Genomic DNA, 57,671 nt, shown 5'->3' with positions numbered 1-57,671 from the left:
CCACCTTCGAGGGCAGCGGGAAAATTGAACATATTCCCGATTCCCGGAAGGTGCCAGATGGGGGTTCCTGGATTTGCATCGGTTCTATCGGTAAACAGTGATCCGTCATATGTTTCTCCGCCCGGCCCCAGCCAGTGATGATCGCCATTGGAGGTGCCGTAAGCCAGGCCGCCCCACTGAATACCAAGCTGTCGGGCAGTATCACTGGTTGTTTCAACGATATGGGCTTCTAAAAGAATTTGCGCGGTGGGTCGGTCCAGCTTTTCCACTACGGACAGTATCCTGCTTAGATCGTTTTCGATGGCCTGGATAATAAGAGAATTGGTGTGTTCATCCACCAAAACCGATCCAAGGGGCTTTCCGTCTTTAGTGAGTGTGAGAAATTTTTCCAGGTTTTGCCTGAGCTTTGCCGCTTCCGAATAATTAATATGGACGATTCGGGTAATAAAAGGCTCAATAATCTTCAAATCTCTTTTCTGGGACTCTCTTTTCAACTCGTTTTCCATATCTTCGTTGGTCATGATACGGATAATATCCCCTTCCCAGGCATAAGCCAGTCCGTGTGTTCGTAGAATGCTTTTAAACACCTGATCCCAGGGCGCTTTGGTTATATTAATATTAATCTTACCCTTTATCTTTTCACTGAGCATGATATTCTGGTTGGCAACTCGGGAAAGCGCACGAAGAAGAACACTTACCTCGATATCGTTCATTTTCATGGTAATCTTTTTTTTGGGAAGAGGCTTTTGATATCCGGCCAATAAGCCGGTGGCGAAAGCTGATCTGGTCCTTTTGGGGGCGACAACTTTATCAAATTTTCTGGCGGAAGGAGAAAAACCTTTTGATTCCTGTGCTTTTACTTTCCAGTCGTCAAAGAAAAGATTCGATTTTTCCTTCTTTTGAGTCGCACAACCGGTGACAAGTGCAGTAAAAAAGATAGAAAAAACAAACCAGCCGGTCATTGTTTTAAAACGATTTATTTTTTTCATAAGATTTGCTCACTGCTTGAATGATTCAATTTTCACCAAAAATAGTCTAATTGACAATAGTTCAGCCACAAAGTCCCGAGAACTTGAATGGCTCACCTGCAAAGAACTTAAATTCTAAACCGCAGCACCCATTGAACGAAGCACCCCTCAAGCAAAACGCCTGGTCACTGGGAATCAAATTTCTTCCAGGGGAATCGTAATTTCTTCTTGTTTCCCTTTTGTTATTATGATGACCCGTTCCGGATAAATTTTATGCACAATAAATCCGCCTTTTTTCAGTTCCTCCCCTTCTTCATATTCCAACCCGTTTAGAATAGCGAAATTTTTGGCGCCCATACTTAAAAAGCCTGTATATTTGATATTCACCCTCAAAGCCGATACATCGGCTTCGGTGTTTTCCGCTTTGAATTGAAATTCCGAATCAGAACTCAGCAAAGGATCCTTGGCCCATTGTTGGGGTGCTTTTTCAATAATATAGGAATCTATTTCCGAAAGGCTCTCTTTGGTAAGTTCGGCAACATGGGTAATAAACTTGTTTAAAGATTCCAGCTTGCTGTTTTGACCCACCGCTCCTTTTTTGCCGGGAGCCTCAATAAAAAAAACATAAAAGCCATATACAATGGATAAGGCCATTAAACAGAGAATTATTTTTTCTCGCTTAGACATTCTTATTCCTGAGCCATCCAGACTTTGAGCCTGAATTCTTTTGTTTTTCGGATAGAAGTAATTTTTATCTGTTCAATAAATTCAACAAAGGGCAATTCGCATAACTGGAATAAAAATTGGTGCAAATTAATAAACTCCCCTTGGGCGACGATTTTTATCAGCAGGTGTCCCGACCCTCCGATTAATGTGTCTACATCCGGGGTAACGTCTACCAGTGCAATATTGCTGTCTTTGGCAATATTGTTTAACCGCTGTACGATTCTCCGCGTATCACCCTGTGCCAACTTTTTTTTCTTGGCAGCTGCAATGCCTTTTGTTTTCTTAAACTTGGTCTTTTTTAAAAGGTTGTTATAAACCGGAGTGAGGATCTTTTGTTCATCCATGGATCCTTTTATTTTTTTAATTTCCATGTCCAACCCGCTCGACCTTTGCATGGCAGGAAGAATGGTAAGAACAATGAATACCAGGATTCCTCCCCCCAATACCAAAAAATAAGCCAGACTTTTCGTGGGGAAATTAGCTAGTTTTATTTTTGCCATTTGTCTTAGGAATTAATTTTAAATGGGTTGTAAACTGCAATACTTCATTGTTATTAAACATACCCAGCGTTTTTTCGCTGATGACCGGTTGATCAAATATGGGCGAACCTTTAAGTGCAATCAGATACCTGGCCAGGATGGATTCCAACGCCATTTTGTCCCCCAATACAATCCCCCCAATGACAATCGACTTTTCCACATTTTCTTCCTTGGCGCCGGGGGGTGTTTCCAGTTGAGCGGAAATATTTAACAGACGAATATTGGTGGGGGTTAATTCGGCAATTTCACTCAATGCCGCAATAGCCAGATATTTTCGTCCATATTCCTTAAATGCCTCATTATTACTTTTTGCCTCTTCAACCAGCTTAAGTATTGACACCTGATCCACCTGGGAAACAAAGCCGGACATCTCCAGTTTCATCATTGCCAGTTGATCTTTTTTCTCTTGTATTATTTGTCCCTGATAAAAATAAAATCCGACACACAGGATCATTACCAATGCAAACACAGCATACAATATTTTATTGATAAACTTAATGTCGGCAACTTTCTTTTTATCCTTATAAGTAAACAAAAAATTGGGTGTAATAGAATTGTCGGAAACAGCTATTCCTGCTGCAGGTGCAAATGCTTCCTTTTCAAGTGCTGTTTCGGGGCCCGATACTCCGCGGGAAAAATCTGAATCAGCAGAAAAAGGGTTAAAGTTTTCTTTGGGAATACCAAGCTCATTTCCTATATAATCAACAATCAATTGGTGAGGGCTCGCACCACTTGATATATAGATTCTTTCCACACTTTCATTTTCAAAATTTGCCGAGAAATGCTCAAATGTAAGCTCCACCTGTCTGACCAGGCGCTTTAGGGCAGGCAGTATCATTTTGAAAATGGCTTTCTCTTCAGCTTTAAGCTCGGGCGGACGGAAATCCGAAGGAAAAGAATCCTGGGTAAAACCAAAAAATATTTCCTGAGCTCTGTCAGCATCTATTTCTGTCCTTTGGGCCTCATCAACATCGACAGGTTTTAAAGATAAATCCGTCCGGTTTTCATCATTTTCCCCGGTTATGGTGGCTTTCATTGTTTTTATACCGGCTTTGATACCGCGTGACAAAACAAGATATCCGTTTGAAAAGATGTCAATGCGCGACCAGTCTCTCCCGATATAAAGACTCGATACGGTCTTGGCGTCGGTTCTCACACAATTGTTCAACAGTAAATTCTGCAAAGCAAAAGGAACAATTGATATCCCCGTTAAAGGGAAGCCGCTTTTGGCAAAAATATCTTTGAGTTTCTTGATTTCATGAGTGGGGACGCTATAGGCCATCACCTCTATCTTCTGAGCACTGCCTTCCTGAATATCGCCCAAAATCTCGAAATCAAAGGTGGTATCTTTTTCATTAAAGCTTGTTATTTTCTTAAATGACCAGTATACAGCGTTGGCAATCTGCTTTTGAGGCACTTTGGGTATTTTAAGATAACGCATTTCCACCCGGGCTGAAGAGATGTTGGCCCAGATTTCAGCACTTTTGGCCGATCCGCAAAAACGAGTAAGAACCGATTTTAAATAAGGGCTGAATTCAGCATGACCCACCGAAACGTTCGGTAAATAAGGGACCTTCACATAATCAAGGAGCTGTTGTTGCTGAGAGGAAGAACGTCTGGTTTTCACCAGTTTCAGTTCATTATAACCGATGTCAACGCCGACTGTGATTGACTTTTTGAAAGAAAACAAATTATTGAAATATGAGCTTAGACGTTGCGAAAATGAACGCGATGGCTTATTAGGGGGAAATTCATTGCCTGTTTTGGTGCTGCTTCTAATCAGGTCAAGCAATCTTTCAGTCGAAGATATTTCATCTCTTGCCAAGGCTGTTCTCCATTTTATGCTAGCATGGGAAAATAAGGCTTTTCACTGGGAATCATCAGGCAGTTTCAATATGCTCAATTTCGTATTCTGCGCTTATCTATACGAGATCAAGGAAAACGACCCACCGGAGGCGTTTTAACCATATGAATTTAATCATTATTTTGAGATATAAAATTTTAGTCTGATGCAACTATCGACCAAAAGGGGGCATTTTGAAATTGGTTCATCAAAATTAACCCAGATGATTTTCAATCCGGTGTCCAGTAAATACATTAATTAACACATAATTAATACAATTTGTCAACAACTATAACTCATAACCCACGACATTTTCAAAAACCGAGAGAAACCGGTCAAGAAAATTCCGTTACATCTCTCTTTGTTGGAAGCGCCGTCAGGGAGTACTCTCAGGGCTTTTAAATTTCTGATTTCTAATTTCAACGTCTGGTAAACGTCAACAAAGTAACCTATGAACTATTTACCCATTATCCGGAATCAAAAAGCGGATACCGGTCATCCGGTCCCCGAAATTCTTGCCCCTGCAGGAAGCAAAGCCTCTTTTCTGGCCGCGCTGGCGGCAGGGGCTGATTCTGTTTATTGTGGAATGAAACAGTTTTCAGCCCGAATGGAGGCTAAAAATTTTGGCCTTGAGGAACTTGACCGTCTTACTAAACTGGCCCATGTCAGAAGAGTTAAGGTGTATATTGCTTTCAACTCCCTGTTAAAGACTGTTGATTTGAACAGGGCTGCGGATTTTTTGAATGTTCTCAGCCAGTGGATTAAACCTGACGGCCTGATCATTCAGGACCTCTCACTGGTGTCCTTGGCAAGACAGGCCGGTTTTACCGGTGAGATTCACCTGTCCACGCTGGCCCATGTGAGCTTTCCGACCGCCTTAAATCTTGTACGAAAAAAATTCGGAATCGACAGGGTGGTCGTCCCCAGAGAGCTTAATATTGATGAAATTAAAGCTCTTGCCAAGGCTTGCCCGGATGGCCTTGGGCTTGAAGTATTCGTCCATGGAGCACTTTGTTACGGCGTTTCAGGAAGGTGCTATTGGAGCAGTTTTTTGGGAGGGAAGAGCGGTCTCAGGGGCAGATGTGTCCAGCCCTGCAGGAGGATCTATACCCAGAGGGGCCAAAAACAAAGATCTTTTTCCTGTCAGGATCTTTCTCTTGATGTTCTATCCAAGGTTCTTTTATCAATTCCCCAAGTGCGGGCATGGAAAATTGAAGGCCGGAAAAAAGGCCCCCATTATGTTTATCACACAGCTAGGGCATACAGAATTATGAGAGATTTCGGCAGCAATCCTGAAAAAAAGAAATTTGCCTTAGGTCTTCTTCAGCTTTCACTGGGAAGAACAGGCACCCATTATAATTTTTTGCCTCAAAGACCCCAAAATCCGGTTAAGGTGGGAGAACAGACCGGATCTGGGCTTCTGTTAGGCAAACTTCAGGGGGGCGACAAGAGGCCTTATCTTATTCCAAAAGTGGAACTTTTTCAGGGAGATACCCTGCGTTTGGGTTATGAAGATGAGCCCTGGCACGCCGTCCAGACCGTAAGTAAATATGTCCCCACCAGGGGACGGCTTTATCTGAAATTTAATAGGAAAAAAAGGCCGGCCAAAGCCACCCCGGTTTTTCTTACAGACAGGAAAGAGAACCCACTCAAAGAGCTATTGGCCGGACTTGAAAAAAAACTCGCTGATATACCGGCATCTCAGGTAAATCTCAGCGAAACAAAAGCCGGACTCCCCCGTAAATCGTTTAAAAAAACACCCTTATGTGAAATAAACATATACAGAGTACCTGTAAAGCATAGGCCCAAAGGCCAGGAAACGGGTTGCTGGATTTCTGATCAGTCCCATAGGGGGATGTCTGTCCGTCTTTATCCAAAAACCTGGTGGTTCCTTCCGCCGACAGTCTGGCCGGAAGGAGAAAATGACTTAAAATCTCTGGTTACCCTTGCTCTTAAAAGGGGAGGGCGGAACTTTATACTAAACGCCCCTTGGCAGAAGGCCTTTTTTAGCGGAATGGCTAAAAACAGCAAATCAGGCAACCGTCTTAGCCTGTGGGCCGGCCCCTTTTGCAACCTGACCAACCCCCTGTCCATAGGTGCTCTGATATCTCTCGGGTTTTCAGGAGCCATTGTCAGTCCTGAGCTGAGTGGTAAGGACTACTTAACGCTGCCCCAACAAAGCCCACTTCCTTTAGGTATCGTTTTGTCAGGCCACTGGCCCCTCTGTATTTCAAGGATCATGTCAAAGAATATAAGGGAAAAGGAACTTTTTACCAGCCCCAGAGGAGAGCAGGCCTGGGGCAGAAGCTATGGCCCCGATTTCTGGGTCTATCCCAACTGGAAACTCGATATCAGCAAAAAAAAGGATGCACTTAAAAAAGCAGGATATCGTCTTTTTGTGCACCTGCATGAACCCCTGCCTAAAGGGATCAAATTAAAAGAAAGACCGGGGATGTGGAACTGGGATTTGGGACTTCGGTAAATCCAAAGAAAGGAAGAAAGCGTTTTTTCTTTATCGCTTTTGCCTCAGCCGCTCCATCGCAAGGCGCAGGCTGGTTTGCATCAGCTTGATTGCCTGTGCCAGCAAGCCGATTTCGTCCTTAGACGAAATGTTGATCTTCATATTCAGATCTCCCAAGCTCATGCGCTCAGCCACCTCGGTTAATTTTTTGATGGGTGTGGCAACGGCTCTGGCTGAGATCCATGCAATTAACAACACGATCACCACAGTGGTGAACAGTAAAATAAGGGCAAACCTCTGCATTCGCCTTAAATCGGCAAAAACTTCCTGTTCTTCCTGCTGAATTGCAATTGCCCAGCCATAATTAATTCCCCTGATGTGCCCGACATACTCCTTTTTATTTTCATCTTTAAATCCGAATGTTTTGGTTGTCCAGCCTTCTTCTCGAAAAGCTGCCACCAAGGGATGGGAGCTTATTTTTTTTAATTTTGAAGCATACTGCTTAATCTGGTGAGCCACCACTTTGTCCTTATTATCCACTAAAAAGGCAAAACCGGTCTTCCCCTTTTTCCACCTCGCGATATACTTCGATATTTCGTCAACGGTCATTGCGGCGGCCATCACACCGACCAGTTTATCTTGGGACATAATGGGAACTGCCAGGACCAGAGCCGGCTTTTGGGAGGTTTTACCGATTAAGGTCTGCCAGCTAAGTTTTTTCCCGTCAATGATTTCCTGGTAATACTGCCTGTCCCCATAATACTTCAAGGGTCCGTCATCACCTCTGGCCACATTGCTTCCATCCGGACCCACAGTGAAGGCCAAATATATATATGGGTATTTTTTTTGGATTTGTTGTAAAACAGGTTCCTGTTTTTGACGATCCATGGAAATAACGGATGGGAGCTTTGCTGCAGATTTAAGCACCCATATATTATTATCAATCCAACTATTTACTTGGTTTTCCAGGACCTGCGTGGTCAGGGACATGAGAAGCTGCGTGTCATTTTTTATTCTAACGCTGGTTTCTTTAAAGGTGACTCCCCAGAAAACTGCCATGGGGATCAGGCTGACCAGCAGCATTACAATAATGATTTTTGCAAAAAAACTAAAATAAATTTTTTTCTTAGCAGAAGTCGGTGATCTTTCTTCTTCCCGGGATGGTTCAGCAAAACTTTGGTAAGATTCCACATAGGCTTCAGGCTTTGATTTGGATACCGTTAGTATATTTTCGCATGCATTACATTTTAATCGGACCGTCTCCTCTTTGATTTTATTTTCATTTATTCTATATGTTTTCCCGCACTGATCACAGGTCACTTCTATCATATTTCGATCCCTCTGCCCTACAATCGATTTTTTCTCATTATCTCGATCATGGTTTTTTTAAACTCGATTTGCTCATTTTCTTCCGGGACCTCACGTGCTATATTGCTAACCAGCTCTGCAGCCTGGTGCCCGGGTATTTCAGACATTTTTAATTCCATTTCATTAACTGTATCCTCAATTAAAATCTGGGCCATGGGCCCAATTGCCTTCGACAGATTTAATCGTAAATCCTCAAGAAATTTTTTGCTGAGAAATCGATTCTTTTTATCAACCGGTTCAATAAGTTTTAGCTTAAGCAGTTTTGACAGTATCTGGTTCAACATGGCGATATCCATGCCAACCTCTCTGGATATTTGAAGAAGGTCCTTGTTTTCATCAATGACCATAAGCAGACGAATCATATCTGCATTAATCCGAATTTCATTGCTATTTGCCGGAGTAACTTTTCTAAAAAACATCTTTGCCAGGTCGGTAGAAGCGATATCCATTGAACACCTGTATGGTTAAAATACTTAAAATTATTACTAAATAGTGTCTTCTATATTAGCGGTAAAAGTGCTTCTGTGTCAAGAAAAAATAATGAGCCCCATCGCAACGCCTCATCGGTAATTCTTCAGTCTTGGCTTTGAATAAAATGAAGCTGATTAAAATAATTCTCATAAATTTTCATATCTGACTGGGCACAACGAAGCATGGAACATAAGGTTCGACCGGGGAATCGCCTATGGGCCTGTTGCAATACTTAATAAATAAGATCAATGTCTTACACGCCCCCTATCTTCTCAGTTTAACCGATACAGGCAGAGACGATCAACGCCGCCGTGGGATTCAGTCCCCTGGGGCTGGCTCAAAACCAATTGAAGCGAGATAGCTGCCGTACGTTTATTTCCAGACAGGATTGATAAGTATGGTGACAGGCCCATAGGCGATTCCCCGGTCGAACCGAGCTAAATAAAATGGAAAAACGTATGTTTGTTTCAGCATGCGCCTGGTTCAAGTTACATCACCTGATATATCATTCAACACCAATATGTTCGACATGATCGAACTCTATTTTTTGTTTTTTATTCGATACCGGCAAATGTATAATAAAAAGTGTACCTGAGGTAATTTTTCCTTCTTTGTTTATTTCAGACGAAGGCGGACTCTCGACCTCTATCTTTCCGTTGTGCTCTTGAACGATACCGAAAGTAACCGCCAGACCGAGACCGGTCCCCTTTCCTACAGGCTTGGTGGTATAAAAAGGATCAAATATTTTGTCAATTTCTTCAGGCTGAATGCCTTCTCCTGTATCGAGAACGCTTATAATTATCTCATCAAGCTGAACATTATAGTGTGTTGAGATGGTGATCATACCATCACCACGAATGGCATCAAACGCATTATTTACCAGGTTGATAATTGCCTGTTTAATCTTTTCCTTATCTCCTATCATAGTCGGCAAATCAGGATCCAGCCGTCGGACAAGGGAAACCCGGTCAAGACTGAACGTGTGTTCCACCACAGAAAGGACGTCTTCTATGGTATCGTTTATATTTATTGGACTCATGGTGCTTTTGGTGCGACGGGAAAATCTTAACAGGTCTGATACAATCTTTTTGCAAATCCTGGTTTGTTTTTCGACTATCTTTAGATCATTATAAGCCTGACTGTTAGAATCTCCTTCCTCGAGCAAAAGCTGCACATATCCTAAAATGATACCCATCGGGGTATTGATCTCATGCGCGATACCGGCGATGAGTTGGCCGATGGATTCCATTTTTTGGGCATGGGAAAGCTGTTCCTGAATCCGTTTGAATTCTGTAATATCACGACCGCTGCATAAAAGTCCCCCAATTTTCCCGTCAGCCTCATAAACTGGAATTTTAACCATGTGAAGCCATCTGCTGCCCTTGGGGCCGGTAATACTGTTTTCTTTAACCATTGGTTTGCCCGATTTCAGAATCCTGCGGTCTTCCTTCAAGTATTTTTCCGCCTGTTCTTTAGGAAAGAGATCGTAATCGGTTCTGCCGATAATTTCTTGCTCCCCTCTACTGACCAGATCACAAAAAGACTTGTTTGCCGCCAGGTAAATCGAATTGATGTCCTGCAATGAAACGAAGTCGGGTGTGGCATCCAGTACAGTCTTGAGAAGCTGGCGCTGTTCTTTCAATATTTTTTCAGAATTTTGCAGTTCGGACAGATGCGTTTTTAAAGACAGGGCCATGGTATCGAAACTTTCTGCCAGGCTCTGGATTTCATCACCGGCGCACTCATGGTAAACTTGACAGTTTTTACAGCTTTCTATTTTTTGGGCATAATCACCCCCTATGCAGTCAGGGCATAAAGTCCCTGCCAGGTACCAGCAGCGATTATAAACTTCTCCGTATGCCGGACATTCTTTTTTATTGCACTTCATAATCTCCCAGCAATTTTTTTTGAGTAACGGAGCGGTCTGAATATCAAGGTTTCCCATAAGGGCCTGTTCCGAAGATTTATGAAGGATTTTGACGCGGCGGGTGACAGAGACAGCCACAGCTGTGCCTACGAAAATAGCAATAATAATGACGATTCCTGTTGACAGGAAGGTACTCCACCACAGGCGATAGATCGCTTCCTGGATTTTGGTCCTAAGTAAACCGATCCGAACAGTTCCAAAACGATCTTCGTCAATGATAATGGGAAAGGCGTAGTCGTAAATAAGCTGTTTGCCTGTATCCAGCAGGCGGGCACTGTATTTCTGAGTGTTGGAAACCGTATTTGCTTCTCTCAGTTCAACAGGAAAACCTCCCTTAAAAGTATGCACAAGGGGTTTGTCCATGTCATTCAGAACGAAGGTATAGAAGATATCATCACTCAACTGGACGGTTTCATCCACCAGCGTTTTCATGCGCAAAAAGTCCACCGCCAACACAGGTTCTGCCATACGGGCTGCCAGAATACTCCCGATGGAAATTCCACGATTTCGATTTTCCTCCAGCAGCGCTTCTTTCATAATCATGCTGACGACAAACAGGATGACCATTCCAAGAAGCAAAAGCAGGGAAAAAAGACCTAAATAAATTTTGCTCTGAAAACCGAGTTTCATAACATATTACTCGAATATGAATTTTTCTGCCGCCAGCAAAGGCTATTCCAGTTCTTTAACCGTTCAGGAATCGCAATGACTTATTTTTCCACCAATAAACACTAAAATAAGTCTTATAAGCTGCTAAAAGCCCATACCCAAGTTGGCTGCCAATTTTCTAACCGGATTAAAATCCTGGTCCACGGAAGATATGACCCCCATGATTTTGGCTGTCTGCAGTATTTTTCGGTGTTCTTTGGCGTTATAATTGAGTTTCAACAGGGCCCGTTTGATCTTTTTCACTATTTCAGGCGACAGATCTTTTCGCGCTGCATAGACCCAGCCGGGATACCATCGAGAGTTGGCCACCACTCTTATTTCGTTGATGTCAATTTTGTCCGAAACCACGTTCAAGGTTCCTTCCCGTATGGTACCGATATCGTATTTCCCGGCATAAACGGCCAGAACCACCTTTTCCTGCTTGCCACCCGGACCGGGAGAAAAGGCAATTTCACTGAAATCCGCTTTCGTTAAGCCATGTTCAAAAAAATGTCCCAGGGCATAGAGATAACCGCCTGCAGAAGTTCGATCAACAGCAATCCATCGTTTTCCCCGGCAATCGGCAATGCTTTTAATGCTCCTGTTATCAGCGCGACAAATAATCTGCCCGCGAAAGTTTTTCCTGTTATTCATTTCAACCACACGGGAAAAGGCATGGGCACCGTATGTATTTGCTATTTTTATATAGATAAACGGGTTTGAGTAGGAAATGTCAATTCTTCCCTGCCCCACCATTTTGACATGCTCGTTAAACGTATCGGGAAATATCTGCTTTATGATCAGTCCTGTTTCTTTTCTCAGGTACTCAACCAATAAATGATGCCGGTGATAAGAGACAGTGTGTGAATATTGGGGGAGATACGCATAGGTGATGATATTTTCATCTTCCCTTAAAATAACCTTCTCTCTTTTGCTCAGGTCTATCCTTTGGGCAGGTTGCTCCTGACCGCATCCTGCCAGCAATAAAATCAAGATTAATATCGGGCTGAACAATCTTTTCTTCATCGATTACATGTCCCAAAACCGCAGATTATCCTTGGATACCGGATTAATATCATTGCATTAATAAAGCAATTTGGCAAGGTTATTTTGAGATTGGCAGGGTGGGTCCTTTTGGGCAAATCATACCAAAAGGCAGGTCTATGGATGACCTTTTGTTAGCTGAAAATGGGTTGGGTTGGTCTGAAGGTTGCTTCAGGTGTTTGATTTACAGTTTGCGGGGGTTATCTATCCGAGCATTATGAAAAATCGCATCCTTGATCGTGACCCTTAAACCGAGTCTTTTCACTTGAAAACCGGTTTTTCGCTTTTTAATACCTTTTCCACTTTTTTCTCCAACTCTTCCTTATCCAACGGCTTAACACAGTATTCGGTTGCTCCCAGCTTCAGGGATTCCAGCGCCGTCTCTACGGTGGGGTAACCGGTAAGCATAATGGCACGTATTGAAGGAGTTATTTTTATTAGTTCATTCAACACCTCAATACCGCTCATCTTTTTTAATTTGATATCCAGAATGGCCAGGTCTATCTCATTGGATCTGGTAAAATCCAGCGCATCTTCCTCTTCTGTAAAGGTAAATACTTCGTGGCCTTTTTTTTGCAAAATCCTTTTTACCAGATTACCTGCATCCAATACATCATCTAATACCAATATTTTGGCCATCTATTAACTCCTCATTTATTTCTCTATCTTTCGATAAAACATGCGTATCATAAAAACCGCGTGTTTGCTATCCTCATCCTCAATATCCTACTGTTTTTGATGTTTCGTCTCATTTTGATCCTGATGATGCCGTTATGATAATTGTTTATAGGTAAAGCTGGCTTCAGAGAGGAAAAAATCAGGTAATTTAAGATGAACCCGCTTACAGGTTCGTCCGTTTTGTTTTGTCAGCAGATAGCCTTTTCTTTTTTTAACTCAACGGCCGGGGCAAAGTTGTCCCGGCCGTTTAAGCAAACTGAATTTTTCAAGTTATATCTTTTCTACCCTGGTTTTTATATACTTGAGCAACGGCGTGCCGCCCACCTTTTCGGTGTAATTGGGTTTCATAATCCCAGGCGTATTTACCCCGCCGAACTGGGGAAATTTAGGATCGCCTTCCAGACCGCGAATGTGTCCGAAACCACCGCCCGAAGCAACGACACCCTGCATAATTCCCCATGTAGGCTTGGCTTTTATTTCCACCTCTCCCCATGGCGATTTTACTCTAACTTTGTCACCCTCTTCTATTCCCAGTTCCTGGGCATCCAGCGTGTTGATCCACAAAGGATTGCTGCTATTTATCTTCATAAGCTGAATGTTGTTGAAAGTAGATGAGTGTTCATGCTCGAAAAACCTAAAATTTCCAAAGATAAAAGGATACTCATCATCCGGTGCCAGCTCTGGATCAGGCTCTTTATAGTCGGGAAGCGGGTCTATGCCTTTTTCCTCAGCCACGGTATTTAAAAAATTGTACTTCCCCGTAGAAGTCTTACCTGAAGACCCATAGCCATCCGGTGTATTAAAGGAACCCCACTTCTTATACTTATAGTACTCAGATTCGTCGGTGATGATAAATCCTTTGTCCTTGAGCTCGTCGTAAGACCAGGGAGTCCCGGCAAGTTGATTGCGCTCTGCTTCTTCAATGTCGTCCCATGGGAAGTGTTTGCCAAGACCAAGCCTGTTGGCCAGTTCCTTTGTTATCAGCCACATGGGTTTTGAATCATACATAGGCTTTACCACCTCGGCATAATAGGCGATGAAGGCCTCATAGAGCCAGTCAGCCTTTACCTGGCTCTGCTCCAACCAGGATGTGTCGGGCAGTATCACATCACAAAGCAGCGCTGTGTTGCACATAAATGCCTCAATCGAAGCCTTGAAATCCATCATTTCAATGGCCTTGGTTATGGCCTCCTGGTTCCCCCATGAAAGCACCGGATCACCGAAATAATTGATCATACCTTTAAGCTTTCCGGCCTCAACATCCTCTAGAAGATACGCCGGCGCCCAACCGGTCCAGATGCCGAACTTATTTAGTTTGGGAGCATCTGTGGCGGCAGGTTTTTTCTGCCCATTTCCCCAGACCGGTTTCAGCTTGCGCTTGAAAGGCAGAGCCGGCCCACCGGGTGCATCAAAAGTGCCACAAAGACCGTTGAGTGCCTGGATAGCCGCAGTACCATACATTCCATTCGGGACCTGTGCCAGGCCGGTCCAGGAGATACACCCCTTATTCTTGGCCATGGCGAATTCCCTGGCAATACGTTCAATAGTTTCAGGCGGCACCCCGCTTATCTTACCTGCCCACTCCGGATTGCGGGCAATACCATCCTCATCACCCATTACCCTTTTCTTAAACTCCTCAAAACCGTGAGTCCAGCTTTCAACGAATTCCTTGTCATAAATTTCTTCTTTAATGATCACATAGGCCATACCCAAAGCAACGGCAGCATCTGTGGCCGATTTAATCGGAATCCATTCGGTAGCCGCCTTCGCGGTATCAGAGCGGCGTGGGTCAAAGACCACTAATTTGGCACCCCGTTTTAGGGCTGCACGAAGTTGCGCCGTCTTGCGTTGACTGTAGGAGCTAGCCAGCTCATTCATTCCGAAATGAAGAATATAATCAGACTCCTGATAGTTAATCCAGGGTCTCTTGTCATTCAGGTTTTTCTCATTGGCCATGCGGTTGGCATTGTCGCACATGGGTCGGTGGGTGGTCTTGGGGCAACCCAAATGATCAAACAGGGCCTCGTGAATCGAGTTGGCAAAATCATTGCCTCTCATATATCCTAGCTTACCCTGCTCAATACTCTTTATTCCTTCAACCACTCGATCTAAGGCCTCATCCCATGTGGCCTTCCGGAAACGGCCATCCTCTTTAATAAGAGGCGTTTTAAGCCTGTATGCCGAATAGACATGTTTGGCCGCTGCCGCACCTTTGGGGCAAAGCCTGCCGCCCCCCTTCGGATCTCCCTGCAGACCGCCAGTACTCATAAGTATACCGTCCTTAACCTTGGCCGTCATGCCACAGAGTGCCCCACAGGTATAACAGTGAGTGGGGACTTTCTTTTCCGGTTCCGGTTCTATAGCGCCTTCAACCAGGGTAAAATAAGCAGGATCCAGGTTAAGTGATTCACAGGCCGGAACCATTTTTCTGGTAACCTCTTCGCCCCTGGTAAAACCCTCCAGCCTCATACTCTCACACATCATGGCGCCCCGGGTAAAGTGGGCCAGACCCTGATAAAAATCGGTCTTGGTGGATCCGACAAGCTGGTCGCAAAATGAAGAGACCCATTTTGTATACTTGTTTTTAAAAAAATCTCTGTATAGATCTTCATTCCCATTTTCCAGGAGATAACGGAGAAGCTCCATCTGCACGGCAATGTGTTCCTCCAGATCTTTGTAATCAGGATTCTTAGAAACACCTGCTTTATGGAAATATTCTCTCAGCTCAAAAACAGGTTTCTGCATCACCACCGGGTCTCCGGTCACATGACAGGATTCATACGGAAAGACAGGATTGACACCGGCGTTCAGAAAGATATCCGCGTAATCGTAGCTAAGCTCTTTCTGAAGCTTTTCTGCATCATTGTCTTTTAAACACCTGGTTATCACCTCCGCACCATTTATCAAGTCCAGAAACCCGCAACCGGTGACGGACTCGTTGAACCCATCCAGAAACTCATCCTGTTGCATTGCCTTAATGAGCTCCAAAGAGATCTCGTCACGAAAAAGGGTGGAAAGAAACTGGTATCTCTTTGCACGTGAATTCATATACTCTACATCCATAAAATCTCCTCCTTAATAATATTTTTGAAGTTTATTAAAACCAAATAACTCACAACTAGATTGTGCGGTGAAAAGCAGAAAAGTAGTAAAATTGATGAACTCGTAAAAAAACCAAGTGCGCCGATAGTGACATCCCAGGGGGAAGGAAGTCCACTGTGTCTACATGACCGCTGTTAATCGATAAATACTAATAATATCAATTCAATATGAATGTTTCGGCAAAATAACTTCCCTGGGTCTTGCCACGTGTCATGGTGAGAGTAACGAAACAATCTCATTGACTGCATCTATTTTAAATCAAAAGACTGCTTCGCCGCATTACTCCTCGTAATAATGGCCAGAAAAATTTTTTACGAGTTCATCATATAGTCCATCTATTACAAGCAATATTCATACCAGCAGAAAAGTTAAACTTAAATACTTCCAATTCAGCCATGGATGTTAAAAAAATATTTAAATTCAATAAGATGAGTTCATTTCGCGTTATTTTTTGCCGTATCAAATCCGAGCTGAAAATAAATATTGGAAGGAAATCGCAATATAATTCATGCATTGATAAAAAAAAATTGCACCAATATATCATATTCGATTTAAACCTAATTTTAAAAATCATGGGTGGGTGCAAAATTATTTATTCACATTTAAACTTCCTCCAATGGTCAAATATTTTTTTTTGGCCTTAATGTATCAGTATCGATAATTCTGTATCACACTGATTTTAAACTATTAATTCGCTTTATCTATAAAAATTATTAATTTATTGATTGTTTTTAACAGTTAATGGCATACAGCTTGCTTATTTCTCCATAATTTAAAGTGATATGGTTATATCCGGAGCATGATGATTGACCTAAAGGGAAAGGCCCCTTTGCTGGGTAAGTTTGCTTATTGCACACTATCGGGTATATTTGGCACGGCAGTCCTTACAATCTTTTTGGCTGTTTTCCTGGAGCCATACCGTGTGGTGCCGTTTATACCGTGGATAATTGCATTTAATACGGCAATGACCGGATATTCCCTGGTAGATAAAACCAGGGAAGCCATAAAGTATAAACAAATATCCTCCATTGGCGCTGGTTTTTTAAACGTTATCATCACTTATATTATTTTAAGTATCACTTCTTTTTATTTGTTTGACGAAAATCTGTTTACCAAGTCGGATTTTGTTCTTTTTGTGGTAATCGGTATTATTTGCAGTGAACTGGGTGCACTGCTGGCAATAAAATATTTTAAATTAAGCAAATGAATTCATCAGGGTTTAAGTTTTTGGTTAAAGCCCATTGCAGATAAAATTTTATCAATTGGTTAAAACTTAAATCGCTTAAAGTTAATGTTACTTTTTTAGAAATTTTCCAAAGAAAGGGGGGTCGTTTTTACAAATTAGGAGATGATTTTATTAACCTTAAAAGGAGGAACCAATGAAAAAATTTTTACCGTTGTTCAGCGTGTTACTTTTCGCGGCTGCTATTGTCATAGCAATTCCGGGCACCACACTGGCGGGAACGACAATATCTGCTGCTGAATACAAAGCCGGCGACAAAGTGACCATAGAGGGGGCTATCGAACCGGGCAAGGATCTGTATATCGCCATTGCACAATCGAAGATGTTTTCGCCGGCGGATACAAACGGTACCCATGAAGTCAAAAGGCTGAAAAAAGATGGGAAGAAAAAAAAGTTTAACAATGATACAAAAATTCCACCGCTTTATTATATGCTCACTACCAATCCGGACGCCTTTGGTAAAGAGGGCAAAAAGAGATTCGGTGGCCCATCGGTTCTCCTGGGTAAGGGTAGAGGAATTTACTCCACCACCATGTACAAACTGAAAAAGAAGTTTGGCGATGTGGATGCTGAAGCCAAATCCATGTTGGGCCCCATCAATTCAGAAGACCAGTGGAATTTTCTTAAATACGCCAACGAGTCTAATTACGGTATCAACACCATCGTTAAAGAGAGCAGCAAGGTGGGCAAGGTAACGATTTTTTCCCGTACCGTCATCACTGACGAAGGAAGCGGCAAATACTGGGATAAAAACACGTCAATCAAGTTGGATAAAGCCACGGGCAAATTTACCGCTTCATTTAAAACTTTTCGCCATACACCACCGGACACTGCTTTTGACGTTTATGTCAACGGTGAAAAAAGCGGTTCCTATAATGTGGCCAAAAACGGATTCTGGCTGACCAAGGGATTTCGCTATATGAACCCCATCTGGATTATCATCGGGGCGATACTGGTAGGAACATACTTTTCCATGATCGGAGCAGCAGGCGGCATGCTCATGGCAGCATTCCAGATATTGATTGTCCATACCGCCGGTCCGGTGGGCATCAATGCCGCTAACGTGCTGAAACCCTCCAACATGGCTTTAACCCTGTTCTCACCCCTGGGGTCTTTCTATCGATATGCCGTAAAGGAAAGGCGAGTGGCCTGGCCGGTGGGGATCTCCTTTGGGGTCGGCATTTTCATCGGCTCCATCTGGCTGGGAAAATATGTTTCCGCAGTCCTGCCCATGAAAGCGTATAAGGAATGGCTGGCCGTCCTGGTGGTCCTCATGGGTATTCAGACCTTGAGGGAAATGATGCCCAAGGTCATGGAGAAACGAAAAAACATCAAAGCCATGGTTAAGAAGTTCAATGAAGCCGTCGCCAAAGCCAAGGCTGAAGGTACTTCTGTCGAGATGGGCAAGATTGAACCGGTAAAATCAGGCATTACGGATTACCGGTTTAAGTTCTGGGGCGAAGAGTTCAAAATCAATCCCCTGCTTTTTGCCATTTTGGGTCTTGCCATTGGTGTGGTGTCAAGATCTTTCGGAATCGGTGGAGGATTTTTGCTGGTGCCTGCCATGACCACGCTTGGTGCACTCCCCATGTACGTGGCGGTTCCGATTTCACTCATCGGCACCTGTTTTTCCAGTGTCGGCGCATTCATCGGATACCTGATGACCGGTTACTTTCCGGACATGTGGCTGATGATTGCCATTATCATCGGTGGATTTGCCGGCGGGATGCTGGGCAGCCGGGTCCAGAAGTTGTTCAGTGAAAAAACTCTGAAGGTCGTTCTGGCCATTACCCTGTTCTTCCTGTTCTTCAGATTCTTTAAAATTGAAATCTGGATATAAGCGGTAACTGGAACGATAAATAAAAGGGGAGGAAGGGAAAACTTCCTTCCCTTTTTTCATTTTTTGGGGCGTTTAAAATAGAACCCGTGCTTTTGACTGCAGTAAAATTTAAAATAGCGCATAATTGAAAATCTGAACCGCAGAATATATGACCAAGTTATTCTATCAATTTTAGGGTTGTCCGTTAAGGGTTGATCTGTTACAGATAGCAAAGATGTACCTTTCACTTATGATAGTAATGCCGAGCAATGAAACATTCCTGTTATAACGACGGATTACTGACCACAACGAACTGAAAATTGAGCATCTTTCGCTTAATTGGGATCTTACTTAAATGGAACAATTATTAGACAGTCTGTGGTTTAAGATTTTAGATTTAATCGATTTTTTTGAAAGTTTTTTTGATTTTGTTTTCGCTCCGTTAAACTTTTTCGGGCCGGCCTTTGCCATATCAGTCATTGCTCTCCTTACAGTTGTAATAACAAAAATTCTGACCAAACTGATTAAAACCAAACGATACGAAGCACTGACAAAAGAGTTCAAGCACTGGTACAATATTCGCCAAGAGGCCATGAAATGTGAAGATTCAGAAAAGGCCAGACTCCTGGCAAAAAATATTGATCAGGCAAAACTGAACAAGGTTTATTATGATTTCTTTTTTGAAGGATTTATGCTCAGCATTGTGACAAAGTATCTTCCCATTTTAATCTTTGCCGCTTATGTTAATGAAGCGTACAGAACTGAAAATTTGATTAAGGTTTTTGGGCGTGAGTATGTATTCAAATTCGCCGGTTCCGGACCAAATCCTGTTCTGGTGGGAGGTGTCTTCTGGTTTATCGTGTCAATCCTTGTTATTTACCTATGCTGGTTTTTTATTAAAAAAAAGTATCAGAAAGTCATGTTAAAAAGAAACCAGTCGGCTAAAGCCTGAAATTTGACACAGTGCCTCATCAATTTTCATGCAACATTCAGTTAAGCAAAGAAATCTTAATTATGAAAAACAGAGTCTACACCGTTGTTTTTTTTGTTGCCGCTTTTTTGTGGACAATTTTAAGCCCGGACCCGGCTCTATCCACCTGTGATTATGGCCGCCCGGAGGGTGTCCATATCCATCAGCTCGCTCATATCTTTTTTATCATTTCCATGGGAATTCTGATTTACCGGCTGAAGAATAAACAATGCCTCCGGTCACCAGGCTGGAAATTCATCCAGTATTCAGCCTTTTTTTTTATCCTGTGGAGCCTGGATGCATCTGCAGTTCATTTTCTGGATGAACAGCTCAATATTATCCAGATAAAAACAATTGGACTCTGGCAAGTTAAGATCAATGATTATTTTGATAACAATCTTCTAAAATTTTTTTACTATCTTGCCCGAATGGACTATCTGCTTCTGCTGCCCGGGTTTATCTTTTTATATTATGGCTTAATACGCCTTTTAAATGAAAAGCCGCTAAATGATTCAATGCCTGATGGTTTGAAAAAGGAGCAGGCATGATTATTTCTTCGTTACCCATATCGATTGTGGATCTTGCAGGCTCGATCTTAGTGGCCGTCTTATCTCTTTTTTGCCTGAATATTGTCCGCAAACTGATGAATAAACATCCGGGTAAGATCATCTGGGAATACTTTTTCTGGCTTTGCTTCTCCCTCGCCCTTTTTGCAGTTTTTAGATCTGTTGGTCATATTGCAACATATAGCCTTTTACTGTCAGGCAATGAATGGATATCGAATTTGATAATCCCATATACAGGGGCTGTTAATTCATTCATGCTTATAGTTGCAGCGGTGGTTGCCTTTTTTTTTTCACGAGTATGGAAATTTACCCCGAATATGATAACAGAAACAGAGAAAAACAACGCTGATTCAATATTCCCGGTGAATGAAAGTGCGAATAAGGATTCCTCGGATTTTGACAGCGCCATTAATTACCCTGTTGGTGATAAAAAACAAAAAAAGTTAATGGAAAACCAGATGGCCCAGGCCGATAAACTTGCCTCCATCGGACAGCTTTCAGCAGGGGTGGCCCACGAAATGAATAATCCCTTAGGGATTATTCTGGGCTATACTCAACTTCTTTTAAGGGATGAAGACTCTGAAACTGAGCGGTACAAAGATCTTAAAACCATTGAAAAACACGTAAAAAACTGCAAATCCATTGTCGAAGATCTGCTCAGTTTTTCCAGGAGCTCAAACCCGGAATGGGAAGTAATTAACATTCATGAAGCAATAGATGATGTGCTAAATTTTATCGTGCATCATGCAGATCTTGATAAAGTAGCAATTATCAGAGATTATGATATAACTATTCCCCCGATACTCATCAATGAAAGAAAAATAAAACAGGTGTTCATGAACCTTCTCATGAATGCAAAACACGCGGTCGGCAATACCGGAACCATAAAAGTAGCCACCAAGTTGGTTCCAGCGAAAAGCCAGGCCTGTATAAAAGTAATTGATACAGGCTACGGCATTGAAAGAAAGAATTTATCCCGGATTTTCGATCCTTTTTTTACAACCAAACCCACAGGGGAAGGGACCGGCCTGGGCCTGTCGGTGAGTTACGGAATAATAAAAAATCACCACGGTGAAATCCTGGTGGAAAGCAAGCGGGGAAAAGGCTCCACCTTTACCATTTTTCTTCCAGTTAACTTGAGACAAAAGTGAATCTATATATGAAACGATCTATTTTAATAGTTGATGACGAGATGGACATGCTCCAGCTTTTAAAGCGAAGTCTGGAGCCGGATTTAAACTGCACGGTTGAAACAGCGCTATCAGGAGAAGAGGCTCTGCAGTTACTTGAAAGAAAAATGTTTGACCTGGTTTTAGCCGATATAAAAATGCCGGGTATGAACGGTCTGGAACTTCTTGAGTTGATAAAAAGAGAAAATCCTGATCTTACGGTGGTAATGATGACCGGCCACGGCGATATAGAAATGGCTGTCAAGGCCATGAAAAGAAGTGCTTATGATTTTATTACCAAGCCCTTTGATCATGATGCGCTTGTGCTGCGGCTGGAAAAAGCTCTGGAAAGAAGCAGCCTGCTTATGGAAAACATCAGACTCCAGAAAGAATGCCGCGAAGGTGATGTGTTTCAAAATCTGGTAGGTAAGAGTACAAAAATGCAACGGGTGTATGAGACCATTCGGATGGTGGCAAAAACAGATCTGACGGTTCTTATCACCGGTGAATCAGGGACAGGAAAAGACCTTTCCGCCAGAGCCATACACTCATTAAGTAATCGCCGATCAGGACCTTTTATTGCGGTTAATTGCCCAACGGTACCGGAAAACATACTTGAAAGTGAGCTTTTTGGCTATAAAAAGGGAGCGTTCACCCATGCCACCCATAATAAAACAGGTCTTTTCCAGGCGGCCCACAGGGGAACCATATTCCTTGATGAAATTGGGGATATCAGCCCCACCATCCAAACTAAACTGCTTCGGGTCTTGCAGGAAAAAGAGATTAAACCTTTAGGCGATACCAGAACCTTTGAGGTGGATGTGCGCATCATCTCTTCTACCAACCGGAATCTTGAGAAAAAGATAAAAAATACCGAGTTCAGGCAGGATTTTTTTTATAGACTGAATGTACTTCCTTTGGAGTTGCCTCCGCTCAGAAAACATCGAGAGGATATCCCCCTTATCGCCAATCACCTGCTGGAAAAGCACAGCAAAAAAATGGAAAAATCGGTGAATAAAATATCCACGGAACTCATGGAGATTTTTATGCAGCAGACCTGGGAGGGGAATGTCAGAGAAATGGAAAATCTTATTATGCAAGGCATATTATTTTCCAGCACCGACGAAATTACACCCCGTGATGTTGGCTTTACAAAGATTACCAAAAACAACGCTTTCACCGGAAGAACCTTTCAAGATGTCTCATATAAAGATGCAAAAGAACAGGTGTTAAAGCAGTTTAACGCCGATTTTATCGGCAACCTTTTGACAACCAGCAAAGGAAATGTGACACAGGCTGCACGACTTTGCGGACTTGAACGTCAGGCACTTCAACAAATTATGCGTCGTTACGGGATGAAAGCCGAACCTTTCAGGAAATAAACGTTGAAAAAAATAGAATATACACCGATCGGAAGAATACGCACTCCCTTTAAAACACCTGCGGGAACGCCGATCCAGCCGGCCGGGTCTGGCGGGATGAAGGCTGAAGTTGAAGTATTTTCAGAGTATGCTGAAGGTCTTGCAGATCTTGAAGGGTTTTCCCATATCATACTAATTTACCTTTTTCATCTGGCAAAAGAGTATAAGTTAAAAGTAAAGCCCTTTTTAGATAATCAGCTTCACGGCCTGTTTGCCACCAGAGCCCCGGCACGACCCAATCCCATAGGAGTATCGGTTGTACGTCTTGTCAGGATAAACGACGCGGTGCTTCATATAGAAGATATCGATGTGGTGGACCAGACTCCCCTGTTGGATATCAAACCGTATATCCCTGAGTTTGATATAAGAAAAGCGGACCGGATTGGATGGATTGAGAAAAAAGCGAATAAAGTCAAAAATACTCAAGATGACGGCAGGTTTGCCACCTAGGAACTGATTGATGAATTTTGTTGTTTTACTTTTTGTTATTTTCCTCTCTTCCTTTATCCTGACCATGGTGGGTCTGGGAGGAGGGCTGATATTCTCTCCCCTTTTTATATTGCTCGATTTCCCCAAAACCATGGCTGTTTCGGCCTCCCTTTTCTTAAACGGAATTGCCGCAGCTTCGGCCACCTATGTCTACATCCAAAAAAAGATGGTCGATTTTCCGGTTTCCCTTCCTTTGATCATCACCTCGTCTTTGGGCGCACCACTTGGAGCGTTAACCACCCACCACATTAATTTAAGGCTTTTCCTGGGGATAATGGCTATAGTGATTTTTCTCGCTGCATTAAGGATGCTTTTTTCCAAACAGGTGAAAAGCCGTCACCAAGGCGTGAGTCGGCTTAGAAAAATTATTGGTGGAGGCCTCATCGGACTGGTGATCGGTGTTATGGCAGGACTGTTTGGAATTGGCGGCGGCGTATTTATAGTACCCCTCCTTATCTACTTTCTCGGCATTCCTACCAAGAGTGCGGCTGCAACATCTATGTTTATCGTTTGTTTTTCTTCTTTCACCGGGTTTGTCACCCATGTGTCCATAGGAGAAATCGACTGGAAATTTGTTTTACTGGCAGCGCTATTTTCTTTTGCCGGAGGCCAGATCGGCTCACGCATTATGTCGGAAAAACTTAAAGGCAGAACCATTCGCATCATCTTCGGAGTTGTGCTCCTGCTATTTAGCGCAAAGCTTCTTCACCGGGCATTCATGTAACTAGAGCTTATTTAGGTCTTGTTTCTAATTGACACCCGCTAACCCTTGAAATATAAACCTGTATTACTATGTTAACGCGGCGTATATTCTGTATGGAAAACCGCGTGTGGTTACGAATCCATTATAGTAGTTGTGATAAATATGTTTCCGTTGCTAAACCATTTAGAAAGGACTCACCTTTTTGTCAAATCTGACTGAAACAGAAAAAACCTATCGAATACACTGGGCCTGGTTGATTCTGGCCGTCTGTTTTTGCAACCTGTTCATTAATTATTCCATTCGGCTCGGTTATGGAGTGGTCCTGCCGGAGATGATTCGTGATCTCGAATTCAGCCGCACGGCAGGCGGTTCCATTTACAATGCCTATCTTTTTGTGTACCTTGCATTGACGCCTTTCACCGGGTTTCTCACCGACAAGATGGGAGCCCGCCGGGTGATTGCCGTTTGCTCACTGATTCTGGGAACAGGAGTATTACTGATGGGTACCGTCCGCAGCCTGCCTGATGCCTGTATTTTTTACGCTATCGTGGGTCTTGGTGCCACCGGTATGTGGACACCCGTGATTACCGTTGTTCAGCGCTGGTTCAGCCCTAAAAAAAGGGGACTCGCGCTGGGAATCATTTCTACCGGATACGGATTGGGATTCGGAACCATGGGAGCCGCATTCCCCTGGATTGTCCAGCAGTTTAACTGGCGCTTTGCCTGGTATTTTCTCGGAGCAGCCGCCCTGGTGATGTTCCTCTTTAACAGCTTGTTGCTAAGAAGCAACCCCGAGTCCGCCGGCTTTGAACCTTGGGGGCAGACGAAAAGAGTTGATTCAGCAAAAGTCGTGCGAACAGAAAAAGTCTCATTTATAGAAAAGGTATTAAAGCAAAAACCGTTTTGGATGATCGGCTTGTCTTATTTTTGCATCGCTTACAGCCTCTACGGCATTACCACTTTCATGGTGGACTTTGCCAAATATGAAATGGGGTTGCCCCTTTCCAAGGCCAGTTTTCTAGCCACCATTCATGGTGTTTGTCAAATTATAGGAGTATTGACCATTCTGCCTCTTTCGGATTATCTGGGGCGAAAAAAAACCATTCTCATTTCCAATTTTGTCATAACCATTGCATTGACCGGAATTTTGTTTGTCAGTCAATCCTGGATTATTCTGTATATTCTAGTGGGCATTTTAGCGGTTTTCTATGGGGTCACATTTCCCATTTACGGGGCATGTGCCGGTGACTATTTTCCCAGAGACCTCATGGGAACCGTTATCGGTGCCTGGACCCCTTTTTACGGAATGGGTGCAATACTGGCGCACTGGGCATGCGGTATGCTGCGAGATATCACCGGAAGCTACAGCATTGCATTCAGCATCAATGCAGTCATGGCCGCACTCGGATTTTGCTTTTTCTTAATAATAAAAAAAAGTAAAATTGAGAGTGGTTAAACCATGCGCAACGAGTAAGCCTGCGATAAGAAGTAAAAATCATTTCGATTGATAATTTTTAACGTCATTAATCTGAAAGGTTAAAGATTTTAACATCCTGCAACTTTTGAACCGGAAAAGCCTGAAAGCTTCCTATAAACTGGTGATCTAAAAGCTGTGTTGAAAGAATTCCTACCAGCGCCATATTCTCTCGTTCACTTAAAATCTGCCCGTCCTTATCTCGGCATTTCGCTGTTAGGTGTGATACTTTTTTAGGGTCGAAGTAGCCGTTTTTCCTGATGGCGCTTTCACAAAGCAAGTCCTCTACATAATCTACAGGCTGATCCTGAAAAAAGCACTTGCTTATGGGGGCACGATACGGCTGTTTTGGTCTGTCAATTAATTCAGTGGGTATAATCCCGCGAGCTGCCTGTTTTAAAATGAATTTTTCTTTGAGCCCGTTCATTCTGTAAGCTGGCGGCACCCGTGTGGCAAACTCTACCACGCGATGGTCGAGAAACGGATAGCGCCCTTCAACAGAATTTGCCATGGCCATGCGATCTCCCTGGGAAGACAAAAGATAGTTTGAAAGGAAAAGACTGACCTCCGTGTACTGCGCTCTTGATAAAGGATGCCATGACATAAAACCCGAGGGCAACGTTGAAACAAACCGATCAAAAAAACTGTTGAGACTATCTGTTTCCTTTTGTAACTCAGCAGAAAAAAAATTTTTAAGTCTGGAAGTATTTTCCCACCTGAGCAAGTGCGAATAAGCGGGCGAGTCGGTTTCTAAAAGACCCCTTTTGAAGAATCCTTCCAAGAATGCTTTTGCCTTTTCTTTTTGTCGGGCAAAAATATAAGGATAAAGCCTTTCAAGGAGCATTGGCCGCATGACGGAATCAGGATTTCGCGCCCAAAACCTGCGCACCCTGTCTTCTTTAAAGATATTATAACCGGCAAATATTTCATCAGCCCCTTCACCTGTTAGTACTACCTTGAAGTTGTTTTCCCTTACCAGTTTTGAAAGATGATAAAGCGGCGCCGGAGCCGTCCTTAATATCGGGGCTTCCGTATGCCAGATCACCTGAGGGAACACATCTCCGATATCTTTTTCTGAACACCTGATATCCCGGTGTTCGGTTTTGAGAGCTTTAACCGCAGTTTTCTGAAAAGAGGTTTCATCAAAACGGCTGTCCGTAAAGCTTACTGAGAAAGTCCGAAGCAAATTATTGAAATTTTGCTTTACCAGCGCACTGGTATAGGTGCTGTCAAGCCCGCCGCTTAGATAAGCTCCCACAGGAACATCTGCGCGCAGCCTGATACGGGCAGAATCACGAAGCAGATCTTTTAATTCTTCAGTCCATTCTGAAAGGGACCGCTTATCAGGGTTCTCGTCATTTTGACTGTTGAAAGATAATTTCCAATAGCGATGGATGTTGAAACCCTTTTTGCCGAACATGGCATAATGGCCGGGGGGAACCTGTTTAATATCCTCAAAGGGGGTGGAAAAATTCACCGGCGTCCAGCAGGTAAATATATCTGAAAGCGTTTGGGTATCAAGCTTTCGAGGAATCAACGGATCTGCAAACAATGCCTTTATTTCAGAACCGAATACCAGCCGGCCATTTCTTTGATGATAGAAAAGAGGCCGAATGCCCATGCGGTCACGCCCCAGCATCAGGTTTTTCTTTTTTTGGTCCCACAGAGCAAAGGCAAACTGGCCATTCAGATTCTTAATCATTTCCGGGCCCTGTTCTTCGTACAGGTGCACCATGACTTCAGTATCGGTTTGAGTGTAAAACCGATGACCCCGTAAAATTAAACCTTCACGGAGTTCAGGGTAGTTGAATATTTCACCGTTAAACACGATCCACACAGATTGATCTTCATTATAAATCGGCTGAACACCGCCGCTAAGATCTATGATACTCAATCTTGCATGGGCCAACCCGGCGTTACTGTCGACATATATGCCGGAAGCATCCGGACCCCGGTGGTGGAGAAGACCGATCATGCGCCTGAGTAAATCCTGCATGTCTTCTTTAGAGCTAAAATTAATTATTCCCGCTATTCCGCACATAGCAAATAGGTTTGAAAGCTATTTTCCACTTCTATATAGCTGGCTTTTGGTTTAACGTTATGGTTAAAAAGCCTCGATTCTCAATAGAGTCATTTGAATCAATGGTATAATAGAAAAAGTGATATGAATAAAAACCCTTACTATAAATTGATAACAAATCATGTTGTCAAAAGCAATCAGCCCTCCGAAATTACGGAGGGCTAAACCCTTTGATGACAAACTATATATCAAAATAGAGGAAAAACTCGTGGGGATGAGGTCTGAGTTTCACCGGATTGACTTCGTTTTCCGTTTTGTATTCAATCCACATGTCGATAGCATCCTGAGTGAAAACATCCCCTTTTAACAGAAACTGGTGGTCTTCTTTTAATGCATTAAGCGATTCGTCCAGTGAGCCGGGAGCGGATTCGACTTCAGCCAGCTCTTCAGGTGGAAGATCGTATATGTTTTTATCAAGAGGCTCACCGGGATCCATCTTGTTCTGAATACCGTCTATAACAGCCATAAGCATAGCGGAAAATGCCAGGTAGCCATTACAGGAGGGATCCGGCGTTCTGAACTCTATCCGTTTTGCCTTGGGGGACGCTGAATACATGGGAATTCGGATTGCCGCACTTCGATTGCGACTTGAATAGGCCAGATTTACCGGTGCTTCAAAACCGGGAACAAGCCTCTTGTATGAGTTGGTGGTGGGATTTGTAAAGGCACAAAGGGCCTTGCAGTGCTTTAAAATTCCACCAATGGCGTATAAAGCTTCCTGAGATACTCCGGCATATTGATCTCCGGCGAAAAGCGGTTTATCTGAATTCCAAATGCTTATATGTGTATGCATACCTGTTCCGTTGTCTTCAAACAACGGTTTCGGCATGAAAGTAACGGTACGATTGTGACGATGGGCAACGTTTTTCAAAACATATTTGAACCACATCAGCTGATCCGCCATCTGAAGTAACGGCTTAAAGCGCATATCAATTTCCGCCTGGCCGGCGGTAGCAACCTCGTGGTGCTGGCATTCAACATCGATGCCCAGGCTCTCTAAAACCAGCACCATCTCTGTTCTCAGATCCTGAAATTTATCCATGGGAGGAACCGGGAAATAGCCTTCTTTGTGCCTGGGCTTGTAACCCAGGTTGGGATCTTCATCTCTGCCTGTATTCCAGACCCCTTCGATGGAATCAATTTCATAAAAAGAACTGTTGCTTGATGACTCGAACCGGATATTATCAAAGATAAAAAACTCCGCTTCAGGACCAAAATATGCGGTGTCACCAATTCCGGTGCTCTTCAGATAGGTTTCGGCCTTTTGGGTAATGTACCGTGGATCACGAGAGTATGACTCTCTCGTCACCGGATCAACAATATTGCCTATCAGCACGAGAGTCTGCTCTTTGAAAAAAGGATCTATTTGTGCAGTAGAAGCATCAGGAACTACCAGCATATCACTGGCGTGAATCGGCTGCCACCCACGGATACTCGACCCGTCAAAACCGAATCCGTCTTCAAAACTCGCCTCTTCCAGTTCGCTGACAGGAACTGTAAAATGCTGCCATACACCCGGAAAATCCATAAAGCGGATATCAACAACCCTGATATCCTTTTCTTTAACCATGTCTAATACTTGTTTTGCTGTCATAATAATATTTCTCCTTTAATAAATTATTGTAATTGCATAGGCATTTAGGTTGAAGGCTGAAGACTGGTAGAAAAAGCACATTTTAAAGACATGTTTCATGTAAGAATCACATTCTGTTAAAGTACTGCAATCGTGCTTTACTGACCCCTTCAACCTAAACAGCTTCAGACTAACTACGTAAGTAGTAAATCAAATGGCATCTTCCCCTTTTTCTCCGGTCCGCACCCTTATCGCCTGTTCAATTGAAACTACGAAGATCTTTCCATCACCTATTTTGCCGGTGTTGGCCGCATCGCGGATTTTATCTACAATTTCATCTACTCTGTCGGCTTCGACAACGATTTCGATCTTTATCTTGGGAATAAAATCCACCACATACTCTGCACCACGGTATATCTCCTTGTGTCCCTTTTGTCTTCCGTATCCTTTCACTTCAGAAATAGTCATCCCCTGGATGCCTATTTCATTTAAAGCCTCTTTGACATCATCCAGTTTAAATGGTTTGATAACCGCCTCAATTTTTTTCATAATCTGTCCTCCTGCCTTGTAATCGCAATTTTAATCTATCTATATAATGAGCTTTTATACTTCCTGTATTTCAAACCCTCTCTCACCATGTATGGAGCTGTCCAAACCCATTATTTCGCTTTCCTCTTCTACTCTTAAGCCGCTGGTGATTAATTTTGTCACATATATTACAATGATGGTTCCGACAGCTGTGAAAACCGCTGTGGCAACTATGGAAACAAACTGGATCCAAAGCTGTTTCGGGTTCCCATAAATCAGACCCTTTGCTCCTTCGGTTATTGCCGGATTGGCAAAAATTCCGGTTGCAAGAGCACCCCAAATACCACATACGCCGTGAACGCCGAATGCATCTAAAGAATCATCATAACCCATTTTTTGCTTGAGTACCGCAACAGAATAAAAACCAAGAACTCCAGCAACGAGTCCGATAACAATCGATGCGGACAAGTTGACAAACCCTGCTGCAGGTGTGATTGCAACCAGCCCGGCAACCACTCCGGATGCCATTCCAAGTACGGTCGGTTTTTTATTTACCAGCCATTCTGTAAACATCCAGGACAGGGCGGCCATGGAAGCAGAAGTGTTGGTAACCAAGAAAGCGGACCCGGCAACGCCGTCCGCGGCAAGCTGACTGCCAGCATTAAAGCCGAACCATCCAAACCAGAGAAGCGCCGCACCCAAACCGGTGAACACGATACTAGAGGGAAACATTGCTTCTTTACCATATCCGATCCGCTTGCCTACAACTAAGGAAAGAACGAGGCCGGCCACACCGGCATTGATATGCACCACCGTCCCGCCGGCAAAATCAAGCGCGCCCATTTTCCCCATCCAGCCGCCACCCCACACCCAGTGGGCAATGGGGCAATAAATGAAGGTGATCCACAAAACAGTGAAAACAATCCACGAAGAAAATTTCATTCTGTCAACAATAGAACCAAGAACAAGGGCCACAGTAATACAGGCAAACGTCATCTGAAAAAGTAAAAAGACATATGTCGGAATAGAACCGGTAAGGCTGTTCACACCGACTCCGGCTAAAAACAGATTTTCCAGACCACCTATTACCCCTCCTTTATCAGAGCCAAATGCCAGGGTATAGCCCCACATCATCCAGATCACACTCGCGAGACAATAGGCAACAAAAGTCATTGCAATTGTATTGAGAAGGTTTTTGTACCGTGACATTCCGCCATAGAAGAGCGCCAGACCCGCCGGTGTCATCACCATAACCAGAGCTGTGGCCACGATAATCCATGCAGTGTCACCTGAATTTAACATATCAGCCGCAAAGGCTGATGAAAAAGGTGCCAATAAGATATTCACCGTTAAAATAATTTTTTTAAATTTCATGTTAGATATTTCTCCCGTATTTATTGTTAGGTTTAATAGATTTTACCGCTTACATCGTGTCAAAAATAACATTATCCTTCAATCCACCCTCTCCCTACTTTCATGAATGTGCTCCGTAAGCCTTCTGTTATGAAGCTATTGGCGGAAGTCTTTTTTCTATGGCTGCTTTTATTTCATCCACATGGTCAGACGAATCGACCTTCTGACCGTCAAAATCCCTGACATAAAAAACATCTACTACCTGGTCCACCTTGGTGGCTATTTTTGCCACCCAGATATCGAGCTTGCAGCTGAAAAGGGCATCCGTAATAGTGAAAAGGAGTCCGGGAAAGTCATATGCAAACACCTCAACAATGGTAAAAAAGCTGGAACTGTCATTATCAACGACGATTCGATGCGGCCTTATAAATCCCAAGGTTTTCAAAGATTTGTATGCCGCCATTTTTTCGCTAAGGGACTTTGTAAGATCGAGATCTTCTGACAATGCTGATTGAAGATTTTTTCCCACCCGCTTCCAGCGTTCATCTTCAAAAAGCTGCTCCAAAGGTGGTTTGACAGTGAAGATATCCAGTGCAATCCGGTTTCTCCAGGTGAAAATTTGTGCATCAATAATATCGATGCTGTTTAAAGTGAACACACCTGAAATCTTTGAAAAGATTCCTGGCCGGTCTTTGGCGCAAATTTTGACCACCCGTGTGTTTGCATCGGCTGATTTTGTTATGTCCCAGACAAACTCTTTCTCCCCAAGACTTTTATAAAGCCTTATATCTTCCGTGATCTGCCCTGTATCAGCGTACAAAAGATATCTCGGCGAAAAGACGTTAAAGAGTTCTTCCAAATCCTTTTTGCTTTCCGGTAGCGATTCCTCACTGAGAAGCTGAGATTTCTTCATTTCCATGACTTTAACCGCTTTTCGGCTTGCCAACTCTCCTTTTTCAAGGACATTTAACACCTTAAGAAAAAAATCCCTGAGCAAGGTTTGCGTCCAGTCATTCCACGCTTTGGGTCCTGTTGCCATGGAATCGGCAACAGTCAAAAGATATAGCATTTTCAGGCGATCAATCTCCTTTACCGTTGTTGCGCAAAAAATGGATGTCTCCTCGTCGTGGATATCTCTTCTTGTGGCTGTTTTAATTAAAAACAGGTGCCTTTCAATTAAAAAGGATACTGTTTCAATGTCCTTTGATTTAAATCCTTTCTCCGAAAGTATTTTTTTAGCAATTCCAGCTCCGCTTTTGGAATGATCGGCTGTCAGGTCCCCCTTTCCGATATCGTGAAGCAAAGCCGCCCACAGCAAAAGCCTTTTGCTTTTAAGTTCTTTATACAAATCGATACATAAAGGATCTGTGGCATCACCACCGGCGGCAAAATTTTTAACTATCTGCACGGTCCGAAGTAAATGCTTATCCACAGGAAAGAGGTGATACTCATCATACTGGATCCGGTTAACAATCCGATCAAATTCAGGAATAAAGCGGACCAAAAAGCCGGTGCTGAGCATTTCTTTTAGAACATTGAAAGCAGGAGCAGGCGTTAATAAAATACGTTCAAAAATTTTAACATTGAAAACCGAAGTTCTGAAGTCGGTGTCGACAAGATAGCCGAATTCCTTTACCATTCGTTTGGCTTCATGACTCAGAGGGATTTCCAACCGCATACTTTCTTCGAATATGAAAAGCAGTAGATTAGGTGAGCTTAAGATTTTTTCTGAGGAAGTATAGTTCAGCATATCCCTTATAACTTCTATTCCATTTACCTTAGACTCCTTTGCTAGTCGCTTTCTGGTTTTTCTACCGGCCCTATATCCGAGTTCGTAAAGAAACATCAGGTGTTGCTGTTTTATAAAATCCATCATGCGATGAAGCCGGCCCAGAAGTCTTTCAACCGGTTGCTGCCCGTTTGATATTTTATATTTAAGTTTTTCGGCCAGCGAAATCTGATTTTCGAAATGAAGTTGATCGCATTTCCTGCCTGCCAACAAGTGGAGCCGATTTCGCACATTCCAGATAAATGAAAGAGCTTCGGTGAGCTCCTTAAACTCTTCATGGGAGAGTCGGCCATCATACTCAAGATCTCTCGGCTGTTTGAGTTGAAATTCTACCCTGGATAGCCACAGTATGGTATGATAATCTCTCAAGCCTCCTTGTCCTTCCTTCAGGTTGGGCTCGAGGCGATAGGTAGAGTCTCCGAAACGAATATGGCGTTCATTGCTGCTTTCCACCAGCCGGTCAATGATTTTTTGATGATCTTTTTTGATGATTTTTTTCCTCAGCTGCTGCATTAGCTTTGAATATAAAGGAGACATTCCGCAAATAAAACGCGCATCCAATAAAGATGTCAAAACTGCAAAATCATTTCGAGCAAGGGTTAAACACTCCTTTATTGAACGGGTGGCATAACCGACATCCAGACCGATATCCCACAGTGGATAAACGATTTCACGGATAAGACTCTCGGCTTCCACCGGTACACTTTCTTTAAAAAGAAAAAGAAGATCGACATCGGAATAAACACATTGCTCCTGACGGCCATATCCTCCAAGAGCAATGAATGCATACGGATTTTTTGCCAGGTCAATGCTTGGGCCGACCATGCTTGTGGCAAAACCGGTTTGCAAGTATTCGTCCAAAATTTGCGAATGCCCTTTTAGAAAAGAAAGGGTATTTTCTTCCCTAAGATCTGAGATTAACTGCCCGATTTTTTCTTTCAATATGACTGAGGCTTTGTAATGCATTTGCTGTTATGCAATTTTTCCTTTTAAAATATTTTAATGTAGTATCTATCTGCAATGGATATGCCAAAACCGGGAAAAAAAATATTTATTAATTAAAGCAATAGGATATGATAATCATGCAGGTTGGGAATAATGTTGCTGTCTTACATTAATGTAATTTTTTTACCCAATTAATTACATTAATGTAAGATTAAACATGCCTAAAATTCGGAGTGCATTCGTCTTTATAGTAATTCTCAAAAATATGTTCCGTTTTAAATGAGGAAACTGTCTGAGTGTATTAGAAATCGTTAAGAAAGAACTTAAGCGCAATATGGCTAATTGATTGTAGTCGTTGTCATACCGAAATTAATTATAATAAAGATATCTGGTTCTTTCTTTACGATTTCTTATATACGAGTTTTTCATCGTTAAAAACGGAATATATTTTTAGAAACAGTATAAACTACCAATCTTGAGTATCTGTTTTAATTAACCGACCAGAAAGCATTTCATCTTCGGATCCGCTTGGAATAATAATCGTCAGGTCATGTGGGGATGTTTGATGAGGAGTGCAACTAAATATTTCTAGGCTACAGTATTTGATTTTTCGGAGAAGCTTTCTTTTTTACAATGCGCCATGTTTTTGTTCCATCCTGTCCAACCCGAAAGTCCGCTTCATCCATAAGTTCCCGCAGGAAATAGAGTCCCAGGCCACCCTCGGTCTGCTGTTCCATAATATTTTCCAGATTCGGATCGTCAAAATCCAGTGGATCAAAAGGCTCCCCGGATTCATGAATCTGGATCTCGATTGCACCGGGATCCCACTGAAGTACCATTTGGAAGGTTCTGGATGGATCGCTTTTAAGTCCGTGAATAATCGTATTGGTACAAACTTCATCAAGAGCAAGCTGGATATCTCCGATTTCAATATCATCAAACCCGGCATTACCTCCCGCATCGGTTGCCAGCTTGCCTATTTTTTCCAAAACAGCAGTATCAGCCGGAAAGTCATATGTCTGTTTCATGTTTCCTCACAAAATCGCTTATGTTTATTAACGCCCGGTCTATTTGGAAAAAGCTTCGCCCGCTGCCTGTTCATCGTCAAACATTTTAAGGATATTATTTAGCCCGGATATCTCAAACACTCTGTTCACAGAAGGCTGAAGCGCTGCGATATGCAAATCTCCCTGATATTCATTTCTCAGTTCCCTAGCAATGATAATAACAACGCGTAAACCGGCACTGGATATAAACGATACATTTTTCATATTCAATACAAACTGGCTGCGACCTTTTTCGATTCTTTCCCGTATAAAATTTTCCACCGCATCGCTGGTGTTGGCATCAAATCGTCCATTAAGGTTAATGCACGATACATCCTGTTGTAAGGTCTCTTCTATTTTCATCTTTTTCCTTTCGTCACCCAAAAGTCAAAAGCCCGGTAACCGTTTACATTTTTCTCAATGAACCATGTAACGACTGAAGCATTTTAGCCATTGATCCCAATTGGTCAAATAAACTGGTGTATTTATTTTGGCTCGAATCCCTATACAGTCATGCTTAGCCCTTCGGAGGCGAGTATGAGCTTAAGAGGTACTTTGGGCTGATTAATATCAACATACTCTTTTGCTTTTAAAAATATTTTATATAATTTCTCATCATTATAGCCGGGTTCATGGTGGATGAATACAAGTTTTTTCACTTCAGCTTCAATAGCCATGTCTATCCCTGTAAATACATTACTGTGGCCCCAGTCTTCCTTTTCAACATTTTCCAGCATTGTATACTGGGCATCAAATATCAGTATGTCTGTACCATGGAAAAAATCAGTAAAAGGTTTAAGTGCATTGGGGGATAGTTTTTTATACTCGGAATCTGTGGCGTATACGATCGTTTTATTACCATGAGTAATTCGATAGCTGTAAATTCCTCCGGGATGGATAAGGGGGATATTTTCAATTTTAATATCACCTATATGAAATGACGCATTCTCATTCAAGCGAACGAATTGAAAAGTTTGCGATAATGGTGCTGGAAAGTACTCAAAATTTTGCTGCCTTGCAAGGCGCTCTTTAAGTCCTGGAAACGGACTGTAAAAAGTAAGATTATTTTTAGCGGAAAAAGCCGGAACAAAGAAAGGAATTCCACTGATATGATCCCAGTGAGTGTGTGTCATTAAAATATGAGCTTCAATTGGATTTCCCCCGGATCTTTTGATCAGGTCCAAACCCAGACGACGAAAGCCTGTGCCCGCATCAAGAATAAGGATTTTACCTCCAGCCTGTATCTCCACACAGGCCGTGTCCCCTCCAACTGTCCTGCGGATATGCAGGGGCAATTTTTGTAAAAAATCTGGCACTTGCACGGTGTCAGTAATACCTGCTTTTATGGCCAGTTTCACCGCTGTTTTAATTTTTTTTTCCAGCTCGGCGTTTGTAAGGGGAGTTGCTATGGACCCTCGTACTCCCCAGAATCGTATATACATGATATCCTTTCATACTATGGAGTAACGCGTTCATTAAACGTCGAACATTTGTCTAGGTATCGTTTTGGTGAAACTGAATCGAACATTTTGCTATACACTCAAGTTGTAATCCCGTTTCATTCACTACGGATTTCTGTTTTCTATTTACAAGTCGCCAACGGCTCGCTGACTCCCCTTATTTAACTTTAATGACAACTTCATCATGATTCACACTTGATTTGAGTCTTGAACCGTCATCAACGCTTAATTTAACCGTGTATTTCCCTGGTTTTTTAAAACGATGGGTGACCTTTGGCCCTTGAGCGCTCTGACCATCGCCGAATTTCCAGGAATAAGTTAACGGATCGTTATCCAGATCGTATGATCCGGTGGCATCAAAAACAATTGCATTATATACTCCATGGGAAACTTTTTCAAGCCCGCTCTTAATGACAGCCACTGGCGGAGCGTTTACCCGAATATTTACGATATCTTCAGACGTGTTGCAATTGGTTTCGGAATTATCCATGGCAACAAGTTTTACCCGGTATTTACCAGGATTTTTATACCTATGGGTTGGTTTTGCCCCTTTGGCTGTGCTTCCGTCACCAAAATCCCAGCGATACGACTTGATGTAGCCGTCACGGTCCTTGGTTGCTGATCCGTTAAATAAGACCTTTTCACCGGGCGACACGATTTGGTCTAATCCAGCATTGGCAACCGGAGGCTCATTGACCTTAATAATCACCGATGTTTGTGCCAGACTGTTTCTCACGGAGCTGCCGTCATCCACCTCCAAGGTTGCCGTATAATTTCCCGGAAGAGGGTAAGTGTGCCTGACTTCTTTTCCCGGTTGAGGAGGACTCATATCACCAAAATGCCAGGTGTAGCCGGCAATCTCACCGTCAGGATCATAAGAACCACTTGCACTCAGCAATACCTCTTCCCCCGCACAAAGCATTTTTTTTGTTTTTATAACCGGCAGGGGTGTCTCATTTACAGAGATAGTCAGAGTGTCGGTTGAGCTTTTATTGGGCATCTTGGTATTGTCGGTAACGCGTAAAACCACTTTATAGCTGCCTCCCTTTTTATATTGATGTCTGACCAGCACGCCTCTGTCCCTATTCCCATCACCGAAATCCCAATCAAAATCAGCGATGACACCGTCGGGATCGCGAGAGGAAGAACCGTTAAAAGTGACAATTTGATTCACCCCTACCAAACGGTCATTTTTTTCCGGTCGTTCCAACCCGTCCGAAATCGCCTCTGCAACCGGTGGTGCATTAATGCTTATTGTTTTTTGTTTGGTCGTTTGGTTACAATCCGTTTCAGTATCGGCAGTTACCGTTAGTTTGACAACATAGTACCCGTATTCCGTATAGATATGTTCTGCCTTCTCGCCTTCCCCGTGAGTTCTATCTCCAAAATCCCAGTGGTATTGTATAACATTTCCGCTGCGGACTGTTGACTGCTGGGCATCAAGGGTTATCGGCCTTCCCACCGGGGCAGATGCCGGGCATGTAAATTCAGCCACCGGGGCTTCATGAATCACCACCATCATCTCATCGCTATCCGTATTATTGCAATCACCTATGCGATCGCCGGTGATGGTCAGCCTCACCTTGTATGTACCTGCCTCGGCATAAACATGGGTCGGATTGGCACCGCCGCCCACAGCGCCGTCGCCGAAATCCCATAGAAAACTGTTTACCAGGCCATCAACATCCTTTGATTTAGTACCGTTAAATCGAATGGGAAAGCCAGCACATGCGGTTTGATCGGGTCCTGCTTCGGCCACCGGTGATTCAACCACCGTAACCACTATTTGATCTCTGCCTGTACTCCCCTCTTTCAATCCGGAATCATCTGTGACTGTCAGGGTGACCAGATAAACTCCGCCCCTATCGTATGTCTTGGTTGGATTAACCCCTTCGGCGGTCGATCCGTCTCCAAAGTCCCAGTGGTATTTCATAAGACCGCCTTCAGGATCTATTGAAGAACTACCATCAAAAATGACGACTTTTCCGGCGCATGCCTTCCTGTTTTCACCTGCGTTTGCCACAGGCGCGTCGTTCACTTTAACAGAAATAGAGGAGGTGGATCGAGCGTTAGACAATCCGGTTCCGTCGTCAACAGTCAGAATAACCGGATAATTTCCTCCCTTGGCAAAAGTATGAAAAATCCTTGCACCTTCCCGCAACGGTGTTCCATCGCCAAAATTCCAGATATAAGTCAAAGGATCACCATCTGCATCACTGGAGGCTGATCCGTCCAGTAAAACGGTTCTTTCAGGCGTATGAATGTTTTTCCCGGCATTTGCCCGGGGACGGTGGTTGATCTTTATAGATACTTTATCCTGTGAGGTCGAATTTTCCACACGGCAATTATCAACGACCGTTAAAATGGCACTGTATGTCCCTGATGTATCAAAACTGCGCCGAACTTTGGCGGACTGAAATGCTTTGGTTGATTTACCAGTCTCTATTTTATCGCTGAAGTCCCATTGATAAGAAACAATTTTTCCGTCGGGATCGTATGACCGGCTTCCATCAAACAAAACTTTTTCACCAGGTGCGATGTGAAGATCATCGCCGGCAACCGCCACAGGGGGCCGGTTTATGGTTATCACGGTTTCATCAAATCCGACCCCGCCCTCTTTTTTAAAATTATCGTAAACGGTCAATAGTACGTTGTATTTCCCCGGGCTAGAGTAGCTGTGAGTGACTTGGATGCCTTCATTAATGGCACCATCGCCGAAGTCCCATACATATTTAATAACCGCACCATCCGGATCCACCGAAGCGCTGCCGTCGAATGTAAACACCTGTCCGGTCATACCCACCCGATCTCTGCCGGCATCGGCTATTGGCAGATGATTTACTGTGACTGTCATTTCGTCAGAGGCTCGGCTGGTGGATGTCTTCGAATCGTCTACCACGGTCAGCCCCACGGCGTATTTGCCTGGATTTCGATACGTATGGCGAACTGAAACGCCTTTTCCTGTCTTTCCGTCTCCAAAATCCCATAAATATTTAATAAGTTCACCATCAGGATCATGGGAGCCGGAAGCATCGAACGTCACTTCTCTGGCTTTAACCTGCTGATCAGGACCGGCCACAGCCACGGGTGGATGGTTAATATTAACCAAAACGGTATCCTGACCGGTATCAGCCCTGGACCCGGAATCGTCCCTCACGGTTAATGTGACCATGTATTTCCCGGGGCCTAAATAGCTGTGCGTGATGGTTTTTATTTTGCCATCTGTTTTTTGCTTGGTACCATCACCAAAATCCCATAAAAATTCGATTAACTTGCCGTCCTTATCCACCGACTCTGATGCATTAAAACGAATGGTTTCTCCAGCAGAAGCGTTACGGTCCTTTCCTGCGCGGGCAATTGGTGGATCGTTTACCCTAACCGTTAAGGTGTCTGTTGCTGTTTTATTTTTAGCATTTGAATCATCCGTGACAGTGAGTCTCACCCTGTAAAGGCCTGGTTTTAGAAACGCATGGGTGATATTAACACCACTTTTTTTAGTCCCATCGCCTAAATTCCAATCATATGAAACAATTTTGCCATCTGTATCTCTGCTGTCCACACCGCTGAAGTGGACCGGTTCAGCCACTGAAGCGACCCGATCCTCACCGGCATTGCTTTCCGGAGAAGCATTGACAAAAACCTTGCACTGGTCTGTGGCAAAGTTGCACAAACTGCCGGAGTTATCTTCCACCCGCAGACTGGCGGTGTACAAGCCTGGTTTGCGGTAAACATGGCTGACTTTTCTGCCTCTGGCTTTACGACCGTCGCCAAGATCCCAGTAGTGACGTACCACCTTTCCATCAGCATCGGTCGATTTAGAAGCATCCAAGGAAAATGTCTCACCCGGAGCCACCACCAGATCGGATCCTGCATTGGCAATGGGAGGATGGTTCACCGTGACGGTAAAGTGTTTTATTGCACTGTTATTAATCAGACCTGAATCACTTTCCACAATAACAGTTGCCTGGTATCGCCCCGGCGATTCATACCTGTGGACGCTCGGCGCGCCCTTTTCGCTGGTTCCATCGCCAAAATCCCACATAAATTTTAATGCATCTCCCTCCGGATCAAGCGTACGAAGCCCGTTAAAGACAAATGTATGGCAATCATCGATCGGTTCAAGATCAATTTGCGGTCTGGGCCGTGCATTCGGTTCATGAAGATATATGGAAACCAGCATTGGCATTAGCTTGCCGTTTTTATCGGTCACATAAAATGTTCCGTCGTTGGGCATTTCCCGCCCTCCTTCAAACCTAAGGGCACACATACGGCCGACTTCAATTTCCTTGAGTTGAACAGTTCCTTTCATCCATTCATTCTGACCGGAAGAGCCAACTTTCAGATTGGAACGAAAAGCAGTGTCCACACCAATTTTTGCACCGGAAAGATCAAAGTTATGCACCACGATCTGGTGCACATCTTCGGGAACGAAAAACCGCATTTCGGAAAATACACCCGGTCTCGGCAGGCGAATAGTCGGTGCAAAGGTAAAAATCTCGACTTCATCAGGAGGGGTGATGCTGTGCTCTTCGCTCGATACCGTAATAAGAAAAGCATTGCCGTCATCACCTTCTTTTCCTTCAATAACAACTTTAAAATAGCGAAACTGACCGACTTTTTCACCGTCTTCAGGTGTAACTTTTGCCAAAGTATACCACCTATTGTCCCAAAGAGGGTCCTCACCAAACTCCTCATCTGCAAGCATAAAACCTGCATACAAATCCGGTTTGGCGGGTGTAGGCTTTTGTATTCCGGGAATTGAATATGCCCCTTTCCCCCCGAATAGCTTAAACCCGGTTCGGGTATCGAATTTCTTGCGATATCTGGCATCCACTTCACCCCCGCAGTCGGCGTCAAAAATGCGAACATATACGGCATCTCGCATTTTCTCAGGCATCCGGATGAAAACAACCTGGAAAAAGTCATCATCCCCTTCAACCGTACCAGCGCCATGACCATAAGTAATCAGGTATGCCGGTTCAGCTCCAAAGGCCGGTGATGAAAAAATCCATAATAAAACGACAAATATCAATGTCATTTTCCCATAGTATGGGGAAATATTAAAATTGTTTTGGTTCATTTGATAGACCTTCCAATAAATATTAGTAAAGAATTCGCACCCCAAAGACGTGGCATTGACTACGCCTGTATGGGGTTCCATCGTAATCGCCACGCGTTTCGGGTTACGGGTTTCGGGTTATGAGTTAGTGTCATTAAATTAGGCAAATTCTCGAGCAATCATTGGTATTGAGTTGCAAGTTGTTAAATATAAATTATCTTTTTTTATCCATAACTCGAAACACGCTCCCCGCAGCCCATACCTCGCAACTCGTAACCTGAAATTCGTCACCCGATCCCTAAAACCTGTATTCCCTGCTGTTGCCAAGGTAGTCCGACAGCGTGACGCTTTTAAACTTTATTACATGCCCGCCACTTCCCGGGATCACAAATGACCCAATATACCTCCCTGTGGAATCTGAAAGTATCATGTGCCCGGTGTAACTTTGTTTTCCAATTTGCACGACAAAGGGTGCTGTCTTTTTAAACCCGGTTGAATCCTGAGCATTTACCATGACACTTGCCTGGTTTTTATCTTCGCCTTTGCCCAGAGAAATTTTATAGTTCAGCAATCTGGGTGGATCGGGATCAAACAGAACATCTTTTTCAATCCTGGATAGGTTGCCAACCAAATCGACGGCTGTAAACGAAAACCTGTTTGTGCCCGGTTCCAGCTCAATCGTCATGTTAAATTGGCCATCCTCCATTGGAACAGGACGTTTGTTCAAATTGAATCTTTGGGCATCTCCGGCCTTCCCTTTTACTAACAATCTTTTTTCCCGGGTAGCGGAGGGAATTTTTTCAGCAAAATGTATGATCGGAGCTTTATCGTCGATTTCAATGTGAATACCGGCATGCCTCTCCACACCGGAAGGCGAGACTATCTTAACGTTGAACATCTGGCGACGGCCGGTCAATTTGAGATTTACCTGAAACCGACCATTACTATCCGCAGTGGCCCTTGCCGGAACCGCAGTCCCAGGCGAAGTAACTGTAATGGCGCAATCCGGATTTGTTTTTCCAGCCAGGGAAATTGTTGGTTGAGATACGATAAAATGTCCTGGCGTTGTCTCCTGCAAAGATGGATCAAAAGTTAAATCGATCTTGTGGCCCGGCAGAAAAGTCACACTTCGTTTAAGCCTGGTGATATTCCCTGCACGATCCTCTGCTTTGACAACGATGTGGTTGACCCCTTCAGACAATTTTTGCCTGAATCGAAACTTCCCGTTCGCCCCAATTTTAACCGGCTGATCCTGTATACTGACCAAAATATCATTTTCAGTCATCCCCAGTATTTCCACCATGTTGTTGGAAAGAAGCAGACCCTCTTCCGGAGATTGAATGACAAGAAATGGCGGCTTATCGTCATACAGGATATGAATGAACCGTGTCTGGCTGGGCTGGCCTCTCAGTTTGTCTGAAGAGACAGCTGTCACACGCCAGTAAAACAGGTTTTGCAAAGATCCGTTAGAAAGATTTTTGGGAAACGTGGCCATTGGCGACTGAATCTCTTTGCTGTAAATGATTGATGAAAATGAAACACTGTTTGATATTTCAAGTAAATAAAAATAAGCCCCGCTAACCTTTTCCCAGGTTAAAGAGATGTTGGCATTAACCACTTTAACACCACTTTCAGGACTGAGTAATCTGGGACTTGACAGAAGCTCCTGAGGGGATGTCGGTTTTTTATTATGCATCACAACGGATCCCTGGTTTTTTTTCAGTACCACTTTGCTTCCCGCTGATGAAATTTCCAGCTTTCCGTCATAGTTGGCAAAGCGGGTCCCCTGCCTGTCGCGACCAACCCAGAAATATTTGGAATCTACTTTGGTTTTTACTCCAGGTATATCCAGCTGAAACTTTTCTTTTTTTTGACCGGCGGCTAGCAACGCAAAAACATCGCCCTTAACCAGGCTGACCTTTGCCACCCCTGTATCCTCCAGCAGGTTTGCCCGCATTTTTCGAATCAGCGCCTGGGAATTTTCTTTAAGCCGCAGCCTGCTGTCGTTTCTGAAAAGAATGTCGCAAGAGGATTCAGACAACGTTCGCACTCTCTCACCCTCGTGCAGGATATCGTAGCGGAAAACATCTTTCCACAGGTTGTCTGACGGTTTCCGGCTGTGAACATAGCCTTTACGGTCGTGAACAACGGCCTGTGCAGGAACATTTTGATTCGAAAGGCAAATTTTCAGTGCTTTTTTACCCTCGGTCGCTGCAGCGCTTGCAAGTGTAATGCATTCATGCAGATCACCAGACTTCTGTTTTAAAAGAGCATCATCTCTTAGTTGTATCGCTTTGGCTATGATTTTTGGAGCAAAGATCTTTGCACCTGCCACGGTGGCCTGTTGCATGAGCTTTCCTGAGATCTCCAACTCGCGTTTTGCCTGAAAAACTTTTCCTGTTGGAATGTGAAGCAGCATTCCGGGCTTAACCTCGTCAGGAGATTGAATTTTGTTGGCACGCAGTACATCTTCCCAACGATCAGGGTCGTCTAAGTATTTTTCCGAAATATCCCGAATTCCCTGATTTTCTTTTACTCTTATAGTAACGATGCTTTTTCCCGTGCAATCGGTAGGAGTTACAAAGCTATAGCCGGTAAAAAGAATGTAGGCTATAAAACATACTAAGGCTGGCCCGTAATCAATGGATTTCATATGAAAGATAAGCTGGTAAATTTATAAATACTTGTTTTCACAACGTTTCATTGTATTAAAATTGCGATTATATGTCAAGCAATATTCGGGTAACCCCAATAGCGAAATGAATCTGCGCTAAAAGGACAACATGACATTGATTCACCTCTCAAAAAAACCACATGATAGAAGACACCTGTGTTTGTCTTTAACTCTGCCGAAGCAGGAAACGGGCCAGAGACCCGATGGCCAAACAAAAAAGTAAATTTCATCTTACTGGAATTGTATTTGCCTATAAAAAGTGGATATGATAGATGTTGTTTGATATGAATAGGGTAGAAACAAATAACAAAAACAACCTATGGGTAAAAACCGTTTCAGTCCCTCCCCCGACATTGCAAAATAATACAGCCGATGCTGATCGTCTCCTTGGTGTTTTGCAAGAACAGCTAAAAACGGATGCCATAGATATAGACCCTGCCGTATTGAAAAAATTGCCGGACTGTTTGAGAAATTGGGGGTATCATTTAAGCTGTGTTCTTTGCAAAGACAGAAAAAGATGGGTTTTAACCGGCATCAAATCCTTACAGGATACCACACCCTTTGCGGGAATGGCAGTTGACTTGGGCACTTCCAGGGTTTCATTGCGCCTTTTGGACCTGGCCACAGAAAAGGTGTTGGCTGAATCCTCCTTTGAAAATCCCCAGGTGGTCATTGGACCTGATATACTCGAAAGAATACACTTTGCCGATCATGACGAAGGTCTCGAAAAGCTTAATAAGTTGATTATCAGCGGTTTGAATCACATGATCGAAAGCCTGTGCGCATCCTGCAACCTTGATCCGGATAACGTGAACCTGATTTCAGTAGCCGGCAATACTGCCATGACCCATCTGTTTATGGGTCTTAACCCTCATTGGATAATACGTGAGCCGTATATACCGGTAATCAACAGACCGGGTCTACTCCGGGCAAAAGATTTGGGTATCAGGGTGAATCCTGGTGCCGGAGTCTTCATTTTTCCAAATATCGGCAGCTATTTCGGAGGGGACCTTATCGCCGGCATTCTGTTTTCCGAAATGTTCCAAATGGAAAATACGGCTATTCTGGTTGACGTGGGGACAAACGCAGAAGTGGTGCTGGGGAATAAAAACTGGCTGGTCGGTTGTGCCGGGGCAGCAGGCCCTGCGCTGGAAGGAGGCGTATCGAAGATGGGAATGATGGCAGGCCCCGGTGTAATAGATCAAATCAGTATTGAACCGAAAACATTAAATTTTGAAATTAATACCATAGATAACCAACCGCCGAAAGGCATATGCGGGTCAGGAGTGATCGACCTTGCGGCTCACCTGTTCCTTTCAGGGATGATCGATATCAGGGGGAGATTACTCCCCGAAGTGTGCAAAGACAGAATAAAAAACATCGACGGCATTTTGCACTTGGTGGTGGTTCCTGCAGAAAAATCTTCCACCGGGTCTGATCTTACCATCAGCCAGGCAGATCTTGACAGCCTCATAAGATCAAAGGCGGCCATGTACACCATACTTGAAACCATCACATCTTCTGTGGGAATGTCACCGGGTGATCTTTCAACTTTTTTCGTGGCTGGAACCTTTGGTTCATTTATCAATCCTGTTTCAGCCATATCCATCGGAATGTTACCTGATTTGCCTGCAAACGCTTATAAATCCTTGGGAAACAGCTCCCTTGGCGGCGCAACACTTTTGCTGACTTCGAATAATTCTTGTGAAAAAATTGCCAAAATAAGGGATCGTATCACCTATCTCGAGTTAAATGTAAATCAGGAATTCATGAACCGGTTTTCCGCAGCAAAATTCCTTCCCCATACCGACCTGTCTCTTTTCCCTTCAGTTAAAATATGATGGTGCTATTTTATGCTTTCCCTCTTGACACATGCGGCTTATAATTTATACTCGACTGGATTAGATATACTTGAAAAATTTCAATTTTGACATTATCGTAACATATACCTCTGGAGAATATGCATGACCGCAGAAAAGCGTAAACAGTTTGGTGGCAGGATTACCCGCCAGATTAAATCCACCAGAAAGCAGATTACCATTCTGTTTACTGATATCGAAGACTCCACCCGCTACTGGGATACCCGGGGTGATATTGACGGCCGTCTCATGGTCGATTACCATAATCGTTTGATTTTTCCGGTAATAAAAAAATTTAAGGGCAAAATCATCAAAACCATTGGCGATGCCATTATGGCTTCATTCAGCAGACCCGAGCAGGCTGTAAAAGCCGCCATCGGCATTCAACAAATTTTGCAAAAAACCCGCAGACAGGATAAAAACTTCGGTCTTAAGGTGAGAATAGGAATACATACAGGAAAAGCGATTGTTGAGCACAGTGATGTTTTTGGCGATGTGGTGAACGTGGCCTCCAGGATAGAGCAAATCGGGGAGGGCAATGAAATTTTTCTTTCAGAAAATACCGCCGATAAAATTAACAAAAAAGCGTTCGGCCTGGTTAAGTCTATCAGTTTTACACCCAAAGGGAAAAAAAGGAAAATCAAGCTTTACCGTTGTGAATGGGAATCCCTTAACCAGTTGATTGATGGGATTCAGATCGACCCTTTTCTTGCCATGAAACTGAGACAAAAAATTGAAATCTTAATATATGCGCTTTCATGTATCGGTATCTTATATTTTCTCTATATCAAATATATCCGCTATATCCTTGCTGATTCCGAGTCCCTGGCGCTTTTTTATTTAAATCCGCAGCATTTTATTAGTGTTCCCCCGATTGTGCCTGTGATCCTTGGAGCCATTGCCTTTTTAGCCACCATACTGCTGGTAAGAATGACGACGGTCCCTCACTTTGTTTTCATGATGCTCAAAGGAAGTTTTGGTTTTTGTATCGGGTTTTTCCTGTTTTATCTTCCGGCCACTTTTATCCCACTGGAATATATGCCATCAAAAATTGGAATCCTACTGAACCAAGAAATCTTTCAATCCAGTCATTTATTTGTCGAAGTCAAATCAAAGGATACAAATATCAGGGAAAACCCAAGCATTCACGCAAAATCGCTAAAAAAAGTTGATAAGGGCGAGTTACTGCTACTTACGGATGTAAAAAAAATTGACCGGCTGACCTGGAATAAGGTTTTAATCGGTAAGAAGCATTACGGCTGGATTTTGCGAATTACTCCTGCTAAAATCGGTGTGCCGGAAAAACGGGTGGCCATCACTTACAAGTTCTATTTTAAGTATATTGATCTGTTTGCTCTATTTATCGGTGCTATCGGTTTTATCTGGGGATTTTTAAATTTCAGGCTTCTCCCGGTGTAACGGTGCTAAAAAATGAAAAATTCTGTTTTCACCATCATTGAAGAAAGAGACTGCCCATATTACCAAAAGGGTGATGAATTTAAATTAACCGGCAATGCCATCCTACTGGAGTATAAAAAAACAAAGGAATTTATCACTACGGCTGTGATTAAAATGCCTTTTGAGCAACCTTCATGTCGCAAGCTGATAGGAGATCTTACCAAGATTTTAATAAAACATGAAAGCATGGATAAAATTCCCCAATGTGTCATCAATTGCAGCGGGTGCACCGGCTCAATTACGCTCGAATACCGGAAAAATGGAAAAATTAAACCACCCGCCGAAACGGATAAAAACCAAAGTAATATAGGCGTGATTGCAAATTTGTTGAGCAAATTTTCTATTTTTCAGTCCATTGATGAACATGACCTTAAAGATCTTATCCCTTTTTTAAAGCTTAGAAAGTTCGCTGCCAATGATCAAATCATCAAAAAAGGCGACACCGGTAATTATTTATTCATCATTGTCTCCGGAAGAGTTGAAGTGCTGAACGAAGATGGAATCAGTATGTCCGTCCTGGAAAAAGGTGAAGTTTTTGGTGAAATGAGCTTGATAAGCGGTAATCCTGTTGGAGCCACCATAAAAGTTTTGTCTCCAGCAACCGTTTTGTCGATTCGGGGAAAGGATTTTTTAAAAGTTTTAAAGAAATCCTCATCACTCCAAATGTATTTCAATCGTCTTTTGACTCGAAGACTTGCCGAATCGAATGTTTTTATGTCCGAAGAACTCGCATCCGGAATGAGCGGACAGCTCTCTGAAATTCCACCTCCCGAACTATTTCAGAGTCTTAATGTCACCGAGAAAACGGGTCTGTTAAACTTATCCTTATCCAGAGGGGAAGCAAAACTGTCTTTCATGGATGGAAATTTGATCAGCGCTGAATACGATAACGTTAAGGGCAAGGAAGCCTTTTTTGAAGTTCTCAAAGAAAAAAAGGGCAGATTCAAATTTGTTCCCGGTTTACCTTCGGATGAAATGAAAGCCCCGGTTTTGGGGTATTTTATGGGTCTTTTAATTGACGGTTTGAGGAGAATTGACGAAGAATCCAAGGAAACAGAATGAACGTCCAACATCGAACGTCTAATGTCGAATAATGATGTCGCTTCGCTCTTCAAATTATTTTAAAATCGAATCAAAACCAATGCCGAATATTTAACACCTGTTTGTGTTTCTTCATCTTTTTTCATTCAACATTCGATGTTGAACGTTTGATGTTCGATGTTTATTTTTTCAGTAAACCTTCCGCAGTCCAGCCAGCGCAAAAATAACTTAACGCTTATGGTTATACACCCCCGCCACTAAGCATCACATATATGGCACACAGCCACAATATGATGACCAAAACCATACTGATAAACACAGCTGCGCTCCCAAGATCCTTTCCCTTTTCGGCAAGGTCATGATAATCCGGAGATGCCATATCCACAATCGATTCAATGGCTGAATTGATGATTTCAACAATTAGCACCATTGTATTGGCAAAAAACAATAAGCATTTGAAGTGCAAGGACAGCGGCAAAAACAAAAGCACCAACAGAAGAACAATATAAATAGCTAACTCCTGTTTAAACGATGTTTCCTGGGTAATGGCAAGACGCAGGCCGTTTAAGGAGTATAATAATGCATGCCAAATTCGGATTAAGCCTTTTTTGCCAGCCGGCCTTGTATTCATCTCTATCCTACCTCTTCCATATTTATCAAATCCAAATGAGGCGTTTTAAAAATGCTTTTATTTATGAAAATTTTCTAATCATTTTGCTGATGGTTTTTGCCAGTTCGGGAATATGATTTTTGCATACGTCGTATATTACATCCGCATCTGTTTCAAAATAATGATGACTGATAATATCTCTCATGCCCTTGGCTTTTTTCCAGTCAACTTGAGGGTACAGAGGCAAAAGGGTGTGGTGGGTTACCTTGTCCAGGTTCTTTAATGCTTCACCAATTGCAATCAGCAGCATGCAAATGCTATCGAGTTTTTCCATTCCCACCGACGTGTCTGTAAAATCGCCCACTGTTTTTACAGGCCCAAAACGTATTAGGATTGTTTGCGCTGCTTGATAAATTTGCCTCAGTATTTCTAAAACAAGCTCTTTGTCATACATATACAGCTTCCTTGTCTATTCTCTTCTTTAAGAACGCATTCATTTTATCCCTGTATCGTACAATATCTACAGACCTGTGAAACTTCTCCTCCAGATCTTGTTTAATACCGATGAGGTAGAACAAATCCGGTTTGTCAAGCTCAACCACAACGTCAATATCGCTTTGCTCATTCATATCGTCTCTGGCCGCTGAACCGAAAACACCGATCCGTAAGATTTCGTATCTATCTTTGTTCATCGCCATAAAGCCTCGCAAAGTATGTATTATTTCATTTCTTTCCATTACTCTCATTCTCCTAAGATCACTTCCACTATCTTCACGGTGTTATTGCCGAAGATGCCCTCCATCTTTACCGCTATTTTATGCCGACCGGGCGGACATTCCCGGAACACGCTTTTTAATTCCAAAATACGGTATTTTTTAGTACAAAAGGACTACCTCTCGTTTTCAAGCACAGAACCTTCGATCCTGACTTCTGTCAATTTTCCCGTTTCAACACTCCTTGCAAGTTCTATCCTCTCGCTTATCCTCAAACAGCAAAAACCGATACTTCTCCGGCAGCGGTTTACCTTCTTCCAAATAACGATTAATATCCCTTATCTCATTATCGGTCAGTTTCATCTGGTTACCTTTTCAGTTTCTTCTTTTCTTTTTCTTCTCATCAATTTTGTTCAATGCAGTAAGTGCCGGACTCCCAGCTTAACCATCCCAAATCGACCCATTTGGTAAATGTCTGCGTGAAAATTGATGTTATGCATTCGTTTTAGACTCAATGCCGATTGATTCAAGAAACTCTGAACACTCCCTTTGGAACTTTTTGTAAAGTAAGCCAATATTATTTATGAACTTAGGTATTCGTGTTTCTAAAAGCAGCGGATCTGAGACCTCTGGAAGTACCAACTGAAGGGGATTAGTAACTTGACCTGAGTCCGTAATATGTAAAGCGCCCTTACAATCATTTGCTCAGGTTTTTCTGGATCAAAATCTTGAAAAGCCACACTAAAATTATCGGCATACCTATCGGATTGCGAAGTCCTTGATATGGATAAGCCATCTACTAATCCGATAAATCGAGAATGCTGAGCAGCCGATGAAGCTAGATTCCATTCAACTGTTAGGTCAAACTGTATGCTGAATTCCGAAACATTATTTTTGGTTTTATTAAAAAAAGCCTTCCCCTGCTGATCGCCTTTTAAATTAACCCATCTATACGGAAGCTCGTTATTAACTTGAAATAAAGACATTAAAGCTATAGATTCAATTTCTAAACGCATAAACCCTAATGCTGTTCCTACCCTTAATCGACGAATATCGGTGGCGGCATACATGTAAGAACGGTAAGCATGCAATAGAAGAAGGGCACGAGCCCGACGACTATAAAAGTCGTTTCTATTTGAGATTATTTCATTAAACAGATCATCAGCTAATTTAGATGGTTTATTCCCATCCAAGACTTCTTTAAATTCTGACTCTGTAAGACCCCCTTTTTTGGCTAATTCCGAAATTGAACCCTGAGTATCATCATCTCTTGCTCCATGACTAAAAGAGCGGAAGAAAGTATTGAACAAATTTGATGCGTCATCGAATGATGTAATTAATAAGGGATCAAACTGATTGAAAAGTTTTTGCGATTGTTTGCTATTTTCCTCATCAGCTTCAATTAATTGGTTTATATCAGTCATCTTTCTTAATTTGCATAATGGTATTTTTAAACGCCATGTGATAGCTTATCACAAATGACACTGATTTCAAAATATGTTATTGATATCTGAAATTTGTGAACAGTATTTGTAACTCAGGTAGATAGGCTGAAGCCTGACTACGTGAGTAGTTACTAATATATTAATATTACATTGTTTTTAATGAAAAGACAAGAATTATATAATCCTAAGCAAGATAGGGAGAAGCGGAAATATTGGAGCTGCGAATGTAGGAGAAAAAGCGAGTTGAATGTACGTCTTTTCATTGTGCCAAATTCTCTTATCGATTCAGACGTATCTTATTCGGCCAACAGCCACTTCCAGGCCGGTACGATTTCGAGGCGCTTATCGGATAGATCTTCATCCAGCCAGGTTACGATGGTACCACGTTTCAGACCAAGTTCACCCATAGCCGACAACAATGCGCCGACTTCCCGTTTTTGCGTATTCGGATCGTGAATATCCCAGCAGACCTGGATAAGCCGATATTCATCTCCATCTTTCGCAGACAGTACATAATCAACCTCGACTCCGTTTTTTGTAACGTAATACTCAGGCGCAAGTCCCTGTCTGCGAAAATGCATGTAAACAAGATTCTCAAGCAGAGCTCCCCGATCTCCTATCATACGAAGAGACATGGCTTCCTGAAGCCCTGAATCAATAACATAGATCTTTTTCGGATTCACCCGGCGGGCTCTTTCCGAGCGCGAGTGTATCGGCACCTGGTAGAAAAGAAAGGTGTCTGCGAGATGATCTATGTAATCATATAGACTGTTTTTTGTGCAGGCAATACCTTGGCTCCTTAAAGAATTGTAGAACTTGTTTACGCTAAAGCGCGTTGCCGGGGCGCTCATAACATGCTTTATAAGAGATCTCAGGGCCAATGTGTTGGTGATCGAATGCCGCTCTATAACATCACGAAGGATCACCACATCCAGATAGTTTCGCAGCACATCGCGCCTTAACCCATCGTCAAAATTTTGAACTTCAGGGAATCCACCTGTCTTGATATACTGACTAATCAGGTTTTGCAGCATCGCCCTTGTTTTGGAACCAAACCGCTGGCCTGATTTCAAAATAACTTTTTTAAAGCTCAAAAATTCCCTGAAACTAAAAGGGAATATTTCTGTAGTAAGCGACCTGCCCCGCAAACTGGTAGCTATTTCTGTGCTGAGGAGCTTTGACGATGAACCGGTCACACAGACCGACAATTTCTCGGTGTCAAGCACCCGGCGGACAAACTTGTCCCAACCTTCGATTCGCTGGACCTCATCAAGGAACAAATAACACTGCTTACTTTTAAACGCAGGAAACTTGCGATAATATGTTTCTAATATCAGTTGAAAGTCATTAGCAGAAAATGGAAGCAGACGCTCATCTTCGAAGTTCAAGTAGAGCAAACGCTCCTTCTCCAGCCCTTTTTCCAGCAACTCCCGCATTTGCTGATAACAGAACCATGTCTTGCCGGACCGCCTCATGCCGACTACAACGTTGGCTTTGCGCGGCACCCATACCATTGACTGATGGCGCAACATTAGCTCAGGCAGAGCGCGTTCATGAAAGTCATCGATTAATATATCTAGAATATTTTTCATTCTGCCACTCTATCTCTTTTTAAGAGATAAATCAACATATTTTTATCTTTATTCTTGAGAAGCTTTCATTGATTTTTGCAAAACCGTCAATAGCTTATATCGCCAAAAGTAACTATCGATTTGCTTTTCGATTTTTTGCCAGGTTTAGCAAACAAACTTACAACACCCCAAATTTTATCGCTATTTTCAAACAAGTTAAAAAGATGTATTATGGATATCAATAAATGTCGTTGTGGGTTAAGGGCCTTCAGGCGAATACCGAAGTCTGTATTAAGGTGATTTTGTAGTCAGGAATGGTGCCGTTTTTCTCTTTTACACATCGGTGTGATATTGAAGCAGTAACAGATTGGTGAAGCTAGGATCATATCTTTCTTCAGCCTAAGCCAGCAAGGCTTCATCCTTGAGTTCGGCTCCGAATCTTCTGACCACCTCCTCAACCGTGAGAGCCGCTTTTTCTTTTCCCTGGATATCAAATTGGATTTTTCCCTCGTGGAGCATGATCATACGGTTCCCGTATTTGATGGCCTGCTGCATATTGTGGGTCACCATAATGGTGGTCAGGTTGTTTTTCTCGACAATTTTTTTGGTAAGGTCCATTACACGCTGGGCCGTTTTGGGATCAAGCGCTGCGGTATGTTCATCCAGGAGAAGCAGTTTTGGCAAAGACAGAGTGACCATAAGCAGCGTCATTGATTGGCGCTGGCCTCCGGAGAGGAGACTGACGGTGTCTTTCAATCTGGTTTCGAGCCCAAGCTCCAACACGCTGAGTATATGGCGGTAGTGTTCTCTCAATGATTTGGTGACTCCCCAGCGGAGGCCTCTTGGTTTTCCGCGCAGATCGGCCATGGCAAGGTTTTCTTCGATGGTCATGGATGCCGCTGTTCCCATTAAGGGGTCCTGAAATATTCTGCCGAGATATTTTGCACGCCGATGTTCAGGCAAATGGGTGACATTGGACCCATCGATAAAAATCTCGCCCTCATCAGGCCTAAAAGTACCGGAAGTAAGATTTAAAAAAGTGGTCTTCCCTGCTCCGTTACTTCCGATGACAGTTACAAAATCCCCCTTTTGAACGTGAAGGCTTAATCCATTGATGGCCACCTTTTCGTCTATGGTGCCTTTTGAGAAAGTTTTGGTTACCTTTTCAAGTCTTATCATTGCTTTTTTTCTAAACCCCCCTCAGGTGGAGCTTTCCTTCTTTTTCCTTTCTTAAGGCCGGAATGCCGAGTGCTAAAATCACCATTACACCGGTGGCCATCTTCAAATCAGTAGGGGCCAGTCCCAGCCTGAGCCCTAAGGAGATGATAAGCTTGTAAATGATAGATCCGACTATGGCCGCTAAAGTCATTCGCTGGACCGTTTTTTTGCCGAAGAGCGCCTCCCCGATTATGATGGAAGCCAACCCGGCAACTATCATGCCGATTCCCATTCCCACATCAGAAAAACCCTGATCCTGGGCAACAAGCGCACCTGAGAGGGCCACAAAGGCATTTGAGATTCCGATCCCCAGAATAGTCATATGATCGGTATTTACTCCGAGGGTACGGATCATTTGCTCATTATCCCCTGTCGCTCGCATGGCAAAGCCGATCTGGGTATTAAAAAACATATCCGTAAGAAATTTGATGGCAAATACGGCAATAAAGAAGAAAATGATGATAGGAATAAACCGGTTAATATCGAGGTTTTCCAAAGGGGTTAACAGTGTGTTTACTGTAAGTAACTGAATATTCGATCTTCCCATTATACGCAAGTTTACCGAATATAGCATGGTCATCATCAAAATTCCGGCCAAAAGGCTGTTGATCTTTAGTTTTGTATTTAGAAACCCGGTACAACAACTGGCCACAAATCCGCAGATAATGGCCATAAATATACCAAAGATCGGTGATACTCCCTCTATAATGAGTCGCGAAACGACTGCCGCACCCAGAGGAAAACTGCCGTCCACGGTAAGGTCGGGGAATGCCAGAATCCGGAAAGTAATGACGATCCCCAGGGCCACCAGACCATAGGCCAGGCCCTGTTCAAGGGATATAGGAATCGTCCTGAATAAACCCATCGATATCATTTGTTCACCATTTTAAAGAGGGGAGGAAACCCCTCCCCTCTATTTTCACCTTGAATATTTATTTACCTTTTATCACTTTTCCTTTTTCGTCCCACAACTTGTCCGCTGCTTTTCTTACCAATGTTTTGGGCAGTTTTACTCCCTGTGCCTTGGCATTTTTCAAGCTGACCCAGAGACTATATTCGGACGCAAGACCTGCAGGAATTTTGCCCGGCTTTTCGCCTTTGAGTATCCTTGCGGCCTTTTTCCCGGCAGTGTATCCCACCAGAAAGTAGTCCGGTCCATATGCGGCAACCGCTCCCCTGGGAGTACTATCCCGATCACCGGCAAACAGGGCAATATCGTTGGCGTTGCAAACTTTAACAATAGACTCAAATGCGGAAACACAGGTATTGTCGGAAGTAATGTGGATAGCGTCCACCCGGCCGACCAGACCTTGCATAGCCTGCATGACTTCAGCGCTGGTAGAAACATGGGCCTCAATGAGCTTACCGCCCATATCTCCTACTGCTTTTTTCATCTCTTTGATATGTGGTGCGGTATTAATATCTCCAGGATTGTATATCGTCCCCCATTTCTTTACATTAGGAACCAGATCCTGATACATTTCACACTGCAGGGTGATGGGCCACCTGTCGCTTACACCGGTGACGTGGGTACCGGTCTTGCCCATTTTAGGTACAATACCTGTGGCCACCGGATCGGTCACAGAAGAAAATACAATGGGTATCGTCTTACTTACCTTTACCTGGGCCTGGGCATTGGGCGTGCTGATGGCATGAACCAGATCCACTCTATCGTCTTCAAATTTTCTGGCAATAATTGCACAGGTAGGCTGGTCACCCTGTGCATTTTGTCGATCAATGATGATATTTTTCCCCTCGATAAAGCCTTCTTCTGCAAGGGCGGCCTTAAACCCTTTGGAATCGTTATCAAGGGCAGGATGGGCAACAATCTGAGCTTCACCGATACGAATCATCTTGGCTGAAATCCCGGAACCGAAAACAAGTCCCAGGGTTAATAAAAGCATCAGCATAAATGTTATTTTCCTCATAATACTACCTCCTTTTTAATAGGTTTAACTCATAAAACCATTCCCGTTACCTCTTATATGATACAGCGGCCATCAGCGAATAACCGCATTCTATATAAACATGTTACTGGTAAATTTTTGAGCTGTAGTATTTGTAGGCCATCTCCGTCGGAGTGATGCCTTCTGTTTTTGCCGCGTTAAAATTTTGGCGGGTTCCATACTTGCAAACCTTATTGGTATGTTCCCGGATATTTTTCATGCTTGCTTTTTCCCGGCGTATATATTCTTCCATCCCCGCAATGACCCCGCCGGTATTGTGCATCCAGTCTACCTGAAAAAGAATGCCCTGTTTTTCCAAGAGCCTTGCAAGCCTAGCTTCTTCTTCCTGGCTGGAAGCCCTGAGCTGGTTGTTGGCCGCGCCAAGAATAATCGAAAATTTGACCGATTTAATGGTCGACTCATCCAGGATGCCCCCCATGGCACAGGGAACAAAGATGTCTGCCTCCGCAGTGAGGACATCATCAGGAGCTATCTTTTTTAAGCGGTCCGGAAATCGGGTCACCAATTTCTCCACCGGATCGGGAGAAATGTCAGTAATATAAATGGTCGCATCCTCTTTGCTAAGATACTGTTCCACCAGGGGATAGCCAACGGCCCCGACGCCCTGCACCACGATGGTTTTATCTGCCAGGCGGTCGGTTCCATACTTGAACGTGGCAGCCTCTTTTAATGCCAGATAGATTCCGTAAGCCGTGGGACCTCCGGTGGGACCAATTTTGCTGTCAAAACCGCCCGCGATATTCACCGAATATCCCTCACGTCTCATCACATCTGCCAATTCAGGAGAAAATCCCATGTCAGGACCGGTAAAGGACCGGGTCCTGCTCAGGGCATAGGCAAGAAAACCAATACTGTAATGATCGCTAAGATCCACCGGCTCACACTGCACTGTAATTTTGCTGCCTCCGAAGGGTATCTGGGCGCCGGCATTTTTAAAGGACATGGCCCGGCTCAGATTAAGCCCGTCTATGATCACCTCAACTTCCGGGCTATCAGTATCATGACGGCGTATCCCCCCACTGCGGATGGCATGATAACCATTATTTATGCCCAGGGTATTGCTGTGCATGTTGCTTATAAAGTGGATATCTTGTTTGTGATCAAAAAAACATTCGATCCCCTGATGTTTCCCTTTTTTGATCAATTCCACCACGTCTTCCAGGTAACCTTTCAGGTTGTATTTCTCAAACAAATCAATGGTTTCCTGGTGACCGAGATAGACAGTATGGCTGGTAAGCGGATGTTCAGCAGTAAAATCTCGGCTGTATCCGGACCAGTCTATTTGTTTATCCCACTCCCTGGCCGCCCGAAAGGTAACCAGACCACTCTTAAAATTATAATAAACCCCCAGGGTGGTAAGGTTTTCCTTCTTAAGAGGCAAAAACAGGCTTCTTTCCACCTTTGAAAATTCCTTTCTCCTGTTTGGAGCATGTTTGCCAATAAGCGGCAAAGCATTTCATTGCTCCATCAATTCAATGCTCGTTACTTTAGAACTAATTGTTACCGCATTTATAAAGCTATGAACATTGTTTACTAACTAGTGCCTGAACGAAAAGTCATGGTTTTACGAGCCAGCCGGTTGGTTATGTTCGTTCATTAAATTACTACCGTTCAAAATGATGGCAGCCAGTAGTAAATCAAATCTTGGCTACC

At 43.3% G+C, this 57,671-nt stretch carries 42 protein-coding genes (1 of these 42 running past the window's edge); 13 read left to right on the top strand and 29 right to left on the bottom strand.

Going from position 1 to position 57,671, the window contains the following annotated elements; translation table 11 throughout:
* From pilQ to SWH54_16715, 4 genes are all read right to left on the bottom strand, one after another.
* Nucleotides 1-989: the 5' portion of a type IV pilus secretin PilQ gene (gene pilQ, locus SWH54_16730; GenBank protein ID MDY6792912.1), read on the bottom strand. 556 nt of this gene lie to the left of the window's left edge; the window shows 989 of its 1,545 coding nt (coding positions 1-989); the start codon lies at nucleotides 987-989; its stop codon lies off the left edge, out of view.
* Nucleotides 990-1,163: 174 nt separating this feature from the next.
* On the bottom strand, nucleotides 1,164-1,655 hold the full coding sequence (locus SWH54_16725) for a hypothetical protein (protein MDY6792911.1): 492 nt from the start codon (nucleotides 1,653-1,655) through the stop codon (nucleotides 1,164-1,166).
* 2 nt (nucleotides 1,656-1,657) lie between these two features.
* Nucleotides 1,658-2,194 carry a hypothetical protein gene (locus SWH54_16720; protein MDY6792910.1) on the bottom strand — a complete coding sequence of 179 codons (537 nt, stop codon included), beginning with the start codon at nucleotides 2,192-2,194 and terminating at the stop codon, nucleotides 1,658-1,660.
* Nucleotides 2,172-4,058: a hypothetical protein gene (locus tag SWH54_16715; protein ID MDY6792909.1), complete on the bottom strand. Its 1,887-nt coding sequence runs from the start codon at nucleotides 4,056-4,058 to the stop codon at nucleotides 2,172-2,174. Before SWH54_16715 ends, SWH54_16720 begins: the two co-directional genes overlap by 23 nt.
* A gap of 469 nt (nucleotides 4,059-4,527) precedes the next feature.
* On the opposite strand from SWH54_16715, the gene SWH54_16710 reads away from it, so the two are divergent.
* Nucleotides 4,528-6,558 (top strand): peptidase U32 family protein, encoded by a 2,031-nt coding sequence (locus tag SWH54_16710; protein ID MDY6792908.1) that lies wholly within the window; start codon nucleotides 4,528-4,530, stop codon nucleotides 6,556-6,558.
* Nucleotides 6,559-6,588: 30 nt separating this feature from the next.
* Here SWH54_16710 and SWH54_16705 read toward each other — a convergent pair whose 3' ends face one another.
* The 6 genes from SWH54_16705 to SWH54_16680 form a co-directional block, all read right to left on the bottom strand.
* On the bottom strand, nucleotides 6,589-7,866 hold the full coding sequence (locus SWH54_16705; protein ID MDY6792907.1) for a cache domain-containing protein: 1,278 nt from the start codon (nucleotides 7,864-7,866) through the stop codon (nucleotides 6,589-6,591).
* Nucleotides 7,867-7,883: 17 nt separating this feature from the next.
* Nucleotides 7,884-8,354: a hypothetical protein gene (locus tag SWH54_16700; GenBank protein MDY6792906.1), complete on the bottom strand. Its 471-nt coding sequence runs from the start codon at nucleotides 8,352-8,354 to the stop codon at nucleotides 7,884-7,886.
* 527 nt (nucleotides 8,355-8,881) lie between these two features.
* Nucleotides 8,882-10,933, bottom strand: a complete 2,052-nt coding sequence (locus SWH54_16695) for an ATP-binding protein (GenBank protein ID MDY6792905.1) — start codon at nucleotides 10,931-10,933, stop codon at nucleotides 8,882-8,884.
* Between the two features lie 123 nt (nucleotides 10,934-11,056).
* Complete coding sequence (locus SWH54_16690; protein ID MDY6792904.1) at nucleotides 11,057-11,977, bottom strand: phosphate/phosphite/phosphonate ABC transporter substrate-binding protein; 921 nt, start codon at nucleotides 11,975-11,977, stop codon at nucleotides 11,057-11,059.
* Nucleotides 11,978-12,256: 279 nt separating this feature from the next.
* Nucleotides 12,257-12,634: a response regulator gene (locus SWH54_16685; GenBank protein ID MDY6792903.1), complete on the bottom strand. Its 378-nt coding sequence runs from the start codon at nucleotides 12,632-12,634 to the stop codon at nucleotides 12,257-12,259.
* A 309-nt stretch (nucleotides 12,635-12,943) separates the two neighbouring features.
* Nucleotides 12,944-15,736, bottom strand: coding sequence for a molybdopterin-dependent oxidoreductase (locus SWH54_16680; protein ID MDY6792902.1), 2,793 nt, complete (start codon nucleotides 15,734-15,736; stop codon nucleotides 12,944-12,946).
* 838 nt (nucleotides 15,737-16,574) lie between these two features.
* Here SWH54_16680 and SWH54_16675 point away from each other — a divergent pair.
* The 9 genes from SWH54_16675 (at nucleotide 16,575) to SWH54_16635 (ending at nucleotide 25,611) form a co-directional block, all read left to right on the top strand.
* Nucleotides 16,575-16,982: a hypothetical protein gene (locus tag SWH54_16675; GenBank protein ID MDY6792901.1), complete on the top strand. Its 408-nt coding sequence runs from the start codon at nucleotides 16,575-16,577 to the stop codon at nucleotides 16,980-16,982.
* Nucleotides 16,983-17,154: 172 nt separating this feature from the next.
* Nucleotides 17,155-18,858 carry a sulfite exporter TauE/SafE family protein gene (locus SWH54_16670; GenBank protein ID MDY6792900.1) on the top strand — a complete coding sequence of 568 codons (1,704 nt, stop codon included), beginning with the start codon at nucleotides 17,155-17,157 and terminating at the stop codon, nucleotides 18,856-18,858.
* A gap of 334 nt (nucleotides 18,859-19,192) precedes the next feature.
* Entirely contained in the window at nucleotides 19,193-19,789 is a 597-nt protein-coding gene (locus tag SWH54_16665) for a hypothetical protein (GenBank protein ID MDY6792899.1), read from the top strand.
* A gap of 62 nt (nucleotides 19,790-19,851) precedes the next feature.
* Nucleotides 19,852-20,355, top strand: a complete 504-nt coding sequence (locus SWH54_16660; GenBank protein MDY6792898.1) for a hypothetical protein — start codon at nucleotides 19,852-19,854, stop codon at nucleotides 20,353-20,355.
* Complete coding sequence (locus SWH54_16655) at nucleotides 20,352-21,524, top strand: ATP-binding protein (protein ID MDY6792897.1); 1,173 nt, start codon at nucleotides 20,352-20,354, stop codon at nucleotides 21,522-21,524. Before SWH54_16660 ends, SWH54_16655 begins: the two co-directional genes overlap by 4 nt.
* 8 nt (nucleotides 21,525-21,532) lie before the next feature.
* The gene (locus tag SWH54_16650) at nucleotides 21,533-22,924 is read left to right on the top strand and encodes a sigma-54 dependent transcriptional regulator (protein ID MDY6792896.1); all 1,392 of its coding nucleotides are present in this window, start codon (nucleotides 21,533-21,535) and stop codon (nucleotides 22,922-22,924) included.
* A gap of 3 nt (nucleotides 22,925-22,927) precedes the next feature.
* Nucleotides 22,928-23,413, top strand: a complete 486-nt coding sequence (gene tsaA / locus SWH54_16645; GenBank protein ID MDY6792895.1) for a tRNA (N6-threonylcarbamoyladenosine(37)-N6)-methyltransferase TrmO — start codon at nucleotides 22,928-22,930, stop codon at nucleotides 23,411-23,413.
* Nucleotides 23,414-23,423: 10 nt separating this feature from the next.
* Nucleotides 23,424-24,176: a sulfite exporter TauE/SafE family protein gene (locus tag SWH54_16640; GenBank protein MDY6792894.1), complete on the top strand. Its 753-nt coding sequence runs from the start codon at nucleotides 23,424-23,426 to the stop codon at nucleotides 24,174-24,176.
* Nucleotides 24,177-24,357: 181 nt separating this feature from the next.
* Nucleotides 24,358-25,611, top strand: coding sequence for an MFS transporter (locus tag SWH54_16635; GenBank protein MDY6792893.1), 1,254 nt, complete (start codon nucleotides 24,358-24,360; stop codon nucleotides 25,609-25,611).
* A gap of 67 nt (nucleotides 25,612-25,678) precedes the next feature.
* On the opposite strand, the gene asnB is transcribed toward SWH54_16635, so the two are convergent.
* From asnB to SWH54_16585, 10 genes are all read right to left on the bottom strand, one after another.
* On the bottom strand, nucleotides 25,679-27,670 hold the full coding sequence (asnB, locus tag SWH54_16630) for an asparagine synthase (glutamine-hydrolyzing) (protein MDY6792892.1): 1,992 nt from the start codon (nucleotides 27,668-27,670) through the stop codon (nucleotides 25,679-25,681).
* A gap of 220 nt (nucleotides 27,671-27,890) precedes the next feature.
* Nucleotides 27,891-29,303: a type I glutamate--ammonia ligase gene (gene glnA / locus SWH54_16625; protein MDY6792891.1), complete on the bottom strand. Its 1,413-nt coding sequence runs from the start codon at nucleotides 29,301-29,303 to the stop codon at nucleotides 27,891-27,893.
* A 189-nt stretch (nucleotides 29,304-29,492) separates the two neighbouring features.
* Nucleotides 29,493-29,831, bottom strand: coding sequence for a P-II family nitrogen regulator (locus SWH54_16620; protein ID MDY6792890.1), 339 nt, complete (start codon nucleotides 29,829-29,831; stop codon nucleotides 29,493-29,495).
* Between the two features lie 54 nt (nucleotides 29,832-29,885).
* On the bottom strand, nucleotides 29,886-31,184 hold the full coding sequence (locus SWH54_16615) for an ammonium transporter (protein MDY6792889.1): 1,299 nt from the start codon (nucleotides 31,182-31,184) through the stop codon (nucleotides 29,886-29,888).
* 127 nt (nucleotides 31,185-31,311) lie between these two features.
* Entirely contained in the window at nucleotides 31,312-33,918 is a 2,607-nt protein-coding gene (gene glnD, locus SWH54_16610) for a [protein-PII] uridylyltransferase (GenBank protein MDY6792888.1), read from the bottom strand.
* Nucleotides 33,919-34,490: 572 nt separating this feature from the next.
* Nucleotides 34,491-34,925: an ATP-binding protein gene (locus SWH54_16605; GenBank protein ID MDY6792887.1), complete on the bottom strand. Its 435-nt coding sequence runs from the start codon at nucleotides 34,923-34,925 to the stop codon at nucleotides 34,491-34,493.
* A 39-nt stretch (nucleotides 34,926-34,964) separates the two neighbouring features.
* Complete coding sequence (locus tag SWH54_16600; GenBank protein MDY6792886.1) at nucleotides 34,965-35,306, bottom strand: STAS domain-containing protein; 342 nt, start codon at nucleotides 35,304-35,306, stop codon at nucleotides 34,965-34,967.
* 140 nt (nucleotides 35,307-35,446) lie between these two features.
* The gene (locus tag SWH54_16595; protein MDY6792885.1) at nucleotides 35,447-36,385 is read right to left on the bottom strand and encodes an MBL fold metallo-hydrolase; all 939 of its coding nucleotides are present in this window, start codon (nucleotides 36,383-36,385) and stop codon (nucleotides 35,447-35,449) included.
* 175 nt (nucleotides 36,386-36,560) lie between these two features.
* Nucleotides 36,561-41,564: a PKD domain-containing protein gene (locus SWH54_16590; protein MDY6792884.1), complete on the bottom strand. Its 5,004-nt coding sequence runs from the start codon at nucleotides 41,562-41,564 to the stop codon at nucleotides 36,561-36,563.
* A 196-nt stretch (nucleotides 41,565-41,760) separates the two neighbouring features.
* On the bottom strand, nucleotides 41,761-44,115 hold the full coding sequence (locus SWH54_16585; GenBank protein MDY6792883.1) for a FecR domain-containing protein: 2,355 nt from the start codon (nucleotides 44,113-44,115) through the stop codon (nucleotides 41,761-41,763).
* Between the two features lie 305 nt (nucleotides 44,116-44,420).
* Here SWH54_16585 and SWH54_16580 point away from each other — a divergent pair, with 305 nt between their 5' ends.
* The 3 genes from SWH54_16580 (at nucleotide 44,421) to SWH54_16570 (ending at nucleotide 48,515) form a co-directional block, all read left to right on the top strand.
* A complete protein-coding gene (locus SWH54_16580) occupies nucleotides 44,421-45,977 on the top strand; it encodes an ASKHA domain-containing protein (GenBank protein MDY6792882.1) in 1,557 nt (518 codons plus the stop codon).
* A gap of 123 nt (nucleotides 45,978-46,100) precedes the next feature.
* Nucleotides 46,101-47,414 (top strand): adenylate/guanylate cyclase domain-containing protein, encoded by a 1,314-nt coding sequence (locus SWH54_16575; protein MDY6792881.1) that lies wholly within the window; start codon nucleotides 46,101-46,103, stop codon nucleotides 47,412-47,414.
* Between the two features lie 12 nt (nucleotides 47,415-47,426).
* Nucleotides 47,427-48,515, top strand: a complete 1,089-nt coding sequence (locus SWH54_16570) for a cyclic nucleotide-binding domain-containing protein (protein ID MDY6792880.1) — start codon at nucleotides 47,427-47,429, stop codon at nucleotides 48,513-48,515.
* Between the two features lie 220 nt (nucleotides 48,516-48,735).
* Here SWH54_16570 and SWH54_16565 read toward each other — a convergent pair whose 3' ends face one another.
* The 9 genes from SWH54_16565 to SWH54_16525 form a co-directional block, all read right to left on the bottom strand.
* Nucleotides 48,736-49,125, bottom strand: coding sequence for a diacylglycerol kinase (locus SWH54_16565; GenBank protein MDY6792879.1), 390 nt, complete (start codon nucleotides 49,123-49,125; stop codon nucleotides 48,736-48,738).
* Nucleotides 49,126-49,186: 61 nt separating this feature from the next.
* On the bottom strand, nucleotides 49,187-49,558 hold the full coding sequence (locus SWH54_16560; GenBank protein ID MDY6792878.1) for a HepT-like ribonuclease domain-containing protein: 372 nt from the start codon (nucleotides 49,556-49,558) through the stop codon (nucleotides 49,187-49,189).
* Complete coding sequence (locus tag SWH54_16555) at nucleotides 49,551-49,841, bottom strand: nucleotidyltransferase domain-containing protein (GenBank protein MDY6792877.1); 291 nt, start codon at nucleotides 49,839-49,841, stop codon at nucleotides 49,551-49,553. Before SWH54_16555 ends, SWH54_16560 begins: the two co-directional genes overlap by 8 nt.
* A 581-nt stretch (nucleotides 49,842-50,422) precedes the next feature.
* A complete protein-coding gene (locus tag SWH54_16550) occupies nucleotides 50,423-51,241 on the bottom strand; it encodes a hypothetical protein (protein MDY6792876.1) in 819 nt (272 codons plus the stop codon).
* A gap of 317 nt (nucleotides 51,242-51,558) precedes the next feature.
* Entirely contained in the window at nucleotides 51,559-52,854 is a 1,296-nt protein-coding gene (locus SWH54_16545; protein ID MDY6792875.1) for an ATP-binding protein, read from the bottom strand.
* 378 nt (nucleotides 52,855-53,232) lie between these two features.
* The gene (locus tag SWH54_16540; protein MDY6792874.1) at nucleotides 53,233-54,012 is read right to left on the bottom strand and encodes an ATP-binding cassette domain-containing protein; all 780 of its coding nucleotides are present in this window, start codon (nucleotides 54,010-54,012) and stop codon (nucleotides 53,233-53,235) included.
* Nucleotides 54,013-54,022: 10 nt separating this feature from the next.
* A complete protein-coding gene (locus SWH54_16535; GenBank protein ID MDY6792873.1) occupies nucleotides 54,023-54,925 on the bottom strand; it encodes an ABC transporter permease in 903 nt (300 codons plus the stop codon).
* A 58-nt stretch (nucleotides 54,926-54,983) separates the two neighbouring features.
* A complete protein-coding gene (locus SWH54_16530; protein MDY6792872.1) occupies nucleotides 54,984-55,979 on the bottom strand; it encodes an ABC transporter substrate-binding protein in 996 nt (331 codons plus the stop codon).
* Nucleotides 55,980-56,082: 103 nt separating this feature from the next.
* A complete protein-coding gene (locus tag SWH54_16525) occupies nucleotides 56,083-57,417 on the bottom strand; it encodes a Glu/Leu/Phe/Val dehydrogenase dimerization domain-containing protein (protein ID MDY6792871.1) in 1,335 nt (444 codons plus the stop codon).
* Nucleotides 57,418-57,671: the final 254 nt, after the last annotated feature.

The organism is Thermodesulfobacteriota bacterium (assembly GCA_034189135.1).
Classification (GTDB): Bacteria; Desulfobacterota; Desulfobacteria; order Desulfobacterales; family JAUWMJ01; genus JAUWMJ01.
This window is presented reverse-complemented; position numbering and strand designations above follow the sequence as displayed.

What these genes read in the sequence shown, in the direction of transcription:
- SWH54_16725 (MDY6792911.1), bottom strand. Translation starts at nt 1,655, where the DNA reads ATGTCTAAGCGAGAAAAAATAATTCTCTGTTTAATGGCCTTATCCATT.
- SWH54_16720 (MDY6792910.1), bottom strand. Translation starts at nt 2,194, where the DNA reads ATGGCAAAAATAAAACTAGCTAATTTCCCCACGAAAAGTCTGGCTTAT.
- SWH54_16710 (MDY6792908.1), top strand. Translation starts at nt 4,528, where the DNA reads ATGAACTATTTACCCATTATCCGGAATCAAAAAGCGGATACCGGTCAT.
- SWH54_16705 (MDY6792907.1), bottom strand. Translation starts at nt 7,866, where the DNA reads ATGATAGAAGTGACCTGTGATCAGTGCGGGAAAACATATAGAATAAAT.
- SWH54_16700 (MDY6792906.1), bottom strand. Translation starts at nt 8,354, where the DNA reads ATGGATATCGCTTCTACCGACCTGGCAAAGATGTTTTTTAGAAAAGTT.
- SWH54_16695 (MDY6792905.1), bottom strand. Translation starts at nt 10,933, where the DNA reads ATGAAACTCGGTTTTCAGAGCAAAATTTATTTAGGTCTTTTTTCCCTG.
- SWH54_16690 (MDY6792904.1), bottom strand. Translation starts at nt 11,977, where the DNA reads ATGAAGAAAAGATTGTTCAGCCCGATATTAATCTTGATTTTATTGCTG.
- SWH54_16685 (MDY6792903.1), bottom strand. Translation starts at nt 12,634, where the DNA reads ATGGCCAAAATATTGGTATTAGATGATGTATTGGATGCAGGTAATCTG.
- SWH54_16680 (MDY6792902.1), bottom strand. Translation starts at nt 15,736, where the DNA reads ATGGATGTAGAGTATATGAATTCACGTGCAAAGAGATACCAGTTTCTT.
- SWH54_16675 (MDY6792901.1), top strand. Translation starts at nt 16,575, where the DNA reads ATGATGATTGACCTAAAGGGAAAGGCCCCTTTGCTGGGTAAGTTTGCT.
- SWH54_16670 (MDY6792900.1), top strand. Translation starts at nt 17,155, where the DNA reads ATGAAAAAATTTTTACCGTTGTTCAGCGTGTTACTTTTCGCGGCTGCT.
- SWH54_16665 (MDY6792899.1), top strand. Translation starts at nt 19,193, where the DNA reads ATGGAACAATTATTAGACAGTCTGTGGTTTAAGATTTTAGATTTAATC.
- SWH54_16660 (MDY6792898.1), top strand. Translation starts at nt 19,852, where the DNA reads ATGAAAAACAGAGTCTACACCGTTGTTTTTTTTGTTGCCGCTTTTTTG.
- SWH54_16655 (MDY6792897.1), top strand. Translation starts at nt 20,352, where the DNA reads ATGATTATTTCTTCGTTACCCATATCGATTGTGGATCTTGCAGGCTCG.
- SWH54_16650 (MDY6792896.1), top strand. Translation starts at nt 21,533, where the DNA reads ATGAAACGATCTATTTTAATAGTTGATGACGAGATGGACATGCTCCAG.
- SWH54_16640 (MDY6792894.1), top strand. Translation starts at nt 23,424, where the DNA reads ATGAATTTTGTTGTTTTACTTTTTGTTATTTTCCTCTCTTCCTTTATC.
- asnB (MDY6792892.1), bottom strand. Translation starts at nt 27,670, where the DNA reads ATGTGCGGAATAGCGGGAATAATTAATTTTAGCTCTAAAGAAGACATG.
- glnA (MDY6792891.1), bottom strand. Translation starts at nt 29,303, where the DNA reads ATGACAGCAAAACAAGTATTAGACATGGTTAAAGAAAAGGATATCAGG.
- SWH54_16620 (MDY6792890.1), bottom strand. Translation starts at nt 29,831, where the DNA reads ATGAAAAAAATTGAGGCGGTTATCAAACCATTTAAACTGGATGATGTC.
- SWH54_16615 (MDY6792889.1), bottom strand. Translation starts at nt 31,184, where the DNA reads ATGAAATTTAAAAAAATTATTTTAACGGTGAATATCTTATTGGCACCT.
- glnD (MDY6792888.1), bottom strand. Translation starts at nt 33,918, where the DNA reads ATGCATTACAAAGCCTCAGTCATATTGAAAGAAAAAATCGGGCAGTTA.
- SWH54_16605 (MDY6792887.1), bottom strand. Translation starts at nt 34,925, where the DNA reads ATGAAACAGACATATGACTTTCCGGCTGATACTGCTGTTTTGGAAAAA.
- SWH54_16600 (MDY6792886.1), bottom strand. Translation starts at nt 35,306, where the DNA reads ATGAAAATAGAAGAGACCTTACAACAGGATGTATCGTGCATTAACCTT.
- SWH54_16595 (MDY6792885.1), bottom strand. Translation starts at nt 36,385, where the DNA reads ATGTATATACGATTCTGGGGAGTACGAGGGTCCATAGCAACTCCCCTT.
- SWH54_16590 (MDY6792884.1), bottom strand. Translation starts at nt 41,564, where the DNA reads ATGGAACCCCATACAGGCGTAGTCAATGCCACGTCTTTGGGGTGCGAA.
- SWH54_16585 (MDY6792883.1), bottom strand. Translation starts at nt 44,115, where the DNA reads ATGAAATCCATTGATTACGGGCCAGCCTTAGTATGTTTTATAGCCTAC.
- SWH54_16580 (MDY6792882.1), top strand. Translation starts at nt 44,421, where the DNA reads ATGAATAGGGTAGAAACAAATAACAAAAACAACCTATGGGTAAAAACC.
- SWH54_16575 (MDY6792881.1), top strand. Translation starts at nt 46,101, where the DNA reads ATGACCGCAGAAAAGCGTAAACAGTTTGGTGGCAGGATTACCCGCCAG.
- SWH54_16570 (MDY6792880.1), top strand. Translation starts at nt 47,427, where the DNA reads ATGAAAAATTCTGTTTTCACCATCATTGAAGAAAGAGACTGCCCATAT.
- SWH54_16565 (MDY6792879.1), bottom strand. Translation starts at nt 49,125, where the DNA reads ATGAATACAAGGCCGGCTGGCAAAAAAGGCTTAATCCGAATTTGGCAT.
- SWH54_16560 (MDY6792878.1), bottom strand. Translation starts at nt 49,558, where the DNA reads ATGTATGACAAAGAGCTTGTTTTAGAAATACTGAGGCAAATTTATCAA.
- SWH54_16555 (MDY6792877.1), bottom strand. Translation starts at nt 49,841, where the DNA reads ATGGAAAGAAATGAAATAATACATACTTTGCGAGGCTTTATGGCGATG.
- SWH54_16550 (MDY6792876.1), bottom strand. Translation starts at nt 51,241, where the DNA reads ATGACTGATATAAACCAATTAATTGAAGCTGATGAGGAAAATAGCAAA.
- SWH54_16545 (MDY6792875.1), bottom strand. Translation starts at nt 52,854, where the DNA reads ATGAAAAATATTCTAGATATATTAATCGATGACTTTCATGAACGCGCT.
- SWH54_16540 (MDY6792874.1), bottom strand. Translation starts at nt 54,012, where the DNA reads ATGATAAGACTTGAAAAGGTAACCAAAACTTTCTCAAAAGGCACCATA.
- SWH54_16535 (MDY6792873.1), bottom strand. Translation starts at nt 54,925, where the DNA reads ATGATATCGATGGGTTTATTCAGGACGATTCCTATATCCCTTGAACAG.
- SWH54_16530 (MDY6792872.1), bottom strand. Translation starts at nt 55,979, where the DNA reads ATGAGGAAAATAACATTTATGCTGATGCTTTTATTAACCCTGGGACTT.